At 63.9% G+C, this 54,561-nt stretch carries 60 protein-coding genes and 2 tRNA genes (1 of these 62 cut by a window edge); 18 read left to right on the top strand and 44 right to left on the bottom strand.

Features of this window, described 5'->3' with window-relative positions:
- Window positions 1–1,192, bottom strand: partial view of a sensor histidine kinase gene (locus E5162_RS01180; RefSeq protein WP_135943124.1) — the 5' portion only. The gene continues 587 nt to the left of window position 1, outside the view; 1,192 of the gene's 1,779 nt are visible here — the first part of the coding sequence; the start codon lies at window positions 1,190–1,192; the stop codon falls past the left edge of the window.
- A gap of 159 nt (window positions 1,193–1,351) precedes the next feature.
- On the opposite strand from E5162_RS01180, the gene E5162_RS01175 reads away from it, so the two are divergent.
- The 3 genes from E5162_RS01175 to E5162_RS01165 all read left to right on the top strand — a co-directional run bounded on the left by E5162_RS01175 (window position 1,352) and on the right by E5162_RS01165 (window position 3,309).
- Window positions 1,352–2,386 carry a hypothetical protein gene (locus tag E5162_RS01175; RefSeq protein ID WP_135943123.1) on the top strand — a complete coding sequence of 345 codons (1,035 nt, stop codon included), beginning with the start codon at window positions 1,352–1,354 and terminating at the stop codon, window positions 2,384–2,386.
- 213 nt (window positions 2,387–2,599) lie between these two features.
- Window positions 2,600–2,836 (top strand): hypothetical protein, encoded by a 237-nt coding sequence (locus E5162_RS01170; protein ID WP_135943122.1) that lies wholly within the window; start codon window positions 2,600–2,602, stop codon window positions 2,834–2,836.
- Window positions 2,837–2,892: 56 nt separating this feature from the next.
- Window positions 2,893–3,309, top strand: a complete 417-nt coding sequence (locus E5162_RS01165; protein ID WP_135943121.1) for a SufE family protein — start codon at window positions 2,893–2,895, stop codon at window positions 3,307–3,309.
- Window position 3,310: 1 nt separating this feature from the next.
- On the opposite strand, the gene E5162_RS01160 is transcribed toward E5162_RS01165, so the two are convergent.
- The 15 genes from E5162_RS01160 to E5162_RS01090 all read right to left on the bottom strand — a co-directional run bounded on the left by E5162_RS01160 (window position 3,311) and on the right by E5162_RS01090 (window position 14,836).
- On the bottom strand, window positions 3,311–4,087 hold the full coding sequence (locus E5162_RS01160) for a DUF6456 domain-containing protein (RefSeq protein ID WP_135943120.1): 777 nt from the start codon (window positions 4,085–4,087) through the stop codon (window positions 3,311–3,313).
- Complete coding sequence (locus tag E5162_RS01155; RefSeq protein WP_135943119.1) at window positions 4,084–4,446, bottom strand: helix-turn-helix domain-containing protein; 363 nt, start codon at window positions 4,444–4,446, stop codon at window positions 4,084–4,086. The genes E5162_RS01160 and E5162_RS01155 overlap by 4 nt, the downstream gene beginning before the upstream one ends.
- Before the next feature lie 129 nt (window positions 4,447–4,575).
- Window positions 4,576–6,309, bottom strand: coding sequence for a proton-conducting transporter transmembrane domain-containing protein (locus E5162_RS01150; RefSeq protein WP_135943118.1), 1,734 nt, complete (start codon window positions 6,307–6,309; stop codon window positions 4,576–4,578).
- Window positions 6,302–6,607 carry a hypothetical protein gene (locus E5162_RS01145; protein ID WP_135943117.1) on the bottom strand — a complete coding sequence of 102 codons (306 nt, stop codon included), beginning with the start codon at window positions 6,605–6,607 and terminating at the stop codon, window positions 6,302–6,304. Before E5162_RS01145 ends, E5162_RS01150 begins: the two co-directional genes overlap by 8 nt.
- Complete coding sequence (locus E5162_RS01140) at window positions 6,604–8,076, bottom strand: proton-conducting transporter transmembrane domain-containing protein (protein WP_135943116.1); 1,473 nt, start codon at window positions 8,074–8,076, stop codon at window positions 6,604–6,606. The genes E5162_RS01145 and E5162_RS01140 overlap by 4 nt, the downstream gene beginning before the upstream one ends.
- The gene (locus E5162_RS01135) at window positions 8,073–9,590 is read right to left on the bottom strand and encodes a monovalent cation/H+ antiporter subunit D family protein (RefSeq protein WP_135943115.1); all 1,518 of its coding nucleotides are present in this window, start codon (window positions 9,588–9,590) and stop codon (window positions 8,073–8,075) included. The genes E5162_RS01140 and E5162_RS01135 overlap by 4 nt, the downstream gene beginning before the upstream one ends.
- Window positions 9,591–9,596: 6 nt before the next feature.
- Complete coding sequence (locus E5162_RS01130) at window positions 9,597–10,010, bottom strand: cation:proton antiporter subunit C (protein ID WP_135943114.1); 414 nt, start codon at window positions 10,008–10,010, stop codon at window positions 9,597–9,599.
- A complete protein-coding gene (locus E5162_RS01125; RefSeq protein WP_135944108.1) occupies window positions 10,011–10,454 on the bottom strand; it encodes a Na(+)/H(+) antiporter subunit B in 444 nt (147 codons plus the stop codon).
- A gap of 9 nt (window positions 10,455–10,463) precedes the next feature.
- Complete coding sequence (locus E5162_RS01120) at window positions 10,464–11,024, bottom strand: DUF4040 domain-containing protein (RefSeq protein WP_135944109.1); 561 nt, start codon at window positions 11,022–11,024, stop codon at window positions 10,464–10,466.
- Entirely contained in the window at window positions 11,024–11,398 is a 375-nt protein-coding gene (mnhG, locus tag E5162_RS01115; RefSeq protein WP_233342112.1) for a monovalent cation/H(+) antiporter subunit G, read from the bottom strand. Before mnhG ends, E5162_RS01120 begins: the two co-directional genes overlap by 1 nt.
- Complete coding sequence (locus E5162_RS01110) at window positions 11,395–11,697, bottom strand: MrpF/PhaF family protein (RefSeq protein ID WP_135944106.1); 303 nt, start codon at window positions 11,695–11,697, stop codon at window positions 11,395–11,397. The genes mnhG and E5162_RS01110 overlap by 4 nt, the downstream gene beginning before the upstream one ends.
- Before the next feature lie 50 nt (window positions 11,698–11,747).
- A complete protein-coding gene (locus E5162_RS01105) occupies window positions 11,748–12,245 on the bottom strand; it encodes a Na+/H+ antiporter subunit E (protein WP_135943113.1) in 498 nt (165 codons plus the stop codon).
- 105 nt (window positions 12,246–12,350) lie between these two features.
- Window positions 12,351–12,659 (bottom strand): P-II family nitrogen regulator, encoded by a 309-nt coding sequence (locus E5162_RS01100; RefSeq protein ID WP_135943112.1) that lies wholly within the window; start codon window positions 12,657–12,659, stop codon window positions 12,351–12,353.
- A gap of 3 nt (window positions 12,660–12,662) precedes the next feature.
- Window positions 12,663–13,643, bottom strand: coding sequence for a sodium-dependent bicarbonate transport family permease (locus E5162_RS01095; protein ID WP_135943111.1), 981 nt, complete (start codon window positions 13,641–13,643; stop codon window positions 12,663–12,665).
- Window positions 13,644–13,726: 83 nt separating this feature from the next.
- On the bottom strand, window positions 13,727–14,836 hold the full coding sequence (locus tag E5162_RS01090) for a DUF2336 domain-containing protein (protein ID WP_135943110.1): 1,110 nt from the start codon (window positions 14,834–14,836) through the stop codon (window positions 13,727–13,729).
- Between the two features lie 216 nt (window positions 14,837–15,052).
- Here E5162_RS01090 and msrB point away from each other — a divergent pair, with 216 nt between their 5' ends.
- Window positions 15,053–15,460 (top strand): peptide-methionine (R)-S-oxide reductase MsrB, encoded by a 408-nt coding sequence (gene msrB, locus E5162_RS01085; protein ID WP_135943109.1) that lies wholly within the window; start codon window positions 15,053–15,055, stop codon window positions 15,458–15,460.
- 62 nt (window positions 15,461–15,522) lie between these two features.
- Window positions 15,523–17,790, top strand: coding sequence for a S9 family peptidase (locus tag E5162_RS01080; protein WP_233342110.1), 2,268 nt, complete (start codon window positions 15,523–15,525; stop codon window positions 17,788–17,790).
- A gap of 58 nt (window positions 17,791–17,848) precedes the next feature.
- Here E5162_RS01080 and E5162_RS01075 read toward each other — a convergent pair whose 3' ends face one another.
- From E5162_RS01075 to E5162_RS01035, 9 genes are all read right to left on the bottom strand, one after another.
- Complete coding sequence (locus E5162_RS01075; RefSeq protein WP_135943108.1) at window positions 17,849–18,460, bottom strand: energy transducer TonB; 612 nt, start codon at window positions 18,458–18,460, stop codon at window positions 17,849–17,851.
- A 182-nt stretch (window positions 18,461–18,642) separates the two neighbouring features.
- Complete coding sequence (locus tag E5162_RS01070; RefSeq protein WP_135943107.1) at window positions 18,643–20,214, bottom strand: tetratricopeptide repeat protein; 1,572 nt, start codon at window positions 20,212–20,214, stop codon at window positions 18,643–18,645.
- 63 nt (window positions 20,215–20,277) lie between these two features.
- Complete coding sequence (locus E5162_RS01065; RefSeq protein WP_135943106.1) at window positions 20,278–20,895, bottom strand: energy transducer TonB; 618 nt, start codon at window positions 20,893–20,895, stop codon at window positions 20,278–20,280.
- A 10-nt stretch (window positions 20,896–20,905) separates the two neighbouring features.
- Entirely contained in the window at window positions 20,906–21,310 is a 405-nt protein-coding gene (locus E5162_RS01060) for an ExbD/TolR family protein (RefSeq protein WP_135943105.1), read from the bottom strand.
- 11 nt (window positions 21,311–21,321) lie between these two features.
- On the bottom strand, window positions 21,322–21,732 hold the full coding sequence (locus E5162_RS01055) for an ExbD/TolR family protein (protein WP_135943104.1): 411 nt from the start codon (window positions 21,730–21,732) through the stop codon (window positions 21,322–21,324).
- 3 nt (window positions 21,733–21,735) lie between these two features.
- Entirely contained in the window at window positions 21,736–22,257 is a 522-nt protein-coding gene (locus E5162_RS01050) for a MotA/TolQ/ExbB proton channel family protein (protein WP_135943103.1), read from the bottom strand.
- 12 nt (window positions 22,258–22,269) lie between these two features.
- Window positions 22,270–23,667 carry a MotA/TolQ/ExbB proton channel family protein gene (locus tag E5162_RS01045; RefSeq protein ID WP_135943102.1) on the bottom strand — a complete coding sequence of 466 codons (1,398 nt, stop codon included), beginning with the start codon at window positions 23,665–23,667 and terminating at the stop codon, window positions 22,270–22,272.
- A gap of 25 nt (window positions 23,668–23,692) precedes the next feature.
- The gene (locus tag E5162_RS01040) at window positions 23,693–24,478 is read right to left on the bottom strand and encodes a DUF3450 domain-containing protein (protein WP_135943101.1); all 786 of its coding nucleotides are present in this window, start codon (window positions 24,476–24,478) and stop codon (window positions 23,693–23,695) included.
- 566 nt (window positions 24,479–25,044) lie between these two features.
- Window positions 25,045–25,119 (bottom strand) — tRNA-Gln (locus tag E5162_RS01035).
- Between the two features lie 178 nt (window positions 25,120–25,297).
- Here E5162_RS01035 and E5162_RS01030 point away from each other — a divergent pair.
- Both E5162_RS01030 and sppA read left to right on the top strand, forming a co-directional pair.
- Window positions 25,298–25,374, top strand: a tRNA-Pro gene (locus tag E5162_RS01030).
- A 175-nt stretch (window positions 25,375–25,549) separates the two neighbouring features.
- Complete coding sequence (sppA, locus tag E5162_RS01025; RefSeq protein ID WP_135943100.1) at window positions 25,550–27,340, top strand: signal peptide peptidase SppA; 1,791 nt, start codon at window positions 25,550–25,552, stop codon at window positions 27,338–27,340.
- 55 nt (window positions 27,341–27,395) lie between these two features.
- On the opposite strand, the gene E5162_RS01020 is transcribed toward sppA, so the two are convergent.
- Entirely contained in the window at window positions 27,396–28,646 is a 1,251-nt protein-coding gene (locus E5162_RS01020) for a DUF3667 domain-containing protein (protein WP_135943099.1), read from the bottom strand.
- 31 nt (window positions 28,647–28,677) lie between these two features.
- A complete protein-coding gene (locus E5162_RS01015) occupies window positions 28,678–30,309 on the bottom strand; it encodes a peptide ABC transporter substrate-binding protein (protein ID WP_233342109.1) in 1,632 nt (543 codons plus the stop codon).
- A 208-nt stretch (window positions 30,310–30,517) separates the two neighbouring features.
- On the opposite strand from E5162_RS01015, the gene E5162_RS01010 reads away from it, so the two are divergent.
- The gene (locus E5162_RS01010) at window positions 30,518–31,114 is read left to right on the top strand and encodes a hypothetical protein (protein WP_135943097.1); all 597 of its coding nucleotides are present in this window, start codon (window positions 30,518–30,520) and stop codon (window positions 31,112–31,114) included.
- Between the two features lie 31 nt (window positions 31,115–31,145).
- Here E5162_RS01010 and E5162_RS01005 read toward each other — a convergent pair whose 3' ends face one another.
- Both E5162_RS01005 and E5162_RS01000 read right to left on the bottom strand, forming a co-directional pair.
- Window positions 31,146–32,051 (bottom strand): ABC transporter permease, encoded by a 906-nt coding sequence (locus tag E5162_RS01005; RefSeq protein WP_135943096.1) that lies wholly within the window; start codon window positions 32,049–32,051, stop codon window positions 31,146–31,148.
- Window positions 32,051–32,983: an ABC transporter permease gene (locus E5162_RS01000; protein WP_135943095.1), complete on the bottom strand. Its 933-nt coding sequence runs from the start codon at window positions 32,981–32,983 to the stop codon at window positions 32,051–32,053. Before E5162_RS01000 ends, E5162_RS01005 begins: the two co-directional genes overlap by 1 nt.
- Before the next feature lie 412 nt (window positions 32,984–33,395).
- On the opposite strand from E5162_RS01000, the gene E5162_RS00995 reads away from it, so the two are divergent.
- Both E5162_RS00995 and E5162_RS00990 read left to right on the top strand, forming a co-directional pair.
- Window positions 33,396–34,331: a hypothetical protein gene (locus E5162_RS00995; RefSeq protein WP_135943094.1), complete on the top strand. Its 936-nt coding sequence runs from the start codon at window positions 33,396–33,398 to the stop codon at window positions 34,329–34,331.
- Window positions 34,328–35,236, top strand: coding sequence for an MBL fold metallo-hydrolase (locus E5162_RS00990; protein WP_135943093.1), 909 nt, complete (start codon window positions 34,328–34,330; stop codon window positions 35,234–35,236). Before E5162_RS00995 ends, E5162_RS00990 begins: the two co-directional genes overlap by 4 nt.
- Window positions 35,237–35,250: 14 nt before the next feature.
- Here the strand turns inward: E5162_RS00990 and E5162_RS00985 are convergent, their stop codons facing one another.
- Both E5162_RS00985 and pdxH read right to left on the bottom strand, forming a co-directional pair.
- On the bottom strand, window positions 35,251–36,084 hold the full coding sequence (locus E5162_RS00985) for a DUF1499 domain-containing protein (RefSeq protein WP_135943092.1): 834 nt from the start codon (window positions 36,082–36,084) through the stop codon (window positions 35,251–35,253).
- A 65-nt stretch (window positions 36,085–36,149) separates the two neighbouring features.
- A complete protein-coding gene (gene pdxH, locus E5162_RS00980; RefSeq protein WP_135943091.1) occupies window positions 36,150–36,818 on the bottom strand; it encodes a pyridoxamine 5'-phosphate oxidase in 669 nt (222 codons plus the stop codon).
- A gap of 99 nt (window positions 36,819–36,917) precedes the next feature.
- Between pdxH and E5162_RS00975 the strand changes: the two genes are divergently transcribed.
- The gene (locus E5162_RS00975) at window positions 36,918–37,508 is read left to right on the top strand and encodes a J domain-containing protein (RefSeq protein ID WP_135943090.1); all 591 of its coding nucleotides are present in this window, start codon (window positions 36,918–36,920) and stop codon (window positions 37,506–37,508) included.
- A gap of 157 nt (window positions 37,509–37,665) precedes the next feature.
- Window positions 37,666–38,763, top strand: a complete 1,098-nt coding sequence (aroC, locus tag E5162_RS00970) for a chorismate synthase (RefSeq protein ID WP_135943089.1) — start codon at window positions 37,666–37,668, stop codon at window positions 38,761–38,763.
- Here aroC and E5162_RS00965 read toward each other — a convergent pair.
- A complete protein-coding gene (locus tag E5162_RS00965; RefSeq protein ID WP_135943088.1) occupies window positions 38,753–39,427 on the bottom strand; it encodes a hypothetical protein in 675 nt (224 codons plus the stop codon). The two genes, aroC and E5162_RS00965, sit on opposite strands and share 11 nt — an antisense overlap.
- 57 nt (window positions 39,428–39,484) lie before the next feature.
- The gene (locus E5162_RS00960) at window positions 39,485–40,756 is read right to left on the bottom strand and encodes a class I SAM-dependent RNA methyltransferase (protein ID WP_135943087.1); all 1,272 of its coding nucleotides are present in this window, start codon (window positions 40,754–40,756) and stop codon (window positions 39,485–39,487) included.
- A gap of 129 nt (window positions 40,757–40,885) precedes the next feature.
- Here E5162_RS00960 and E5162_RS00955 point away from each other — a divergent pair, with 129 nt between their 5' ends.
- Together E5162_RS00955 and E5162_RS14935 are read left to right on the top strand one after the other, a co-directional pair.
- Window positions 40,886–41,929, top strand: coding sequence for a hypothetical protein (locus E5162_RS00955; protein ID WP_135943086.1), 1,044 nt, complete (start codon window positions 40,886–40,888; stop codon window positions 41,927–41,929).
- A gap of 188 nt (window positions 41,930–42,117) precedes the next feature.
- Complete coding sequence (locus E5162_RS14935) at window positions 42,118–42,948, top strand: hypothetical protein (protein ID WP_206751019.1); 831 nt, start codon at window positions 42,118–42,120, stop codon at window positions 42,946–42,948.
- A gap of 126 nt (window positions 42,949–43,074) precedes the next feature.
- Here the strand turns inward: E5162_RS14935 and E5162_RS00945 are convergent, their stop codons facing one another.
- Entirely contained in the window at window positions 43,075–43,806 is a 732-nt protein-coding gene (locus E5162_RS00945; RefSeq protein WP_135943085.1) for a TlyA family RNA methyltransferase, read from the bottom strand.
- 94 nt (window positions 43,807–43,900) lie between these two features.
- Here E5162_RS00945 and E5162_RS00940 point away from each other — a divergent pair, with 94 nt between their 5' ends.
- From E5162_RS00940 to E5162_RS00930, 3 genes are all read left to right on the top strand, one after another.
- Window positions 43,901–44,494, top strand: coding sequence for a TetR/AcrR family transcriptional regulator (locus E5162_RS00940; RefSeq protein ID WP_158291150.1), 594 nt, complete (start codon window positions 43,901–43,903; stop codon window positions 44,492–44,494).
- Between the two features lie 81 nt (window positions 44,495–44,575).
- Window positions 44,576–46,048: a S41 family peptidase gene (locus E5162_RS00935; RefSeq protein ID WP_135943083.1), complete on the top strand. Its 1,473-nt coding sequence runs from the start codon at window positions 44,576–44,578 to the stop codon at window positions 46,046–46,048.
- Between the two features lie 161 nt (window positions 46,049–46,209).
- Entirely contained in the window at window positions 46,210–46,419 is a 210-nt protein-coding gene (locus tag E5162_RS00930) for a cold-shock protein (protein ID WP_135943082.1), read from the top strand.
- 139 nt (window positions 46,420–46,558) lie between these two features.
- Here E5162_RS00930 and dxs read toward each other — a convergent pair whose 3' ends face one another.
- The 10 genes from dxs to E5162_RS00880 form a co-directional block, all read right to left on the bottom strand.
- The gene (dxs, locus tag E5162_RS00925) at window positions 46,559–48,460 is read right to left on the bottom strand and encodes a 1-deoxy-D-xylulose-5-phosphate synthase (protein WP_135943081.1); all 1,902 of its coding nucleotides are present in this window, start codon (window positions 48,458–48,460) and stop codon (window positions 46,559–46,561) included.
- Between the two features lie 30 nt (window positions 48,461–48,490).
- Window positions 48,491–49,381: a polyprenyl synthetase family protein gene (locus tag E5162_RS00920; RefSeq protein WP_135943080.1), complete on the bottom strand. Its 891-nt coding sequence runs from the start codon at window positions 49,379–49,381 to the stop codon at window positions 48,491–48,493.
- A gap of 29 nt (window positions 49,382–49,410) precedes the next feature.
- On the bottom strand, window positions 49,411–49,770 hold the full coding sequence (locus E5162_RS00915; protein WP_206751018.1) for a tRNA-binding protein: 360 nt from the start codon (window positions 49,768–49,770) through the stop codon (window positions 49,411–49,413).
- Window positions 49,767–50,024 (bottom strand): exodeoxyribonuclease VII small subunit, encoded by a 258-nt coding sequence (locus E5162_RS00910; protein ID WP_135943079.1) that lies wholly within the window; start codon window positions 50,022–50,024, stop codon window positions 49,767–49,769. Before E5162_RS00910 ends, E5162_RS00915 begins: the two co-directional genes overlap by 4 nt.
- A 59-nt stretch (window positions 50,025–50,083) precedes the next feature.
- On the bottom strand, window positions 50,084–50,695 hold the full coding sequence (locus tag E5162_RS00905) for a histidine phosphatase family protein (RefSeq protein ID WP_135943078.1): 612 nt from the start codon (window positions 50,693–50,695) through the stop codon (window positions 50,084–50,086).
- A gap of 65 nt (window positions 50,696–50,760) precedes the next feature.
- Complete coding sequence (locus E5162_RS00900; RefSeq protein WP_135943077.1) at window positions 50,761–51,678, bottom strand: histone deacetylase family protein; 918 nt, start codon at window positions 51,676–51,678, stop codon at window positions 50,761–50,763.
- Window positions 51,679–51,725: 47 nt separating this feature from the next.
- Window positions 51,726–52,598, bottom strand: coding sequence for an SDR family oxidoreductase (locus E5162_RS00895; protein ID WP_135943076.1), 873 nt, complete (start codon window positions 52,596–52,598; stop codon window positions 51,726–51,728).
- 45 nt (window positions 52,599–52,643) lie between these two features.
- On the bottom strand, window positions 52,644–53,420 hold the full coding sequence (gene lepB / locus E5162_RS00890) for a signal peptidase I (RefSeq protein ID WP_233342108.1): 777 nt from the start codon (window positions 53,418–53,420) through the stop codon (window positions 52,644–52,646).
- Window positions 53,417–53,719 carry a YbjQ family protein gene (locus E5162_RS00885; protein ID WP_233342107.1) on the bottom strand — a complete coding sequence of 101 codons (303 nt, stop codon included), beginning with the start codon at window positions 53,717–53,719 and terminating at the stop codon, window positions 53,417–53,419. The genes lepB and E5162_RS00885 overlap by 4 nt, the downstream gene beginning before the upstream one ends.
- Window positions 53,720–53,766: 47 nt before the next feature.
- A complete protein-coding gene (locus E5162_RS00880) occupies window positions 53,767–53,985 on the bottom strand; it encodes a hypothetical protein (RefSeq protein ID WP_135943074.1) in 219 nt (72 codons plus the stop codon).
- A 173-nt stretch (window positions 53,986–54,158) separates the two neighbouring features.
- Here E5162_RS00880 and E5162_RS00875 point away from each other — a divergent pair, with 173 nt between their 5' ends.
- Window positions 54,159–54,527 (top strand): DUF4870 family protein, encoded by a 369-nt coding sequence (locus E5162_RS00875; RefSeq protein WP_135943073.1) that lies wholly within the window; start codon window positions 54,159–54,161, stop codon window positions 54,525–54,527.
- Window positions 54,528–54,561: the final 34 nt, after the last annotated feature.

Genomic DNA, 54,561 nt, shown 5'->3' with positions numbered 1-54,561 from the left:
GGTCGGCCTCAATCTTGGACATGTCCAGCACATCGCCGATCAGGTCGAGCAGGTGGATGCCGCTTTCGTGGATCAGATCGCCATATTCGGCGTAGCGGGCTGGCAGCGGGCCGAACAGGCGCTGCTTCATGACATCGGAGAAGCCGATGATGGCGTTAAGAGGCGTGCGCAGCTCATGACTGACCGCTGCCAGAAATTCCGATTTCGCCCGGCTGGCCGCAATCGCCTCGTCGCGCTCGGCGCGGATACGTTCGATCTCGGCGTGATCGGCCGCGTGACTCTCCGGCGCGGCCTGCGCCTGACCGGTCACCGCCTCACCGTCAACCAGGCTGAGAACCAGGCCGTCTGCACTGCGCGCCTGAACGGCATGCACGGTCCGGGCACGGCCCTGGTTTCCGCGAACGGCAAAGTCGAAACCTTGCACGCCTGCATCTGCGTCCACGCTCTGCAGGCCATCGCGGATGGCCAGACGATCGCCGTCGTCGAAAGCCAGACCTTCAAGCGGCAAGCCGGTCAGATCACGCGGCACGCCCGGGATGAGGCGATGCACCGCGCGCGAGGCGGCCGTCATCACGCCATCGCGGTCGACCGCCAGCAGCGGACCGGGCGCATCCAGAAAGGCGCTGGCGGCAGGACGCAGGCGGGAGACCTCGGTGCGCGCGGCGTTCAGACGCGCTGCGTACCGGGCGCTGGCCACAAGTCCGCACACCGCCAGGAAACCGGCGAGGGCCAGAATGACGGAGCCGGACGCGAGGATTGTGGCGTCTGGAGCCGGGCCGAGAAGCTGGAGCATGGCCAATCCGGAAAATGCAATGGCGTTCAGCGTCCAGGACAGTGCAGCATCGCCCTGACGCCCGCTGGCCGCCATGGCCGCGGGACCGGCGAGAAAGACCAGAGCAGCGAAAGTCAGGGGACCACCCAGCGCCGCCGTCGCGGCCAGCGCCGGCAGCACCCAGGCCAGTGCCATGATAAACCGGCTTGCCCGGCGCGAGAGGGCGCGTGCGGATGCCAGCTGCAACCCGGCCAGTCCTGGCAGGGCGGCGAGCGCGAAAAGCGCCAGCGCAGCCGGGCTGACGCCCCGGTCGGCCAGGACCTGGAAACCCGCCGCGAGCACAGCACCCAGCCACAGGGCGTGCACGGCGCGTCCGGCTATCCGGTCCAGGTATCGGGCTAGGCGAAGGGTTTGACCCATCAAGGAGATTCCGACTCACTTTTGATTCACCACTCCAAACTCTGCTTCGCGCATTAACAATTATTGAATCTCAGCCTGACAGCTTTGTCATACTTGGAAGTTCGCCCGATTACGGGCAGTATCTTTTCTGCTTCCCAGCATCAAAAAGGAGCGGCTCGAATGATCGGGGCGTTTGTATTCGCGGCGACGTTGTCACTGACCCAGCAGACCCAGGAGACGCCTGAGCCGGGGCAGATGCCTGAAGGCCCGGTGCTGAGTGCACCAGATCGGACCGCACCGGACGAGAGCGGCGAACTCCGGGACACCGCCTCCACCTATGCGGCTTACCACTCCCAGGTGAATGCGGCCGGGCAGCGCGAGCTGCTGTCGGGCGAGGATCTGGACACCACGATGGATACGCTGGCGGCCTATTATAGCGGCGACCGGCTCGTGGATGCGCAGATCGCCTACACTGCGCTCGTCGCCGCCCAGAACCCGCAATTCATCGACGAGGTCCGGGCCGTCGCCGACTATTACGGTACGGACGTGGCCGCCCGCGCGCTCATGGAAGACCCGCTCTATGTAACCGGCTTCATGGGCGCAGACCTGGCCGCGGACTCGGTCAACACGACGGTGGGCGAGGACGTGGCCCGCATCAACGATGTCGGCATGCGCTACCGCCAGGCCGCCTACAATCTTCAGACCGAAGCCTGGGCACAACGCCGCGCGCGCGACCGGCAGGACCGCCTGGCCGCAATTGAGAGTGCGTCCAGCCGCCTGGCCACCGATTTCAGCCTGTCCGGAGCCGGCCCGGGCCCGGCGACCCTGCCGGACACGCAGGCACCCACCGCACGGCGCATGGGCTCCGCTTCATCTCTATTCGGCGATGACGTCGCCACCGATACCACGGGCCCGATCACGCTATCGGCGCTTGAGGTGACAGTCGGCGAGCGCCAGCTCGAGCCGGACGAGCGCCGCGTGGGTCAGATTCTGGTCGTCGCCGCGCTTCAGGCGATCGAGGGGGGCGATCTCACCTATATGGACCAGCTTCTCTCCAATCCGGCCGTGGAGCGTTGCATCCAGTGGGCGAAGCTGAACCTTCAGCAGTGCGTTGCCGCCGGCCATTTCAAATATGAAGATGCCTTCTGCATCGCCGAGCACGCGCTCGACGAGGTCGCGGACTGTCTGACAACGGCCAGAATTGTGCCGAATTGAAACAGAAGTTTGAAGTCTAGCTTAACGCCGTATCAATATTAGCCGTCTGTTTACCAGATCGCCCGGAATCAATGGAAAAATCCGGGAACCAAGCTAGCCTCGATATTGCTTCTAGAACCGAAGCGAATAGATCGAGGCACCCCAATGCTTTTCTGTCTTCGAGCGGCATTCTGGATTTTGGTCGTGGCGGCGTTCACGCCCCCGAGCTTTCACATGGCTGAAAACAGCCCGATGAAGGGTCTGATCCTGTCGGCCGTGGAAGCGCCCGGCCACCAGACCATCGAGGGCGTCATCGCGGCGTCCGAAGATACCAGCTCGCGTGTGTGCGGCGAGTATGGGGAGGTCTGCACGGTCACGGCGCAGCTCGGCAGCTTTGCCGGCCTGGTCGGCGACATCGCGGTGAATCGCGTAGAAAGCTGGGCTGCCAGCCAGCGTGCGCCCAACGACTAGGCGCGCCCCGCAAGGGGGCCCTTGCCCGCCACCCCCGCGATCGCTAACTGACGGGTATGACACAGCTTGAATCCGACATTGACGCCCTGGTCGACGAGTTCGACCTGATGGACGACTGGGAACAGCGCTACCGCTATCTGATCGAGATGGGTCAGGCTCTCGCACCGCTTGGCGAGACCGAGTATTGCGACGCCAACAAGGTCAAGGGCTGCGTAAGTCAGGTCTGGCTGGTGCTGGACGATCAGGATGGCCGCCTCATCGTGCGCGGCGACAGCGACGCGCATATCGTCAAGGGCTTGGTCGCCCTGATGGAGCGGCTCTATTCCGGCCGCAGCCCGCAGGACGCACTTTCCATCGATCCCAAAGCCGTGCTGGGCCGTATCGGCCTGGCCGAGCACCTGTCGCCCCAACGCTCCAACGGTCTGGCGTCCATGGTCCAGCGCATCCGCGCCGAGGCGCAGGCGGCGGCCTGACCTACTCGAACGGATTGGCGGCCGCGGCCGGGGCCAATATGCCGTAGTGGACCGCCAGCCGGTCGAGCGCGAGTTTCAGCGCCGGCGCGCCGCTGCGGTCCGGCCATTCGAGCGTGCGTTCTGCGGCCTGCATACCGGTCTCGCGCAGGAGCACGCTGACCAGCAAGCGGTCAAACCCCGGTCCCACCGCCGCCAGAGCGTCCATGACGCGCCGGCGCGCATCGATACGCGAGACCGGAGCGTCGGCCGGGTCGCACCGGAACCCGCGAGTCCCGCCGCCCGGAAGCCGGGTCCAGTCACTGCCTGCGGGAGATCCCATTGCCGAGCGGTGATAGTCGGCACGCAGCCGTTCGCCGGCCATGACCTGCCCGGCCGAAAGGAGCGGCGCGCTGCCCGGTGTGGTAGCGCGGGCATAGCGCGCAAGCGGAGATTCACTGAGATTGACCGTGACCTCTTTAATCCGGCCCTGCGCGTCGATCACCGACCGGGTGGAGAGATGGCGGTGCTGCTGCGCGAAAGCGTCCACTTCGGGACAAGGCGCCTCGAAACGTCTCAACGCGGAGTGACCGGCCGCGCTCAGTCGGTAGACCTCCTCCCCGGCCTCCTCAATCTGACCCCCGCTCAGAGCCTGCGCCATTTCGCGCACGGTGGCGATTGCCGACGGACGCCGCCTGCGGTCCGCTGCAGCATAGACCCCGTAGCCCGTCCGCCCGCCGGCCAGTGGAGCGAGGACCCGTCCGGGCCTGGCAAGCCGCACCATCCAGGCCGGAGCGCTCATGCCGCCTCGCCCGCCTGGTCCTCCCAGACCGGTGTCGGCGCAGCACGCAGGCACGCTTCCAGCGCATCCAGCCGGGTATCGAAGCCGATATCGTCGCGCCGGTCCTCGATCCGGTGACAGGCATAGGCTGCCGTCGTGCGGTCGCGGCCAAAGGCCAGCCCCACGCGCGCGAGCGACAGCTCGAATGCGACATGAGCCAGATACATCGCGACTTGCCGGGCGAGCGCCACATCGGCCGACCGCCGCGTCGGCGCGGCAATCTCCTCGACGGGCACATCGAACGCATAGGCGACCGCCTGCTGGGCAAGCCGGGCGCGGGCCCGATCAAGCCGCAAGCGCTGAAATCTGTTCTCCACCATCCTCGTTTCTCCTCCATCCCCAGGGAATGGACCGATGTTAGGAACATCGGATGGAGGAGAGGATAACTTTCCTATTATTCTCCCATAAAGCGTTTTCCGTAGAATAAGGTTGCGAAATCGCCCGAGGGTTCAGGCCGGGGAGAAGTAAGCCACGATCAGGATCAGGGCGAGGATCACCGTGGTCCAGATCGCCATGAGGCCGGACGGGACCGTGCGCGCAAGAGCGCCGCCGGGGCTGAACAGATGGAAGAGACGCCGGCCGAAGCGGGAGAACGCGCCCCCCAGGCCGCGCTGGATATGCTCGATCAGCTTGATCGTCATCACGGTACCCCAACGCACAGCGCCATCGCCAAACCCGCGATAGAGCCAGTCGACGTCACGCACGCTGATCGGCTGACGCGCAGGATAGAGTTTCAGCGCAAGCGCCAGCGCAAATGCGAAGGCCACCATGAACAGAAGCTGCGCCTGGCCCAGAATGTGGCCGAGCGTGTAGGGCGCATAGGCGACATCGCCCGGCAGGAGCGAATAAAGCAGCTCGTAGTCCAGGCCCAGATAGAGGCAGAGCGCGCTGGCCATCGCCATGGCGATCAGCATCCCCGGAGGCGCCTCGCGCACCGTGCTGGCGTGATCCGGCCCGCGATCGGGTCCGAAGAAGACCAGGTACGGGATTTTCAACGCGGCATGAGCCAGAACGCCGGCAGACCCGAAGACCAGCGCAAGCCAGATGTCGCCGCGATGCTCGCCGAGCACCGCAGACAGAGTCAACGCCTTGGCCACGAACCCGGAGAAGGCCGGAGCCGCAGCCAGAGCCAGCGCGGAGATCACGCCGAACAACGCGGTCAGCGGCATCCGGCGGTAGAGTCCACCAAGCTGACTGGCGCGCGCCGTCCCGGTCTGCGCCATTACGGCGCCCAGAACCATGAACATCAAGGCGATGTAGATCACGCCGACAAAGGCGTTGGCCGCAACAGCCGCGATCGCTTTCTCGGTGCCGATACCGACCCCGACGACCATGAAGCCGAGCGTAGAATTGAGCGCGTAGGCGGCGCAGCGGCGCATATCGTCTTCAAACAGGATGAAGATGGCCGGAAACACCGCCATCACCGCGCCGATCACGATCAGGATGTCTTCCCCGGCATAGGCCCGGGCCAGCACATAGATGGCGAGCTTCGTGGTGAAGGCCGACAGCACGACGGCGCCCGTGGCGCTCGCCTTGGGATAGGCGTCATTGATCCACATGTGGACGAGCGGGAAGCCGGCCTTGATGCCGAAGCCGATCAGGATGATGCGGCCGGCCATGCTGTCGAGGCCGATCTCGTTGAACGCCCAGCCCTGGGTCTGCGCCCACACGGCGGCGCCGCCCAGCAGCAGAACGCCCGACAGGACCTGAATGGCCAGGTAACGCAGGCCGGCCCGGTAGGCGACGCTGCCCCCCGCGGCAAAGATCAGGAAGACCGACGCCAGCGCGGTCAGCTCCCAGAAGAAGAACAGGGTGAGCAGGTCGCCGGCGAAGACCGCGCCGATCGCCGCGCCGGAATAGAGCAACGCTGCGGCATCGCTCATCTGCGAGCGCTCGTGCACCGAATAGATCGCGTTGAGGAAGGCGATCAGGACGAAGATCAGACCCCAGACGCGCGACAACTCGTCATAGCGGTAGGTTTCCAGCGTGAAGCCGGCCACCTCGAATGCTCCGAAGCTGCCGATGCTGGGCGTCGTCAGCATGATGGCGCCGGCGATCAGCGGTGCCGCAATCATCAGAACCTTGCGCACGACAACGCTGGGGATGAGCATGGCAAGAATGCCCGCGGCGAGGACGACGAAGGCCGGCGACATGGTGCTGAGGGAGGCGAAGAACTCACTCATCCTCGCCCTCCACACGATAGGCATCGGCCGGCATCACCAGCAGCGGGTGCAGGATATATCCGAGGGCCAGGAGCAGGGCGATCGCTCCGAACCCCATGAGCGCCCAGATGCCCGGCAGCGTCTCCGGCCAGTAGCTGGCATGGCGAAGGCCCAGGAAGTCGAGCGCGAGCAGGAGCACCGCGACGATACCGAGCCCGACCAGCGTCACACGCGGCGCGGCCGGCGCCTGCAGGACGGCAAAGGGTTTTGCCAGCCGGTGCCACTCGGGCGCCCTGTCCTGGCGAGAGGTGCGGCTCATGGCAACATCTCCGTGGTGAAGACAGGTTCGAGATAGTCCACGAGCGGACCGATCGCGAAAAAGAGCACGATGACGCCGCACGCCGTGATAACCGGGGCGGCGACAGCCAGCGCCGGGGGCAGACCCGGCTTCATCGGACTGGTTTCAGGAGCCGGCTTGAAGAAGGCGCGGAACGCCACGGGCAGGAGATAACCGATATTGAGCAGGGTCGATGCGATCAGCAGCGCGATCAGCCAGGGCTGGCCGGCCTCGGCCGCGCCGTCCATCAAGAAGAGCTTGACCCACACCCCGCCGAAGGGCGGCACGCCGACGATGGACAATGCGCCGATCGTGAAGGCAATGAAGGTCAGCGGCATGAAGCGGGCCAGCCCGTCCAGGCTGGAAATCTCGCTCTTCTTCGTGCCCGTGTAGATCGCGCCCGCAGTCATGAAGAGCGTGATCTTGCCGAAGGCGTGCATGACGATCTGGATGGCCGCCCCCATCAGCGCGATGGGTGTGGCGAGCATCGCGCCGAGCGTGATGTAGGAGAGCTGGGAGACCGTCGAGTAGGCGAGCCGGGCTTTGAGATTATCCTTCGTCATCGCAATGATGGACGCGACCACAATGGAGATTCCGGCGATCCAGGCCAGCACGTCCGCGGCGGGCAGTACACGCATGAATTCGGGTCCGAACGTGTAGACAGACACTTTCAGCATGGTGAAGACGCCGGCCTTGACCACCGCCACCGCGTGCAGCAGGGCGGACACCGGCGTGGGCGCTACCATCGCATTGGGAAGCCAGGGGTGGACCGGCATCAGCGCCGCCTTGCCGATCCCGAACGCGAACAGGAAGAGCAGAATACCCGCCGTGGTCACGCTGACGGCATCGGCCAGGATCCCGCCGGCTGTGAAATCGGTCGTCCCGGTCAGATACCAAACCGCGAAAATGGCCGGCAGGAGCAGGCCGATCGAGGTCGACAGAAGGATGCCGAGATAGATCGTCGCGCCCTTGCGCGCCTTCGCGTCACCCTTGTGCGCCACGAGCGGATAGGTGGAGAGGGTCAGCGCTTCGTAGAAGAAGAACAGCGTCAGCAGATTGCCGGCCAGCGCGATGCCCATGGCCGAGGCAATGGCGATCGTGAAGCAGAAGTAGAAGCGGGTCTGATTGCTTTCCTTGTTGCCGCGCATGTAGCCGATCGAGAAGAGCGAGTTCACGATCCACAGACCGCTGGCCACCATGGCAAACACGGCGCCGAGCGGCTCCAGCTTGAAGGAGAGCGACAGGCCCGGCGCGAACTCGATCAGATCGATGGAGGGCTGGTCGTGCGCGATCTCGACCAGGTACGCCACGACAATGGCCAGCACGACCGCCGAGACAAGCGTTGCGGCCTCACGCAAATTGGGAAAACGGCCCAGCACCAGGACCCCGGCCCCGCCGATCAGCGGGATAATCAGGGCAAGCGCGAGTGCGAGTTCAGGCGTCCAGCTCACGATCCTGCCTCCGCATTAATGGCAGCCTGCGCTGCGGCGTTGGCCAGATCGACCATGAAGTCTGCGTGAACCCCGAAATAGATGTTCGCCGCGACCAGGATCCACAGCGGGACGAGGATCATCAGCGGAACCGGGCGAATTCGTTCGCGCCCCTCCGGCGCCGGGTGAACCCACATCACCACAAGGATGCGGTAGACGTAGAACACGGCCAGTACGGAGGAGAAGACGATCGCGGCGACAGCCCACCACCAGCCATTGGCGAGCGCGGCCTGGACCAGGTAGAATTTGGAGACGAAGCCAACCGTGAACGGCACACCGATCAGCGAGAGCGCACCGATGGTGAAAGCCGCCGCCACGCCCGGCAGGGCCTGGCCGAGCCCGCGGAAATCGCTGATCCGGCGGACGCCGTAGGAATAGGCGAACGCGCCCAGCGCCATGAACAGGGCGCCCTTCATCAGCGCGTGATTAAGCAGGTGTAGAACGCCGGCGCTGACGCCGATGGCGGTTCCCATCCCAAGCCCGAGCATCATGTAGCCGACCTGGGCGACAGAAGAATAGGCCAGCAGACGGCGCGCGTCGGTCTGGAAGATGGCCTGCGCGGAAGCCAGGATCATGCCGGCAATGGCCAGCGGCATCACAACCCAGGTCAGGCTCATCATCACGAAGGCCGACTGGGGATCGAACACGTCGAACATGAACCGGATGATGACGTAGAACGCGACCTTGGTGGCCGTCGTCGCCAGGAAGACCGTGACGAAGTTCGGCGCGAAGGAATAGGCACTCGGCAGCCAGAGATGGAGCGGGAAGAGCGCGGCCTTCAGGCCGACGCCGACGAGGATGAAGGCAAAGGCGATCTCGACCACCCGGTTGCCGGGCATATCCACCACGATGCGCGCGATGTCGGCCATGTTCAGCGTGCCGGTGGCCATGTAGAGGAAGCCGACGCCGATCACGAAGAAGGTCGCGCCAATCGTGCCCATCACGAGATAGTTGAAACTTGCCGTCAGTGCCTGGCGGTCATTCTGGTGCCCCATCGCCACAAGCGCATAAGTCCCGAGCGAGGAAATCTCCAGGAAGACGAAGAGGTTGAAGGCGTCCCCGGTCAGCGCGACGCCGTTCAGACCGGAGAAGCAGACCAGGAAGGCAGCATAGAACAGGCCGCGCTTGCCTGGAGAAATCTCGTCGGCAACGCTTGGCAGGGCGAAGATGGCTGAGAGCACACCCATCGCACCGATCAGGAGCACGATGACGGAGTTCAGCTCGTCGATCCGGAACTCGATCCCGTGCGGCGGCGCCCATCCGCCCAGCTGGTAGCTGACCACACCGCTCAGGCGGGTCTGGGCCACCAGCTCGAACGCGATGAAGAGCGCGAAAACGGTCGACGCGAGCACAACGCCCCAGGCGAAACGGCCATTGGGCACGGCCACCAGAACGGCGGCCATGAAGAGCGGAACGACGACGCCCAGAACGGGGGCATGGGCCGCAAGCGCGGCAGGAAGAAACGAAGCATCCATCAGGCTCTACGCGCCTCTCTCGACTTCGCTGGAGTAATCGGCATCGGAGATTTCGACATCCTCGATCGTTCCGTAGGCCTCGCGTATGCGCACGACGAGCGCCAGCCCCATCGCCAGAGTTGCCACGCCGACCACGATCGCGGTCAGGATCAGCACGTGCGGCAGCGGGTTGGAATAGACGGCGTGCGAGAAATGGTCCTCGGCATGATACCCGTGGGCCACGTCGCCCGGCAGGATGGGCGGCTCCCCGCCGAAAACCTTGCCGATGGTGATGTAGAGCAGGAAGACCGAAGTCTGGAAGATCGTCAGCCCGACCAGGCGCTTGACCAGGTTGGCCGAGGCAATCACGGCATACAGGCCGACCATCATCAGGACGATGATGACCGCGTAGTTGAAGCGATCGGCGAGAAGTTCGACCATCTACCAGTCCTCCTCGGAGATTTCCGGGGTCCGGCCGGCGAAAGCGTAGAAAATTGCGATCATCACGCAGGTGACCGTGACCAGCACGCCGATCTCGATCAGGATGATGCCCATGTGCTGGCCCGTGTGGTGAGACAGATCCGGGTGCAGGACATCATAGTCCAGGAAGTCGCCGCCAAGCAGCAAGGTGGCAAAGCCCACCCCGGCATAGAGCATCGCCCCGAGCGCGAACCCGACGCGGACCACGGCCGGCGGCACGGCGCGGCGTGCCGCATCGACACCGAAGATGAGCGCGTAAAGGATCACGGCACTGGCCAGGATCACCCCGGCCTGGAACCCGCCGCCCGGCGAATACTCGCCGTGGAAATGAACGTAGAAGCCGAAGACCACGATGAACGGGATCAGGACCTTGGAGACAACGCGCAGGATGACGTGGGGAGACATGGTCATCGCCTAATCCTCCCGCTTGCCGGCAGCGCCGCCCAGGCCAAGCAGCAGCGCCACGCCGAGCCCGGCAGCAAAGACCACGAAAACCTCGCCCATCGTATCGAAACCGCGATAGCTGGAGAGCACAGCGGTGACGACGTTGGGAATGGCAATATCGTCCACCGTCATCGTCATGTATTCCATGCCGACATAGGCGTTCGCCGGAGAATTCGGGTCGCCATAAACCGGCATGTCACCGAGCGCGTAGAAGAGCAGCGCGCCGGCCACGACGACGACGGCAAGCGCCGCCCAGTGGCGCGAGGCCGGGACCGGATTGCATTCACGTGAGGTCAGGAGCATCGCGCCCAGCAGAAGCACGGTAGAAATCCCTGCGCCGACCGCAGCCTCGGTGAACGCCACATCGACCGCATCGAGTGATACGAACCAGACCGCGGAGAGCAGCGAATACACGCCGGTCAGCATCACCGCCGCGAAGAGCGAGCGCAGGCGCACCACGGCGATGCCCACCGAGAGGAGCATCGCCATGAAGACGTAGTCAAAATACTGGGTCAGATCGACGGTCTGGATCACGGCCGGGTCTCCGTGGGCTCTGCCTCTTCCTCACGCCCGGGCGCGAAGCGTTTGAGGTGCGGTTTCAGGCCGGCGCGGTAGGCCGCGTTTGCTACCGCATGACTTGCGGTCGGGCTGGTCAGGAAGATGAACACCCCGATAAGCGCCAGCTTCAGCGAAAGCGCGCTCCAGCCGGCCTGTAATATCAGCCCGATCATGATGAGTTCCGCGCCCAGCGTGTCGGTCACGCCCGCAGCATGCATGCGGGTGTAGAAATCGGGCAGGCGCAGAACGCCGATCGAGCCGGCAAGCACGAAGACCATGCCCGAGACCAGCGCGGCGATGGATACGATATCGAGCGCAAGGTCGATGAATTGCATCAGGTCCATCATGCCCCTCCCGTCGGCTCGGAGCGATCCGACTGGGCGTCGTCTCCGGTGTCACGGCGGCGGATCGCGATCTCGCTCAGAGCCACTTCCAGCGAGCGGTAACGGAAGAACTTCAGAATCGCGATCGTCGCGATGAAGTTCAAAAGCGCGTACAGGAGGGCGATGTCGATGGCATCGCCGCGATTGACCATGACGGCGAAGACCACAAGGAACAGCACGGTCTTGGTGCCGAAGCTGTTCACAGCCAGAACCCGGTCATACAGCGTCGGCCCGAGAAACAGGCGCGCCAGCATGATGGCCATGGCGACCGCCAGACCCAGCGCCACGGCGAAATCGAGAATGGGAATGGAGGTCACGATGAACGCCCCTCCGCCGCATCGACCGAGCGCGCTTCCATTTCACGAAAGCCCTCCATATCGGAAAACTCCCGGGTCAGCGCATGAACCAGAAAGCCGCGTTCCTCGACCTCGACCGTCACCGTGCCCGGCGTCAGCGTGATCGAGTTGGCAAACGTAGTCCTGGCCAGGTCGCTCTTGGCAGTGACAGGCACGCGGGTCAGAACGGGCTGGATGTCGAGATCGGGCTTCATCGTCGCTTTGACCACGGCGATGTTGGCCTTGACGATCTCTCCGCCGAGCCAGCCCCAGTAGCGTACGAAGGGGATGATACGGGTAAAGGGCACGCCCTCCCCGTCGACCAGTCCCATTCTCAGCGACATGCCCAGGGCGAAGAGGATGCCGAAAATGCCGAAGCCCAGGATGAGCGTGTTGTACAGCTTGTCCGACAGGACCGCCCACATGGCCGCCAAGGCCACGGTGAGCACCGCCAGATAGATGACACGACCCGCCACGTTGTCTCCTCCCCGAGCACCCGCGTTTATCAAAGGGTTTGGAGGGGTTCTAGGAAACCAGTCTGGCCATTTCCAGCAGAATCGGCTGCGCGAAACCGACTTTCCTCAGAAGCGCTCGGGACGCAGCACCTCGACATCCTGCCCGTAAATGATGCCGGGATAGCGATCGAAGAAAGGCTCGGCGGCTTCGAACACACGCTCGGCGGTCGCCGCGTTCGTGATGGCGTGCACGAGTTTCTTCTGCGTCGCATCGTTGAAATCGGCCCGGTCCCACTCGCCTTCCAGACCGCGTCCGGCACGGGCATCCACCACGGTAAACCCGGTCACGCCGGCCTGGGTCAGCAGTTCAAGCAGCCGGTTGAGATGCGCGACCTCGACGATCGCAATAAGCTTCTTTCGAACGGCACGGGCCATCGCCTAACCTCCAAGCACGGCGCGTGCGAGCGCGGTGTAAAGCGGAATACCAAGCGTCAGGTTGAACGGAAAGGTAATGGCGAGCGACAAGGTCAGATAGACCGCCGGGTCGGCCTTTGGCAGAGCGATGCGCATGGCCGCGGGCACCGCGATATAGCTCGCCGAGCCGCTCAGGATCATGAGTGCGGCCGCATCGCCGACACTCAGCCTGAGCAGCACCGCGACGCCCAGCGCCACACCGGCCCCGATCAACGGCATGACGAGGCCGAAAACCACCCCGCCCAGCCCCAGACGCCGCGCACCCGACAGGCGCCGCGCCGCGACGAGACCCATGTCCAGCAGGAACAGCGCCAGCACGCCCTGGAACAGGTCCACGACAAAGGGTTCCAGCTTGGTCATGCCGGCCGGGCCGGAGATCATGCCGATGGCAAAGCTGCCGAGCAGCAGCACGACCGAACCGTTCAGCATGACTTCGCGCACAAGCTCGCCGCGCGTGCGTTTGTCGCCGCCGGCCGCGCCGCTTCCAGCCAGCAGCAAGCCGGTCAGGATGGCCGGTGTCTCCATGAGGGCGAGCACCGCCACCATATGGCCGGAGGATGCGATCCCGGAGAGCCGGAGAAACTCGGCGCCGGCCACGAAAGTCACCACGGAAATCGAACCGTAATGGGCTGCCGAGGCGGCCGCGGTCGCCCGGTCGAGGGACGTCATGATGCGCAACAGGGCGAAAGCAATCAGCGGCATGGAAAAGCTGAGCACGACCCCGGCCAATGCGGCCAGGATCAAGGTTGTCGTGAGGCCCTGCTCGGCCACTGCGACGCCGCCCTTGAAGCCGATGGCGAGCATCAGATAGAGCGCAAGCCCCTTGGCCACGGCTTCAGGAACGGCCAGGTCGGATCGCGCAACACCGGCGAACACGCCCAACGCGAAGAACAGGACGGCTGGGGAAGTCAGGTTGGCGAGCGCAAGCGCGAACATCTCAGCCATCGGCTCGGGTTCTCCTGGCACGAATCTCAATCCGGCCGTGCACTTACAATCAGTTTTGTAGGCGAACAAGCAAAACCGGCGCGCTAGTCCGCGTTGGCGCCCTCGCGGCCGCGGAAGCTCCAATCCCAATAGCGCAGGACTGTCTGTGCCTTGTCGACCGACAGAGTATCAAAGACATACTCGCTGCGTTCGGCGGCAACCGACCCGGCGGCAAACCCCGCCGCCAGGGACAGATAGCCGAGATGCCGTCGGGAGAGCCCTGTGGCCTTGGCCAGCACGCCCAGCGGTTCACCGCCGAGATCGCCAAGGATGCGCTCAAACAGCGAGAGCTGGATATTGGCCAGACGCGCGCCTTCCATGCGCAACGCCTCGTCATGGCCGTTCACAGCACGCTCCGCGACGCCTTCGAGACCGCCATAGCTCGAGCTGTCATTGGCTTCGCGGTTGCGTTGGCGCCGGTCGATGTAGAACAGGGTGCGCTGAACCAGTGCATCCTGGTCCTCCGGGTTCGCGACAAGCGGAAACACGTCCTGGGCCGCATCCTGGAGAATGGTGCGACCGACCGCAAAGCGGCTCAATATCATCTTGCGCTGATCGTGGCCCACGTCCCAGAAAAGCGCAAAGGCCTGGGCGGGACGCAGCTCCGCCCTGCGAATTAGTAGAAGGGCGAGGTTGTAATCCTCGCTGGCCAGATTGATCAGCCGATCCATAGTCTGCGGCGCAATACGGGCCCCGGAATTTCGCAACAGGATGGTGAGGACGTGCGGATCGGCCGCTGCGACCAGGGCCGCGGTGACGGTCTCGCTGACCTGTTCGCGACGCGCGAGGGCCGTGCGGTGACTGACATCGCCAGCCCTGGCGATCTCCATCATGTCGAAATCGGTCAGCGCCTGCGATCGCTCGAGGATCGGCTTGGCAATCTCGAAATTGTCCAGCGCCAGGCGGCGAAGCAGGCCGGCTGGCGCCTCGGCCTGTTCGGCCAGGCGGGCGGCCACGCGGCCCCGCAGCTCGGGATTGGCCGTGCGAAGCATCTCGTCGAGAACATCGGCCACCATCCAGCGCTCCTGAGGGGTCACTGTGCTGGACGGGAGGCAGACAATATCGGCCAGGCGCCGGGTTAGGACCGAGCGCGCATTGCGCTTGGCCGGTTGCGGTGCCGGAGCAGTCGGCGATGCGGTAAAATGGTCGGCCATCGGTGCGGAGCCGTTCTTGTCGAAGCGTTCACAAAGACTCCAGAAAGGGTCACACGCAGGCGTTAATTAAGCGTGGCTGGGCACGTCCGTTCACGACCCGCCCGTCCGGTCCGTCGGGGTTTTCCGGGGCACATGCAATCTGTCCCGTGTCCGCGTCGAGGGAGAGCCTATATAGACATATCACCCTTATCTTCAGATGGAGGCATCACGTCGCCCATGCCCAAGCTCGACAAGACTGAGATTGCGACGTTGCGTTCGGCGCTGACACCGGAGCAGGACAAGGTTGCATTCAAGGAAGGGACGGAACGGCCCGGCTCCAGCGGACTGAACGAAGAAAAGCGCAACGGCACCTACCAGTGTGCCGTATGCGGAAATCCGCTTTTCGGGTCACGCCACAAGTACGAATCGGGAAGTGGCTGGCCAAGCTTTTTCGATACGTGCGGCGAAGGCTCGCTCGAGACGAAACGCGATTTCAAGCTGATCATCCCGCGCACCGAGATGCATTGCGCCAATTGCGGCGCCCATGTCGGCCACGTTTTCAACGATGGTCCGCAGCCCACCGGACAACGTTGGTGCGCCAACGGTATCGTGCTGGACTTCGTACCGGAGGATGGTGAAGACTAGCCCGGTCTTGTCCTGAGCGGGCGCGGAGGTCGCGCTGATGGACGTCATCGGAGCGCCTTGTCATGCCCTTTCCCTCCTTCTACGTGTTGCGCCGAACCGGCGCCGCGGCCGTCGCGATCCTTGCGATCGGCCTTGCAGTGCGCGTCCACGCCTCTGCCCAGGAGATGTCATCCGACATGCACCAAGCCACCCATAACGCGCTGATCGACCGCGCGCTCGAGATTGACGCTCCGACAACGGAGCAGCGCCCGCTCGAAACCGAACAGCTCGGCCGCACGCGCGTCGATCCCTATGCCTGGTTGCGCGACGATAACTGGCAGGAGGTCATGCGCGATCCGAGCGTTCTGCGCGACGATATCCGCACGCACCTCGAGGCGGAGAACGCCTATTACAATGAGGTGATGGCCCCCACGACCGAGTTGCAGCAACGCCTGTACGAGGAGATGCGCGGCCGCATCAAGGAAGACGACAGCTCGGTGCCCGATCGCGATGGCGAGTGGTTCTACTACACACGCTTCCGCGAGGGGGGCCAGTACCCGGTCTTCGCGCGCCGGCCCGCAGACGGGAGCGGCGAAATTTCGGGTGAAGAGCAGGTCATCTTCGATGGAGATGCCGAGGCGGAAGGCATCGAGTATTTCGATATCGGATCGGCCGAGCATTCACCCAATCACCGATACCTGGCTTATGCGATCGATACCGCGGGGTCGGAATTCTACACGATCAAGGTCCGCGATCTCGAAACCGGCGAGGATGTCGCCACGCTCACCGAGGAAGGGTATGGCTCGCTGGTCTGGGCGAACGACTCCCGGACGCTCTACTGGGTCTGGCGAGACAGCAATAACCGGCCGAAGCGGGTTTACCGTCAGGCGTTCGACGCGGCCGAGCCCGAGCTGATCTACGAAGAGGCAGACGACGGCTATTTCCTCGGCGTCTCGAAAACAGATGGCGATCGCTGGATCGTGGTCTCCGCCAACGATCACACGACGAGCGAAATGCGTCTGCTCGACGCCGGCGATGCCGACGCGCAAGCCATGCTTGTCGCTGCGCGCGAACCGGGCGTGGAATACGACCTGACAGAAGCGGGCGGCGAGATCTTTGTCCGGACCAACCTGGACGACTCCGTCGACTTCAAGATCATGCGCGCGCCCCTGGACGATCCACGCCGGGAAAACTGGCAGAACCTGATCGCCCACCGGCCCGGGACTCTGGTTCTGGGCATGGACGGCTATCAGGACTGGCTGGTGCGTATGGAGCGCGCTAACGCCCTGCCCCGCATCGTCGTGCGCAATCTGGAGAGCGGTGAAGAACACGAGATCGCATTCGAGGAAGAAGCGTATTCGCTCGGCCTAGATGGCGGCTACGAGTACGCGACCGATACGATGCGCTTTTCCTATGAAAGCCCGTCCACGCCGGAAGAAACCTTCGAATACGACCTGGCCGCCCGCGAGCGGACCCTGTTGAAGGTTCAGGAAGTGCCCTCCGGACACGATGCCGACGATTACGTCGTGCGCCGCATTCAGGCGACCGCCCGCGATGGCGAGCAAATTCCGGTGACGGTCCTGTACCGTGAAGGAACCCCGCTGGACGGAAGCGCACCGCTATTGCTCTACGGTTATGGATCGTACGGGATCACGATACCGGCGAGCTTTTCCACATCGCGCCTGTCGCTGGTCGATCGCGGAATGATCTACGCGATCGCCCATATCCGCGGGTCTATGGCAAAGGGATACGGATGGTATCTCGACGGCAAGCTCGACAACAAGCAGAACACCTTCAACGACTATGTCGACGCCGGACGCGCGCTGGTCGAGCAAGGCTATACCAGTGAGGGCCGGGTCGTAGCCTATGGCGGTTCGGCAGGCGGGTTGCTCGTCGGCGTCGCCATCAATCAGGATCCGAGCCTGTTCGCCGGCGCGGTAGGCGCGGTCCCATTCGTAGACGTGCTGAACACAATGAGCGATGCAGAGCTTCCGCTCACGCCGCCGGAGTGGCCCGAATGGGGCAATCCGCTGACCGACGAGGCTGCCTACGAGTATATCGTGTCCTACTCGCCTTACGATCAGGTCAGTGCGCAAGACTATCCTCACGTGCTCGCCACGGCGGGCCTGACCGATCCGCGGGTGACCTATTGGGAGCCGGCCAAATGGATTGCAAAGCTGCGTGAATTGCGCACGGACGAAGGCCTGACCCTGCTGCGTACCAATATGGGGGCCGGTCATGGCGGGGCATCGGGCCGCTTCGACTCGCTGCGGGAGCGCGCCGAAGAATATGCGTTCGCCCTGATGGTCACCGGACTTGCCGATCAGGAGGCGAGCACGACGACCGAATAGGCTCGCCACATTTCGCCTGCCAGACGCCCCGGCCCGCAAGGACCGGGGCGTTTTTCGTCTAGTCGTTCAGCGTGAAATCCAGCCGTGTCGTCAGACCGGAGCGGACAATGTGGTCGGCCCCGTCGGCCATGGTCGCATTGTAGCGCCAGTGCTCGACCGCAGCATGGGTCGCCGCGGCGAAGGCAGGCTCGCAGCCGCTGATCTGGATATTGGTCGTGCGGCCATTGCCGAGCACGTCATAGCGAACCAGGCAGCTGGCTTCCTGACCGCGCCGGGCCTGGGAGGGTGGATAGACAGGAGCCGCACGTGTGAGGGGAGTGCTGCCCGGATCGAGGGCGATATCGCCGGGGTCGACCGGGCCCGAAGCCGGGCTCGAAACGGGATACTGGCCGGAGACACCCGGGTTGCCCCTTGCGGCCGGTACATCGCGGCTCAGGGATGGGATGTCCGGCATTGCGAGCGTTTCCGGCGCGTCGGGCAGAGGCTCGCGCACCGCTACATCGGCCACGATTTCGCCGATCGAAACCTGCACCGGGTCGATCTGCCGAACCGGTGGCGGTGACGGAGCGTCGATCAGCCGGGACATCAAGAAGAAGAGCAGAAGCGTTATGGCTCCGGCGACGGGCAGGAGCAGGCTAGTTCTCGCACTGAAGGCTGTGACTGCAGTCATGACAATCCTCCCTGGCCCCTCTCACGAGAGAGGCTCAGCCCGCCCAGCCACATGAACACTCTGTAATGAATGGGGCAGGAATGTGCCGAATTCACGCTTGGCGCGATCTTCCTGCGGATCCGGCAAGAAAAAACCCCGGTGGAGAACCACCGGGGTTTATTTTCAGTCTTGTCGGCGCGTCTCTAGCCGCGGGCTTGAGCCGCCTCGGCTTGCTGACGGGCCGCCTCGATCTGGCCTTCGGCGAACGCCGCGGCCTCTTCGTCAGTCTGGTTCGGCTGACGGATCTGGACCGCATTCTCGTTGAACCAACGCTCACACCGCTCCGGCACGTCAACGATGGGCTGACCGTATTCGTTGAAGTCTTCAGGCGAACCGACGAGCGTGATGATGTCGGCTTCCTGATCGAGCGTCAGGCGGCATTCGTCGATCCGGACCTGCTGAAGACGGGTCACACGGGCCTCTTCAGCACGAATCTGGCCTTGCACGAAGCGGATCCAGTCACTGGCCGCACGGCGGGAGTCCCCATACTGAGTACCGTTTTCGAACGCCTGCAGGGCGCCCTGACGGTTGCCAAGCTCGAAACGAACGGTACCAAGAAGAACCCAGGCATCGCCGGCTTCGTCAAGACCGCCACGGTTCAGCGCGGTTTCAAACCAGCGAGCGGCCTCTTCGAAACGGTTCTCCTGATAGAAGGCCTCGGCCAGCTTCAGGGCGTTCTCACCGTCGCCGGTAATTTCCGCGATCCGGGCCAGGACCGGGATGGCGTTGCCGAACTCGGAGGCCTGGCGCCACATATTCGCCAGCGTTTCGAGGTTGCGGACATTCTCCTCAATGCATCCGGCGTTGATATTGCGCTCCAGGATGGTCGCCCCGCGATAGGGGTTCTCATAGAAGCTGTAATACTGGGCCAGGTTGAGCAGACGGCTGCTGTCTTCACAGCGCAGCAGACCGTTGAGATACATCAGCTTGTTGGCTTCGAACGCATCTTCCTCACGGCCCGTCCGCGCAAAGAGCGCAATCAGGTTCTGCCAGGCGGTACGGTTGCCCGGGAAATAGTCGAGGCTGGCGCGCACGACCCGCAGCTCGTCGTCGCTACGCTCGAGTTGCTGGTAATACGCCTGCATCAGCGAGAAATCGGCGTACGTCTTATCGCTGTTCGGCACGTTCTGGTAGTAATGCTCCGCGTAGCGAAGCCCCTCCTGCCAGCGCTCTTCCTGCGCGTGCGCCTGAGCCAGAAGCTTGGCCAGCGATGCAGTCAGGGTCGCCCCGTTATTCAGAGCGATCTCCATCTGCCGGATACCCTCGGCCGTGTTGTCAAGGACCATGTAGAGCTGGCCGATATTGACCCTGAGCGAGTTGGATTCGTCAGGCACGAGCGCACCGGTGTTGATCGCGCCGAGGAAGTCATCGATGGCTCCGCGATAGTTTTCCTGCTGGAAGTACACGCCGCCGCGCATACGCAGGATCACCGACCGCTCGTACGCCGTTACGTCGCGCTGGACGAGGCCATTGAGGATCTGAAGGATCTGCTGGGTCGGCATAGGCTCCTGATCCATCAGCTCCTGTACTTCCAGGATTGGCTCACCGATCGCCGCAGACAACGTGCGGTCGACGTTGTCTTCTTCTTCCTGGTTACCTCGATTGCGCTGCGCGTCGGCATTGGCGACGACGGAACACGCAATGGCGCCGGCAAGAAACAGCGCGCCGGCTGCTTTGATCCAAAGAGACGGATCGATTGTTCTGGAGCGGATCATTCCGGGTCTCCCAATCGGAAGTCGGGCGGGGCGAACCGGGTCGTCACCGGTCCGCCCGCTCGACTAGCCTTCGAGCTGATAATCGATGCGAGTCTGGACACCGCGGCGCCAAACCGCATTGCCTCCCTCGATCTTCGGTTCGTAACGCCAGCGCTCGATCGCGCGGGCCGAGGTCCGTTCGAACATGGAGCTGGAGCAGTTCACCGCCTGGATATTCGTCGGCGTCCCGTCCGGCGTCACGTCAAACGTCATGTCGCAAAACCCTTCCGTTCCGCGTTCAGCGGCCCGGGGCGGGTATTGCGGCGGAATACGGACCAGCGGCTGAGCATCACGGTCGGAGACGTCGAAGCTCACCTGGTCACCGCCAAGATCGGGCGCCTCGAAGTCCGGTAGGGCCCCAACGGCGGTTTCCATGCCTTCGGTCGGCTGATCGGCGCGCTCACGCTCGATCTGCGGCGGCGGCGGCGGCGGAACCACGTCTTCCACCTGGTCGAGCTGCGCTTCACGGCGCTGCGCCTCGATTTCTTCGACTTCGTCGGAGATCGAGATCCGCACGTCCTCACCCGCTTCTTCCGGCGTGAAGTCACCCCCGGAAATGAGGATGTTCATGAGCACGAACAGGAAGAAAGTGACGATTGCGGCAATCGGGATCCCGATCAGGATTCGGATAAGTGTAGCCATTGTTCGCTCCTTAGCCTTCCTGCGTCGAGATCATGACGTCGACACCCAGGTCACCGAACAGCTCCTGGACATCGAGCACGAGCCCGATCGGAGCATCCTGATCACCCTGAATCATCGCCTCGGCACGCGGGTTTTCCTCAAGCAGCTGCTCGAGAACGTTCCGCATCTGGTTCATCTCGTAAACCTGACGATTGACCCAGATTTCGCCCTGGCTGGTCACAGCGACAAGAATGGTCGGCTTCTCGGATTCCAGCAGTTCCGTTTCGGGACGGACAACTTCCACGCCCGGCTCCTTCACGAAGACCGAAGTCACGATGAAGAAGATGAGCAGGATGAAGACCACATCCAGCATCGGAGTGAGATCGAGTTCTGCATCGGTCTCCTCCGTCATTACGCGGCTTTGTCGGCGCGCCATAGCAGTCCTCCCTAAGCCTCGTCTTCACGCTGGATGGAAACCGGAACGCCATTGACCTTCATCTGATCCCAGATGTTCACGGTGATACCGTGGAAGGACTCGTCGTCCGGGCGGATCAGTACAGCCGATCCCGGGCTTTCCGCGCGGATGCGCGAGACAGCAGCAAACACACGGTCGGCCGAGGTCCGGTCCTGGTTGACGAAGACATTATTGTCGCCGTCGATCTGGACCAGGATAACCGGATTGTCTTCACTTTCCGGCGGATTCTCGTTCGGCGGCGGCGGCTGCATGTCGATCCCTTCCTCCTGGAGGAAGGTCGCAGTCACGATAAAGAAGATGAGCAGGATGAAGACGATATCCAGCATCGGCGTCATATTGACGTCGGCCTTGTCGGCTGCATTCCCGCGGTTTCGCCTGCGCATGAGTTACTCCACTTCGAGTTCGTCGGCGAGCTCGTGAACTCGCTGGCTCGCCATACGCTCGATCTGGTTCGAGAACAGGAGCCCGGACAGAGCGGAAACCATACCGGCCATCGTCGGAATTGTGGCCCGGGCGACGCCCGAGGACATGGCGCGAGCATCCGACGAGCCAGAAATGGCCATCACGTCGAACACTGCAATCATGCCGGTCACAGTACCGAGCAGACCGAACAGAGGAGCGACCGCAACCAGGGTCTTGATCAGCTCCACGTTCTGTTCCGCTTTCAGCTTCACCTCGGAAACCAGCTGGTCCCGAATGGCCAGGGCGTGCCAGGAGTGGTGATCGCTACGCGCGGCCCACTCCTGTTTAGCCTTCTTGGCCACCACGTTATGGGCGAAGCCGAAATAGGCCAGGCGCTCCAGGATAAAGGCCCACATCACGAAAGTGAGGCCCATAATCAGCAGGAGCACCGGCCCCCCGCGCTCGAGGAACTCCTGCAGGCCGAGAAAAATGCCTTGGAGGTTCATCGATAGGGTTCCTTACGCTTGGCCGCGCTCTTCAGAGTGGCGGGCAACAATACCGGCCGCTTGCTCTTCCAGCGTCTGCTGGGCACCGCGCGCGAAGCTGGCCGCGAACGAGTGGATGAAGAGAAGCGGAATGGCGGCGACAAGACCGGACACCGTGGTCACAAGGGCCTCGGAGATACCACCGGCCATGATGCGCGGGTCGCCGGTACCAAAGAGGGTGATCTGGGTGAAGGTTCGGATCATACCGGTCACGGTACCCAGCAGGCCGAGCAGCGGAGCGATGCCGGCGGCCAGCTTCAGGAAGTTCAGACCGAACTCCAGTTTCGGGGTCTCGCGCAGGATCGCCTCGTCAAGCTTCAGTTCGATCGTTTCGATCGGACGGTCCTTGACTTCTTCATAGGCGAGCATGATGCGGCCGAGCGGGTTGCCTTTGGACGCGGTCGACTTGCGCTTCTGGGCGTTGATCGCGGAGCCGGTCATGACCAGCGCAACCAGGCGCCACAGACCGAACAGAGCCGAGAAGATGAACAGGCCGGCGATGATTTTCGCGACAATGCCACCTTGCTCGAAGCGCTCGGAGAGCGACGGGATGTCCTTGAAGATCTCGAGCAGCTGACCGCGCGACGGATCCACCGGACCTTCGACGATCTCGCCCGGATCCGCATTGGCCAGGTTGGAGGCCGCGGAGAGCAGACGGCCCGGAGGCTGCGTCGGCAGGACCGAGAGCGTGTACCCGCTGGTGCGATCGTTCTCGTTGGTGCTCCAGCGCAGATACTTCGCACCGCCGTCCATGGCGAAGATCACGAACGTACCCACACGGGTCGTCGGAACCGGCTCGCCGCCGTTGAGGCCGACAACCGCGCGGTTGAAGGTCGCCACGTCGGACTGCGAGTCCATCTCGTCGATCATGACTTCATAGATGTTACGCAGATCGTCCGCATCCGGAAGCGTGCGGCTTTCCGCCAGCTGCTCTAGCGGACGGTGACGGTTGGGGTACTGAGCCGAGATGATCGACGCTTCGATCAGCGAGGCGAATTCGCCCGCCGTCTGGCGTGCCACACCGAAGAGCTCGCCGAAGGCGCCCTGTTCTTCGGTAAGCTGGGTCGCCAGCTGATCGATCTGCTGCTGATTGGCTTCGAACTGAGTGCGGTTTTCTTCCGCCTCGGCCTGAAGCGCATTCAGACGCGAACGAGCCTGGCTGACCAGCGATTGCTGGCGGCCCTGCTCGGCGCGGAATTCCTGAAGACGCTCCTGGTTCTGAGCCTGAGCATCACGCGCATCTTCACGCACGCGCTGCAGCAGCTGGGAGATTGAAGAAACCGGTTCGCGATCGACTTGCGCCGATACCGCTCCGGTGATGAGGGTCGCGCCGAGAGAGACGGCGGCGGCCAGTTTGATGATCGATTTCATCTTGAGTGTACTCCGTCTCTACCGGTTACTGAGCCGACTGCGGGCCAGGCAGCGGGGCGATGAACACTTCCGGCGTGGTCACTTCCTCGCCGATGCGGACCGCACGCTGGACGTTGCCGGCGAATCCGCCCGGCAGGTCACGCCATTCCTGGTTGTCTTTGGTCATCATCTGCATGTCGCCCTGACGAGCACCGCTCTGGAAAACGCGGATGAGCGCGACGCGGCCGATCTGCAGGAATTTCACCTGCGCGGGCTCGCCTTCGACATCAACGGTGTCTTCGTAGACGCGCAGCGAGCGCCCGTAAGACGCCTCGATCTCGTACGCGTTCAGGATGACGCGGTAGGTTTCGGCCGGTGACACGGTCGCGTCACCAAGCAGTGTCTGGATGTTATCGAGCCGCGACTGGCGCAGATCCGTCTGGAACGGAAGGTCGCTGGCGATGAAATCTTCCAGCGCGACCGCCATCTCCAGAAGCATCGGGGTCAGCGTCGCTTCCAGGGTATCGACCCGCTCGAGCTGACGTTGCAGCTCCGAGATTTCGACATCCTGCGACTGCAGGAAGACTTCCTGCTGCTGCACGAAAACTTCCTGGTCCTGGATCTGCGACTGCAGAGCCAGATACTGGCGCTCGAGATCGTCAGCCGACGCTGAGACGTCGTTGATCTGCTCTTGCGCCTGGGCGCCCTGTTGCGTCGATTGCCGCGCAACCTGCAGCGCTTGGTCGAGCGGGCTCTGAGCGTACGCCGCCCCGGCCGTGGCCGCGGCCCCGGCCAGCAGCGTCGTGCGGATCCACTTCATGGTGTTGGACATGCCTTGCCTCACAGTAGCTGACGCGGAAGGTTCCCGCGCGCCTTGGATTACCCTCAATTTGACGTCAGCCGGCGTCCCGCGCCGGCCTCGGCCCCCTACAATGCTTCGGGACGCCGATAGCGGCGCCCCGGTGATCCCCTTAGGAACCACCTGAAAGAATCGACGGGAATCGTCGGAACAGACCTAGAAATCCCCATCTCGCGCGGTGTTTTTCACCGTCTTTAGTTTTCTAGAACGCTTTTGCGGCGCCTGGCGATGAACGCTAGCACCGGCGCGCCAGCGCAATCAACCTCGCGATGGCGGTTAACGCGTCCCAAAGCGCATGCTGACGTTGAACAAAGCGGGGTGGACGGAACAATGCATTGTGAGCGCGCCGGCCATGAACGCGTGATCAAAAAAAGCGGCAAAGGGTCGCAAGCGCCTTAATCTACTGGAAATTCGCCCCATGGCGGCAGATCGGGCGAATGCCGCACTGCAACGACGCAGATGCAAGGGAAACGCGAACTGCAACACATCAGCACAAATCTGCTGATTGGCGGTCCACCCCGGATATTCATTAAGGAAAATGGCTGGGGCGCCAGGATTCGAACCTGGGAATGGCGGTACCAAAAACCGCTGCCTTACCACTTGGCGACGCCCCAACACGGGCCTGCTGATCGCAGGGAGGCGCGCTAGATAGCCTGAGCTTTGCGCATATGCAACGCCCCTACTTCAGCAGTTTCACATCGCGTGCATTCGCCAGTCTGTATCGGGTGTGCGCACGGTGACTTGAGCGTATTGCATGGCGGGAGCGAGTTGGATATAAGCCGCGCTCCGGTTCGGAGTATAGCTCAGCCTGGTAGAGCACCGTCTTCGGGAGGCGGGGGTCGCAAGTTCGAATCTTGCTACTCCGACCACCTATCTTTTCAGCGCGCTCCCGACGCGCTGACGCAATCCAGCACCACACGAGTGAAAAAGCCCTTCCACAGGAAGCGCGCTCGCATGCGCGGGGTCGATTCGTCTGCCGGGACTCCCTAGATTGCGCTGGAAAGGCGCGCTGCCACGCAGCGGTGCCATATGCGAGGGGTATTCATGAAACAGTTCTGGGTTACGTTTTTCGGGTCGATTGTCGGCGTTGTCGTCGGATCGGTCCTGACCGTGGTGCTCGCCATATTTCTGATCGCGGGGATGGTTGGTTCAGCTGTCCAGAACGCACAGGGCCAGCGAGCTTCCATGCCTGGCGGCGACATAATTCTCGAAGTCGACCTGCGCGAAACCCGGCTGGACCAGCCGACGCGTTCGCCCTTTGCGTTCACCAACCCGCTTTCAACCACAGAAATCGTGCAGACCCTGCAGCGTGCGGAAACTGATTCAAGCGTCCGCGGCGTAATCGTGCGGGCCAGCGAGTTCGGCATGGCGCCGGCCCAGGCCGAGGAGTTGCACCGCGCCTTCGCATCCTTCCTGGATTCCGGCAAGCCGGTTATCGCTCACGCCCAAGGCTTCGAGGGCACGAGCGTGACAGGCTATTTCGCAGTGTCCGGCGCCTCGCAAATCTGGCTGCAGGACACGGCCAGCTTTTCCGCAACCGGCCTGTCGACGGAAACGCCCTTCCTGGGCGGCACGTTCGAGCAGTTCGGCATCCAGCCCGAATTCGTCCAGTTCTACGAGTACAAGAACGCGGCGAACACGTACACGCAGACCGATTACACCGACGCCCACCGCGAGGCGACGCTATCATTCCTGGGCTCCATCTATGATACGGCGATAGCCACTGCAGCTGCCGATCGGGGCGTGGAAACGTCGCGCATGAACACTCTGATCATGTCCGGCCCCTACTCTGCCGAACAGGCCCAGCAAGCAGGATTGGTCGATTCGCTCGGGCATGTTGCCGGTGCGCGCCAGGCTGCGCTCGAGGCAGCCGGCGTCGAGACCATTCTGACCATAGAAGACTACGTGCGCCGCAGTCCGCCGGCAGCCCCGGCACGCAATCGTCCCGTCATCGCCCTGATCTCGGGCCAGGGCGCTATCGTGACGGGCCAGGGCGATCCCGGCTTCGGGGGCAGCGACCTGATCGGAGGCGATCAGATGAGCGCCGCCATTCAGGCGGCGGCCGACGACACGTCGGTCCGGGCCATTGTTCTGCGCGTCGATACGGGCGGCGGCTCGGCCATCGCGTCTGACCAGATCTGGGATGCGGTTGTACGCGCGCGCGAAGCCGGCAAGCCGGTGGTGGTGTCGATGGGCACGGCGGCCGCTTCGGGTGGCTATTACATCTCCGCGCCGGCCAATCTCATCTATGCGAACGCCACGACTCTGACCGGGTCCATCGGCATGCTTTCCGGGAAGCTCGTAATTGACGAAGCGCTGGGCCGTGTCGGGCTGAATATCGAACCCCTCTACGTTGGAGGGGATTACACGCTTGCCTATTCGTCCCAGACCGAGTGGACCGAGGAGCAACGCGCGACCTTCTACGAGATGGCCGAGGACGTGTACGAGGACTTCACCGAGCGCGTCGCCGAGGGTCGCGGCCTGCCGCTCTCGCGTGTGCAGGAGATCGCGCGCGGGCGGGTCTGGACCGGGGCGCAGGCTCAGGAGCTGGGCCTCGTCGACCGTATCGGCGGACTGCGGGACGCGATCGATGGTGCGCGCGAGCTGGCCGGCATATCGGCCGACGAGCGCGTGTCGATCCGGTCCTTCCCGGCCCAGCCGACACCCCTGGAAGCTTTCCAGGAGCTGTTCGGGATCTCGGCCCAGAGCGCTCAGGCAGCAGCGCGATTCAACGCACTGATGGAGCTGCCCGAGGTGCGCGCAGCACTGGCCGCGCGCGAACAGAGCCAGACCCAAGGCATGCGACTAGTCATGCCCGATGAGGCGCCTCGCTAAGCGCTCGGTCACGGCAGAAAAAATCAAGGGCTCGCCGCTGGCGGGCCCTTTTTTTCTAGGCCGAGAGAATTCCCAGGAGCACGACCGCCATGATCGCGATGAGCATCACGAAGAAGTAGACGACGTCCAGCGTCAGAGTTCGCAGGATAGAGGTGAACCGCGAGCGCTCATAGACCACCCGGTGTACCTTGTAGAGATAGACGTTGGAGTAGATCAGCAATCCAAGCGTCGCCCATCCCGCCCCGATCAGATGGCCGATCAGTATCGCGAACGTCAGCGCCAGAAATAGCGCGGAGTGGAAATGGACCGACACGATCAGGTGATCGTAGTAGAAGAAGCCGCGCCGCCAGATGTAGGTCAGGCCCAGGAGGCCGGCGTAGACAGGTACCAGCACGAAAAGGATGCGCGGAATCCAGGAGAGGCTGGCTTCCCAGAGGCGCGCAGGATCCTCGTTGATGCGGAGCACCCGATCGGCGAGATAGCGGCGAACACGATAGGGAAGTACGCTATCCGGTGCTGGCTTCCCGTAATCTTCGGGCACGAGCAAACGGGCCATGCCGTCATCACCTCCCCAGTATTCAGCTCCGTAGCGGCGAGCAGTTGCGGCGTCAGATCCTCCGCCCCCCGGAGCAGGCTCGACGGCGGCGCCCTGTTCCATGGCCGGGTCATCGGCTGTTCCAACCTCCGTTCCCTCCTGCCCGCTAACCTCGTCCTGCGGGTCCGGGCCCGATTCTGACACGTCCCGGCCCGCTTCCACCCCCGGTGGAATGGAAAGTCCCAGAGACTGCATTGCCTGGCGGTACTCGGTTTCTTCCAGCTCACCGCTTTCAAAGGCGTCCGTGAGGTGCTCGCCCACAGCAGCCGGCCCCCCGACCCGGAGCTCCCCGAGGTCCAGGTCGCCAGTTGTCAGTCCCGCAACAAGGAACATCAAAAGCGAAGCGACGATATAGAGTCTGAAAGGGGGAATGAACCGGGCACGCTTGCCAGAAAGATAGTCCCCCGAAACCCGTCCCGGTCGCACCATCAACCGGGGCAAGGTGCGTGCGACGCGCCCGTCCAGATTGATAAAGCCGTCAATGATCTGGCGAACCAGCGCCCCGGCAGAACGATGGTAAGTGTCGTCGACCTGGCCGCAGTTGTGACAGACCGGGCCTTCGAGCTCTGTCTCGCAATTCTGGCACACGCCGTCGGGCAGGTCGGGGTCAAGGCGCGCGCGCTTTCCCGGACGCGTCGTCACACCAAGGCCGGCAGCGGCCACGTGCTCGGTGACCGTATCTGCCGTCTGATCGAAATCATCCCCGCCCATGCTCTGCCCCCCGGCCGCCGTGCTTCAGAGGCTACTCTCCGGCGGCGTTTGACTGTTCGACATCGGAGAAGCAGAGGTAACGCGTCCGGTGGATGTGAACGACATTATCTTCCCATCCCGTCACTCTCGGGTTTACGAGTGCCTTGTTGACGTAAAACGTGACGGGAGCGTAGGGCGCCTCCTCTAGAAGGATCGATTCCGCTTCGCTTAGAAGCTCTGCGCGCTCGGAACTGTCGAGTTCCCGGTTAGCCTGTCGGATCAGAGCGTCATATTCGTCATTCGACCATCGCGAGTAATTCATCGGCACCGAGGTCGATTCCCCCAGGAACAGGAAATTGTAGGCGTCGTTGTAATCGCCGATCCAGGCCCCGTCCCCGATCTCGTAGTCGCCGGCGCGCAGGTTGGAATAGTGAATCTGGGTCTCGATCTGAGCGATCGAAATATCGACCCAGTCGGCAATCTCAGCCCAGTCGCGCTGGAGAACCGGTGCGATCCGCGGATTGTCGCCCGTTGCCCTGAATGTGTATTCCAATTCTAGCGGATTTTGCGGGCCGAAACCGGCTTCCTCCAACAGGCGCCGCGCTTCATCCCGGCGGGCCTCGATGGGCACGTCGCACCAAGGCACGCTGGCACCGCCAGGATAGTCAGCGACGCCCGGCGGCACGAAGGAACAGGCCGGCATGGAACCGTCACGCAGGATTTCCTCGGCGATGAAATGGGTGTCGATCGCCATGCTCAGGGCCTGTCGCACCCGCTCATCGTCAAGCGGCGCAATCTGCGTATTGTATGCCAGATAGCGCGTACCGAGATAGGCATGAACCCGCACATACTCGGGCACCTGCTCGCGCAGGAATTCGAGATTCTGTCCGGCGACATCGGTAATCACGTCAAGCTCGCCATTGCGCACGCGGCGCTCGGCTGCCTGAACGTCAACGGTGGGATAGAAGAAGACGTCGTCTATGCAGACATCCTCATTGGCGTAAAAGCTCTCGTTGCGGGTCAGGTGGACATAGTCGTTCGCCCGCCAACGCACGAGCTTGTAAGCACCGTTGGTCTCGATATACGCAGGCTGCACCCAGGCATCGCCATACTGCTCCACCACGTGCATCGGCACGGGGAAGGTCGTGTAATGGGCAAGCAGGCCGGGCAGATAGGGAGCGGGAAATTCCAGCTCAATCTCCAGGGTAAGATCATCGACCGCGCGTACGCCAAGTTCTTCCGGCGTAAGGTCGCCCTTGTTGACAGCCTCGGCATTCTTGATCGGATAGAGGAGAGAGGCGTAATTGGCCAAGGTAGCCGGATCGAGGATCCGGCGAAGCGCATACTCGAAATCGTGAGCCGTAACAGGTTCGCCGTCCGACCAGGAGGCCTCGCGCAGCCTGAAGGTCCAGATCAGGCCGTCATCGGAGACTTCCCAGCTCTCGGCCATACCGGGGACGGGTTCGCCTTCGGCGTCCTCGGTGAACAAGCCGATGAACATGTCACCGATAATGTCATTCTCCCATGTCCCGCTCGCCTTGTGGGGGTCGAGCGAGAAAGGCTCCGCCATGTTTCCGCGATGCAGAACGACCGAATCAGATTCGCTTGAGTCTCCGCCGCCGCATGCACCCAGCACCACCACGCTGGCACTGCACGCGAGCCACTCCATAAGACGTCGATTCACGGCAACTCTCCCCTGGGCATTTACATAAATGCAAGGCGCGCGGCATCGTCTCGACGCGCGCGCCCGGCTTTCGGTCATCTGCGGACAGAACAATATTGGCAGAAAAACCTGACGCAAGAGTGAAGACGCGGGCGCATCGACACGACTCGACGCTTCAAGGATAGTAGCGCGAATTTTCACACGCGGTATCAGAATACGGGAACACACAATGACACGCCTGACCCAAATCCTCAGCCTGGCTCTTGGCTCAGCGCTCCTGACCGGAACTGCAGCCGCTCAGGAGGCCCAGTCGGCCGACCTGGACGCCTTGCTTGCATGCCGGACGATCGAACAGGACAGCGCCCGTCTTGCCTGTATGGACGCCCGTCTCGAAGAACTCGCCGGCGCCATCGAGAGCCGTTCCATTGCAGTCGTCGACCGCGAGCGCGTCCGAGCCGTCGAACGTGACGGCTTCGGTCTGTCCATGCCGGGCCTTGGCGGATTGACTGAAGTGTTCCGTGGAGGAAGCGAGCCAGAGGAAGCGGAGACGCTCGAGGACGGTACGGAGATCGTCTACGATGACTCCGGTGCGATCGACGAAATGCGCAACGTGCCTGTCGAGGTCTACGAGACCACTCGCACCGGGGATCTTCGAATCACCCTCGCGAACGGGCAGGTCTGGCAGCAGATCGACACGACGCGGGTTCGGGTGCCGCGCTCTCAACGCAGTGATCTGCGCGCCGATATTCGCGGCGGTGCGCTGGGCTCCCATTTCATGACCCTGTCCTACGGTGGACGGGCTTTCCGTGCGCGCCGGATTCAGTAGACCGCGAGTCTTCGTCTGACCTGCGCGGCTCTTACCGGTCGCGCGGGTCGATGGCGTCACGCAACCCATCGCCCAGGAAGTTGAAGCAGAAAAGAGTCAGCATCATAGTCGCGGCCGGCGCAATCAGCGTCCATGGCGCGATTTCCATGTCCCGGGCGCCATTGGAGATGAGATTGCCGAGCGATGTCAGCGGCTCCTGAACCCCGAGACCGAGAAACGAAAGAAAACTCTCCGCCAGGATGACCACCGGGATGGTCAGCGTCACGTATACGATGACCGGGCCGAGCACGTTCGGTACGATATGGCGACGAATAATGGCCGCGCGCGAGACGCCGGCCGCGTGGGCGGCTTCGACAAATTCCATGCCCTTGAGGGCGATGGTCTGACCGCGCACGATTCGGGCCATGGTCAGCCATTCCACCGCGCCGATGGCCACGAAGATCAGGATGATGTTGCGACCGAACACAACCATCAGGATGATCACGAAAAAGATGAAGGGGATCGAATACAGGACATCGACCAGACGCATCATCACCTGGTCAACACGCCCGCCGATGAAACCGGCCACGGCTCCCCAGACGACCCCGATGGCGAGGGACACCATTGTGGCAACGACCCCGACCATCAGCGACATGCGCAGACCCACGAGCGTGCGCGCGAAGAGGTCGCGCCCCTGAGCATCGGTCCCGAATACGTGCCCGTGCTCGAACGTCGGCGCGAGTTGGACGCGGTCCCGATAGATCACGTCTGCCTCGTGGATCCAGAGCAGCGGCCCGAGAAAGGCCAGAAGGACCAATGCGCCCAGGATGAACAGGCCGATGACAGCCGCCTTGTTGCGCAGCAAGCGTGTTCGGGCGTCGTCCCAGAGCGAACGGCCCTGGATGCTGGCCTGCTCAATGAAGACCGCCTTCTCCCGCGGTGTGGAGGTGGACACCATCAGTCGTATTTCACCTTCGGGTTCAAGGACGCATAGAGAAGATCGGCCACGAGGTTCAGGATCACGATCAGCGAAGCGTACAGGATGACCACTCCCATCACGACCGTGTAATCACGCTGCAGCGCGGCCTGAACGAATTGGCGTCCGATGCCAGGTAGCTGAAAGACCTGCTCGATTACGATCGAGCCGGTCAAAAGTGCCGCGGCAGCCGGCCCGAGATAGCTCACGATCGGCAGAATCGCGCTCTTGAACGCGTGCCGTGACAGAACTGCTCTCGCCGAAAGGCCTTTTGCGCGAGCGGTCCGGATATAGTTGGACCGGATAACCTCGATCATCGAGGCGCGCATGAGCCGCGTTATGATCGCGATCTGCGGGAGCGCCAGTGTCACGACGGGCAAGACAAGCCGGTCGGGTGTCATTCCACGAAGCGGATCGAGCCCCCCGCTGGGCAGCAGCCCGAAATACAAACCGAAGACGAGCGCCAGGATCGGGCCCATCACGAAGGGCGGGATGACAATGCCTACCGTCGCGATCCCCATGACCGCGTAATCGGTGGCGCCGTTCTGACGCAAGGCGGCAGCCGATCCGAGTATCGTGCCGACCACCAGGGCCAGCGAGATGGCCAGCAGGCCTACCGTTGCGGATATCGGAAAGCCCTCGGCGATCAGACTGGCCACGCTTTTGTCGCGAAACTTCAACGACGGGCCCAGGTCGAACCGGGCCAGGCCACCGAGATAGTCGAGGTACTGCTTCCAGACAGGCTGATCCATGCCGTACGCCGCCAGGATATTCTGACGGATCTCTTCAGACATGGGACGCTCAAGGTCGAACGGGCCGCCCGGCGCGACTCGCATCATGAAGAATGCAAGCGTGATAATGACCAGAATGGTGGGCACCGAAATCAGTATGCGTCGAAGGGTAAAACCAAGCATGGGAGTCCGGCTATTCTGGAGAGGCCACGTTGTCGGCGGTGAACCTCTCTGGATCAAGTCAGGCGCGCAGTAGACCGTTCAAGGACGGTTTCAAGGCATGTGCGAGATCATTTTTATTGGCTTTCTGCGGGAATGGCCGATCGCGCGCTGGCGGGCGCATCACGGTCAGGCACATCTAGGGCCGCGGCACCGACCTTAACCGCACAAACCGCCAACGCCGTCAGCAGAACAAGGCGCAGGCGCCGACTGACAAAGACCAGGAAGGATGAGCGCGAAATCATGGAAAGAACCTTGCGTGCCGTGTCGGGTCATCGAGGCAGAGACACGCAAGGTCCGGGCCGGTCCGGTCGGCCGCGAATTGTCACGGCTGCCCCGACCGGTAGAGTCCACCCGTGAAGGGAAATCCGATTCGATGACAAGCGCGGCCTGGTGGCGAGATTTCGAATATGCGAACGGTGTCCTTCACGTTCGAAAGACCGGTGTCGACGTCCCCGTGGGCGCCGGTGTCGCAATGGAGGCGGCGAGCTGGCTCGCTTTCCACGCATGCGTGGAGGCCACGCGCCTTGCGGTCAGGGCTGACGGACCCAAACTCTGGTTTGCGCCCGATCGGCCCCGGCCCTGGTACCTCCTCTGGCCGGTCATGCAGCTGGCCGGCATCCGGATCGTCGCCCACCGCGAAGATGCCGAGTGCATTTTCATTTTCGACGACCGCACACACACGCATATCGACGGGAGCTTGCAGGCAGGCTCCGCTCTCAATGGCGGATGCTTGAACGTCTCGAAATCGCAGGTGGCCGCGGTGTTCGAGGCGGTCTTCGATCGCCCGCTCAGCGTCGATCCTCAGACATGGGACGGCGCCATGGTCGCCAAGTCCGAACTCAATGGCGTACATGACGGCCGTGTGCTGACCGGGCCGCGGGCCGCAGAAGGCGGCCAAGTCTACCAGCGCCTGATCGAGACGACTGGTGCGGATGGCTGTGTGGAGGATTTGCGATGCCCGACGGTGGGCGGGCGCATACCGCTGGTCTTCATCAAGAGGCGTCCGGTCGAACGGCGATTTGAAAATACCAATAGTTCCGTCACACTGGCCGCTCCCAGCGCTGTGTTTACGCAGACGGAACTCGACCAGCTCTCCGCGTTCTGCCGGGAGATGAAACTGGACTGGGGCGGGCTGGACGTATTGCGTGATCGCAAGAGCGGCGCGCTCTATGTGGTCGATGTGAACAAGACCGACATGGGACCGCCCATTGCCCTGCCCATGAAGGACAAGATGCGGGCAGTGCGCACGCTCGCAGCCGCGCTGCGGGCATTCCTGGAAGAGCGACGCGAAGCGAGTTTGCCGGAATGACCACCATACCCTTCAAGCGTGAGTTCGATTTCGAATACGGACGTTGCGACACGCTTTCGCCACTGATCCGGCGCGTTGTCGCGTCGAATCCCGGCCCGTTCACCTTTACCGGCACCGGCGTTTACATCGTCGGGCATGGCACCGTGGCGATGATCGATCCCGGTCCGCTCGACGCCGGGCATGAAGCCGCCCTCGATCAGGCGTTGGAAGGTGAGCGCGTCAGTCATGTTCTCCTGACACATCACCATCTCGATCACTCGCCCCTTGCGGCACGCATGGCGTCCCGGCACGGGTGCAAGACCTATGGCCGGCGCCCTCGCCGCACGCCGCCTGCCGGCGGTGAAACCCGCATGGAGGCCGGCGACGACGACAGCTTCGCACCGGACGTGGAGCTGGAGGACGGCGATGTGCTGACCGGTCCCGGCTGGACGCTGGAAGCGCTGCATACCCCCGGGCATACCTCCAACCATCTCTGCTTTGCGCTGAAGGAAGAAAATACCCTGTTTTCCGGAGACCACGTGATGGCCTGGTCGACCTCTGTGGTCAGCCCGCCCGATGGCCATATGGGCGACTATATAAGCCAACTCGAACGGATACGCGCCCGCGGCTTTGGCCGGATCTGGCCGACCCACGGCCCGGCGATCGACGATCCGGAAGCTTTTCTGGACGCCTATATCGAGCACCGGCGCGCCCGCGAACGTCAGATTCTGGGCCAGATCGAGGCCGGACGCACGACGATCCGCGAGATGGTGTCATCCATGTACGCCGATGTGGACAAGCGCCTGCATCCAGCCGCCGCCCATTCGGTACTGGCCCATATCATCCACCTCGTCGAACAGGGCCGGATCGAGGTCGCAGACGGAGGCACGCCGGACCTGGGCAGCACGTACACATTGACCGGCTGACCCGGTGAGCGGTCCTACGCAGTCCCGGCGGCATCACGTACAGCCTCGAGAAAAGCACGCACCCGCTCGGCATTGGCTCCAAGGTCTGAAAGACCGACCCGACTGACCGAGCGTACATCGATCGCACTGCCGCCGTTTTCAGCCTCGGTGATCCGGACAACGAAATCGTCCTTGAAGCTGAACCAGAAGCTCTCGACCGTGCCTTCGAACATGAGCGAATCGCGCGACGCGGTCGTGATGCGCCACCCCATATCACGTGCCGCCGCCAGCGACGCCTCGTAGGCCTGCGCAGGGTCTGCCGGCAGGTAGAGCGTCTCGATATCGGGATAAGCCTCCGCCTGGACATCGGTCACGGCCCGGCCGCCCCATTGACCCGTCCAATCTGAATCGGGGACCTGCTTGTCGAGCAGATCGACCGAATTCACGCCTTCGATCTGCTCACGCCGCTCGATCATCGCCCGGGAGAATTGCGGCGGATCGGTCAGGTCCGTGCTGATGTCGTGGATCGGCGGAACGCTGGCGGCGGCGTCCTGGGCAGACTTCGCGGCCATCAGGCCGCCGCCGCCAATGACAACTGCCAGAATGGCACCCAGAAAAGCGCCTGCGCCGCCAACCCCGGCCGCGAAGCGCGACACGATCAGAACGACCAGGCTCACCGCTCCAACGCCGAGCGCACCGAAGATAGCATATTGTGCGTAGGTGCGAACGTGACGGAAAGCGTCAAGGGGGGCCCATAGATCTACTTTTGCGCCCATGGTCGTGATCAGGAACCACACAGGAATTGCAATCACGACGGCCCACGCCAGGGCCGCAACGAGTCCGCAAAGGACCGAAAAGAGTTTTGTCATGCCGTCTGTTCCCCAACCGCAAAATTCCGGCCCGGACAGGCCGACTTCGGTCCCACCCTAGACCATTATGGATATAGGCGCATGACAGACCAGGGCGAAGTCGCCGCTTCTCGCGAGAATACCATACGGTCATGAAGCCTGAAGCGCCGGTCCCGCCAGAACTCGATGCGCTCGGGGATCAGACGGAAGCCGCTCCAGAAATCCGGGCGCGGCACCGAACCGATGTGAAACTTCGCAGCGTATTTCGCGACTTCCTTCTCCAACGCGAACCGGCTTTCCAACGGGCGTGACTGCTTGCTCGCCCAGGCCCCGATGCGACTGTCGCGCGCCCGGCTCTGGAAATAGGCGTCGGCCTCGGCTTCGCTTACCGGCGTGATCGCGCCGCGAAGACGCACCTGCCGGCGCAAGGATTTCCAATGAAAGCACATCGCCGCCTTGGGATTGTCCTGCAGCTGACGGCCCTTCGCGCTTTCCAGGTTTGTGTAGAAAACGAACCCCTCGCGATCGAAGCCCTTGAGCAAGACCATGCGAACGTCGGGAAGTCCGTCCGGATCCGCCGTGGCCAATGCGACAGCGTTCGGGTCGTTCGGTTCACTTCCGCGAGCGGCCTGGAGCCAGTCTTCAAAGAGCGAGAACGGGTCCTCGCGTGCGAAGATATCCTCAACCGTGCCGTCTTGAGAGGTCGCATATTCACTCTCACTCGGTGACGGCGGTATCACGTCATTGGCGGACATTTATTCGACTTTCCCGGATAAAAAATATCGATCGAGACATATGCCCTGGCCTGAGCGCGTCAACCTTTCGAAAAGACTGAGTGTGCGATCCTGATCGTCATGAACCAGAAGCAGGACCCCATTATTGCCGCGTATCGCGTCTTCGGGCTCGAAGGCGATGAAGATTTTGAAACCGTGCGGAAGACGTTTCGCTCGGTAATCAAGACCGTTCATCCCGACACAAGCGGCGACCAGAGCGCGAAAGCGGTTGGCAAGCTTCAGCGAATGCTGAAAGCCTATGAGGTTCTGCGCGTCTACGCACCACGCTATCACGAGCTGACGATCACGCCGGAGGAAGCGCGCAAGGGTGGTCTGCGCACCGTGTTCGTGGGCGAACGCAATGTGATGGTGCGCATCCTCCCTTATTCAAAGACCGGTGCGGTGGTCGTGCCGGTCGGCGATTCCAAGTGGCGCGTGAAGATATTGGTGCGGGACGTCATCGTCGATGGCGGCCAGGAAATGGGCAAGAGCGAGAAGAAAGCACGCGAGCGCAAAGCGCAGGAATTGCGCGACATGGAACGCAGTGAGCAGGAAAGCGAGGATAGCGCAGGCCTGCTTCGTGCATTCTGCGACATGTTCGTGAAGTCACCGCCGGCTGCCCGGCTGGCCAACTGGGTGCGCAGCACGGGCAAGAACGACAAGGCGGCATAATAGGTCTCGGAGTGGTGCTGACCCGGCGGCGGTGGCCGCTAGCCTTCGCCCGGCCTCTGCCCTTGGCCGTGAAACCCTGGTGCCGAGTTCAAGCCGTGACGCCCGCCCCGACGCTCTCTAAGCTTGGCGCAGTTGGAAAACCAGGGCGGCGCACTTCATGTCTCACAACACCTTCGGTCACCTTTTTCGTTTGACGACGTGGGGTGAAAGCCACGGTCCCGCGCTGGGCGCCGTTATCGATGGCTGTCCGCCCGGACTGGCCTTGAGCGAGGCGGACATCCAGCCCTACCTGGACAAACGCCGGCCGGGAACCTCCCGGCACGTCACGCAGCGGCGCGAGGCAGACGAGGTCCGGATTCTGTCAGGTACGTTCGAGGACGAACGCACGCCAGGACCGGTCACAACGGGCAGCCCGATCAGCCTGATGATCGAGAATACAGATCAGCGGTCCAAGGATTATTCGGACATTCGCGACCGCTGGCGGCCCGGTCATGCGGACTTCACCTACGACATGAAATATGGCGTCCGTGACTATAGGGGCGGCGGAAGGTCCAGTGCGCGCGAGACCGCCGCCCGGGTGGCAGCCGGTGCCATCGCCCGCAAGGTGCTGGGCGATGGGATATCGATCCGCGCGGTGCTGGTGCAGATCGGTCCGCGGGCCATCGACCGTACGGCATGGGACTGGGCGGCCGTGGAGCAGAACGATTTCTTCTGTCCCGACCCCGGCACCGCGGCCCGGTGGGCTGAAGATCTCGATGAGATCCGCAAGGCGGGCTCGTCGGTCGGAGCAATGGTCGAATGTCATGTCAGCGGCGTGCCCGCCGGTTGGGGGGCGCCGGTTTATGGCAAGCTGGATGCCGACCTGGCGAGCGCCATGATGAGCATCAACGCGGCAAAAGGCGTCGAGATCGGAGCCGGAATGGAGGCAGCGGCGATGCGCGGAGAGGACGCGGCCGACGAGATGCGGCTGGACGCGGATGGCAAGCCGGCCTTTTCCTCAAACCACAATGGAGGCGTGCTGGGCGGTATATCGACGGGCCAGGATCTCGTTGTCCGCCTTGCCATCAAGCCGACCAGCTCCATCCGGATCGAGAAGCAGACGCTCACGCGCTCGCTCGAAGAGGTTGCCGTCTCCACCAAAGGGCGCCATGACCCCTGCGTGGGCATCCGAGCCGTTCCGGTCGCCGAGGCGATGGCAGCCCTTGTGCTGGCCGACCACAAGCTGCGTGCCCTGGCACAGAACGCTACCCCCTAGGCGAGGGGGAGGCTGGACGTCGCGTCCAGTCGACAAGCGCCGCCAGTCCGGTCAGCAGCACGAAGACCAGCGCGCTCGACAGGCCGATGGATGCTGCGTCTTCAGCCGGGGGCGCGGTGACGTGGATGATCTGAAGACCTGCGAGAACCAGTAGCAGCACAAGCGGAGCGACCCGGCCGACGAGACCGCGCGGCGAGGTCGCGCCAAGATAGAGCACGAATCCGAGAAGGAGGAGCGCACCCTCCAGCATCATCGCCGGCCAGAAATGCTGCCACAGACCGAAGCCCACGCGGGGGCCGCCGGGCCAGAGCGCGAGGTCCGGCACATGGACAAGCAGGTCTGTGAACCAGTGAGACGCGATGGCCAGCCCGACCACTACCCCGCCCAGGACCTGCTCCTTGCGAGCGAGCAACGCGTAGATGGCGCCGCCCGCGATCGAGAACGCGAGCGTGGCGGGTAGAGAATGTGTGTACGGCATGAAATAGAGATCGAACGCGTTCACCTCGGTGAAGCCCGGAACGATGCGGAGCTTTTCAATCTCCAGAGCAACAAGAATGCCCCAGGCGATGTCAACGGCCTGGACCGAGAGGAACAGCACCCAGAGCGGCACGCTGCGGGCCGCGCGAACGCCCGCGAAAGCCGGACCGTAATGACCGATGAACATCGCTGCCTCTCCGCCGCTTCCCAAGCGAAGCAGGCTAGAGGCAGATCGTTGCTGCGCCTACGAAAGTTTGTGGTGCGTGCGGGTAAAGACCGCGATGCTCTCCACGTGTCCGGTCCAGGCGAACTGATCGACCGGAGTCACCTCACCCATCCGGTAACCGCCCTCAATGAGGATGGCCGCGTCCCGCGCGAAGGTCGCCGGGTTGCAGGAGATCGAGACGACCACGGGCACGAGGCTGTCGGCCAGGCGTTCGGCCTGGCTTCGCGCGCCGTTGCGGGGCGGATCGAGAATGACCGCATCGATCTGCTCCAGCTCCTTCACGCTCATCGGTTCCAGAGCCAGATCGCGATGCAGGGTCTGAACCGGTTTCAGGCCCTGAGTGTGGTCGGCGCCCTGGCGCAGGGCCCGGAGGGGCCGGTCGTCGCCCTCCACTGCCAGCACCTGTGCAGTCTCGGCCGCGCGCAGGGCGAAAGAACCGCAGCCGGCGTAAAGATCGGCCACCGTCCGGGCGCCCTTGATCGCGGCCATGGCTCGCTCGGCCAGGCCGGCCTCGCCGGCGGCGGTGGCCTGCAGGAATCCGCCCGGCGGAGGCGCGACTTTTGCTTTGCCGAAACGCACATAGGGCGTGGATCGCTCGGCCGCCGGCTCTCCCTTCAGCGAGATTCTCGCCCAGCCTTCCTTGGCCGCCAGCTCGGCCGCGGTCAGCCGGTGATCGAGGACGATATCACCTGGCCAGTCACACGAGACATCCAGCCCGCCATCGGTCGCCGTCACCGCGATGTCGACCTGGCCCTTTTGCGGGACCAGCGCGTCGGCCAGCCTGCGCAGGGCGGGAAAGCTGCGTCGAATCAACGGGTGCGCGACGGGACAGTCCTTTGTGTCGACAATCGCGTGACCGGCCCGCTCGCTGTAGCCGAAGGTCAGCGTGCGTCCGGCCCTGCGGGCGTGCAGGGTCGCGCGGCGGCGCCCTTCCCCGTGCGCATGAAGCAGGGGAGCGACCTCTCCGGCCACCCCTTCTCTTGCCAATGCATCGACGACGAGCGAGCGTTTCCAGTTCCGGTAGGCATCGGCCGACCAGTGCTGCAGGGAGCATCCGCCGCAGCGTTCCGCTATGGGACAGAAGGGCTTGACCCGGTCTTCGGAGTCGCTGAGCCGCTCCTTGACCCGGCCGCGGTCGCCGCGCACCTCGACGAGGGCGCGCTCGCCCGGAAGCAGGCCGGGTACATAGACCGGGCCTTCGGCAACGGCGTCTCCGCGCGCTCCGATGCGTCCGGCCTCGAGCTCGACCACGCGCGCTGGCGGGAGGGAGTTCTTGTTTCTGCGCTTCATGATGGGTCACAAACGCCAAGCAACGGTTGAGGTCAACGGTTAACATGACCAGCGCGTTCATCTGGCTGACAGGAAGGGTTTGTTAACATTTATTCATCGTCGGAATAATCCGGACCAGGAGGAAGGCGCATGAAGCCGCAATCGCTGGGTCTGGCCGCCGTCATCTCGGCTGCCGCCTTGAGTCTGTCCCTGATCGCAGGACCCGCCGCCCCTGCGTTCGCGAGCGCGTATGCCGTGGACGCCCAGCAAGAGCGGGGACATCCCGGCCGCACCGGGCATAATTCGCGCGGAGATCTCGATCGCAACCGGCGGGGACAAGTCCATCGCGAAGCCCGCCAGAGCGCGCGCCAGGACCGCCGCCGCGAGGCACGCCAGGAAGTCCGCCAGGAGCGCCACCGAGACGCCCGCCAGGAGGCGCGAAGGGATCATCGCCGCGACGCCCGCCAAGAGGCGCGCCGGGACCACCGCCAGGAAGCGAGGCGTGAATACCGGCGCGACGCAGGGCGCGATTTCCGGGGAGACCGCCGCCGCGACGCCTGGGCAGATCACCGCCGCGATGCGCGCCGCGATTACCGCCACGATGCGCGCCGGGACTTCCGTCACGATACCCGCCGCGACGTCCGGCGCGACCGTTACGACCGCAACCGGCACTACAATCAGACCCGTTATAATAACCAGTATCGCCGTCATCAAAGGTACACTGGCCGACGCCATCACAATCGCAATTGGCGCTATCATCGTGCCTATAGCCGCTACTCCAGTGTCGGATTCAGCTATTATGACGGTATCTGCCGTTCCAGCGGGGACGAGTTCGTCGCCGGCGCCCTGATCGGGGCCCTCCTTGGCGGCGCCGTCTCGGACGGCGATGGCGGGGCGGTCCTGGCCGGCGGTCTGATCGGCGGCGGGATCGGTGCCTCGCTCAACAGTTGTGATCGCGGTCAGTACTACTATGCCGCGAATCAGGCCTTTGGCGGGAGCGGGCCGGGCTACTGGCACAATCCGTATTCGGGGGTTTACGGCGTCGTTCATCCGCGCGCCTATCACAATTATGGTGGCCGGCGCTGCCGCTGGGGCGATGCGGAGATTTTCCTGCCCAACGGCCAGATCGTGCGCGACCAGGTGCGCATGTGCCAGAACCGCTACGGCTACTGGGAGGTCGCCAGCCGCCAGTGACCTGCGGAGGGGGATAAGGGGGCGCCTTCAAGTCTCTTGAAGGCCGCAAGAGCCCGGGCGCCGCGCGCCCGGGCTTTTTCGTGACCCAAACCGTTCATCGCGCACTCATCGGCGCTTTGTTAGGGTTGGCTTAAAGATTGAAGGGAGGCGTGTGTCACGCGTCCCGATGCGAGACTGGAGACACAGCGATGAAAACCTTGACCCTCGCGGCAACAGCCCTTCTCGGCGCCAGCGCCCTCGCGCCGGCGATGACGCCCAGCGCCGAGGCCCAGAGCTATCGCGCGGCCCCCGCCACCACCTACGAGCAATGCGTCCAGCAACAGCGCCAGCGCCAGGTCGCCGGTGCGGTGATCGGCGGCATTCTCGGCGCGGTCGTCGGCGCGGAACTCCATGACGAGTCTCAGGACCGCGACCGGGACCGCTATCGCGGCCACCGCGGGTATGACGACCGCTATGGTTACAGCTCGCGCGGCTATCGCCACTCCGGCTACCGTCATGACCGGCGTTCGCGTCACGACCGCTACGGCCGTCACGACGAGGCCGGCAATGACGGCGCGGTGGTTGCCGGGGGCGCGGTCGGCGCGCTGGCCGGCGCGGCCATCGCCAGCGGCAATTGCGACCAGCTGCGCTATGGCCAGAGCGGTTACGGCCAGTCCGACCCGTACCGCCAGACCGGCCCGGTGTACGATCAGGGATACGGCCAGGGATACGGCCAGACCTACGATCAGGGCTATGGCGACGACTATGGCTATGACGATCCCTATTACGGGTCCGACCCGGTCTATGACGACCGCTACGACAATAGCCGTCGGTATTCGACCAATGAGGAATTGCTGGGAGGCTCGGGCTATGGCTATTCCGACCAGCAACCGGCCCAGGACTCGCGCCGCTACAGCGCGGGCAGCCAGACCATCAGCACCAGCGGCTACCAGACCGCGAGCTGCCGCTATATGAGCTCGGCCGGACGCGAGGTCTATATGTGCCAGGGCAGCGACGGCATGTGGCGCCCGGCGCAGTAGTCAGCCGGCCTCTACCCCTCGAGACAGATGCGGCCCGCACCCAAGGTGCGGGCCGTTTCATTTGGCGGAAGGGCAGGCTCGGTCGCCGCCGCGCGCCAGATGAACCAAACCAGATTGAAACAAGCCTCAGCGCGATTGGCGGGCCAGCAGGACGTATTCCCGGTTTCCGTCCCCGCCGAGTATCGGACTTTCGATCTCGTCCTCGACCGGCCAGCCTGCGGCGTCCAGGAAGGAGGTGACACGCTCCCTCGCCTCCTCGACGGCGGCCGGATCCTTGACGATGCCGCCCTTGCCGACATTCTCGCGCCCGACCTCGAATTGCGGCTTGAACAGGGTGACGAGGGCCGCGTCAGGCGCCGCCAGCGACAGGGGCACGTCGAGCACCTTGGCCAGTCCGATGAAGCTGGCGTCGCAGACAATCAGCTCGGGCGCAGTCTCGATCACCTCTTCGCACAGGGCGCGCGCATCGGTGGTTTCCAGATTGACCACACGCGGGTCCGCCCGCAGCGAGGCGTGAAGCTGGCCGCGCCCGACATCGACTGCATAGACCTTGGCCGCCCCGCGTTTCAGCAGGATTTCGGTAAACCCGCCGGTCGAGGCGCCGACATCCAGACAGACCTGTCCGGACGGGTCGAGACCGGAGCGGTCCAGGGCCGCCTCCAGCTTCAGCGCCGCCCGGCTGACATAGGGATGGGCCGGCTCGGCCTCGATCGCCGCGCCCGGCGCGATCTTCTGCGCGGGCTTGGTGACCGGTTCGCCATCCGCGCGCACCCGGCCCGCCTCGATGGCCGCGCGGGCTCTGGCGCGGGTTTCGAAATAGCCTTCATCCACAAGATATGTATCGGCTCTCTTTTTCATGGGCGGCCTTATCCCCTGCCCGTTCCGGGGAGGCAATGGAGACTGGCCGCAACAGGCAGATGACCGCAGTCATTTTCTGCGCGATACAGGGGTCATGACCGGACGGCGCGAACACAAGAAGCAGCTGGTGCGCCAGCGCCTTTTCGACACGGCCATCGCGCTGTTCGAGGCAGAGGGTTATGACGCGGTCAGCGTCGACCGGATCGTGGCCGAGGCCGGGGTCGCCAAGGGGACGTTCTTCAATCATTTCCCGTCCAAGGCCGATGTGCTCGCCGCCTGGTATGAGCGCCTGGTGAGCGAGGCGCTGTCCGGCCTGCCCGGCACGGAGGCCTCCTTGTTCGACCGCGTGTTTGCGCCCGGGATCGCACTGGTCGACCTGACCCGGATGTACCCGGAGATGTTCGCCTCGAAGACTCGCGAGGCGGCTCGCACACCGGCGCTCCAGCGTGTGGAGCGCGACGGCGATCTGCGCATGCGCGACTATCTACGCGGCGTGTTCGAGCAGGCCCGCGAGGCGGGCGAGATTTCTGCCGCGCACGATCCGGGCGCGCTGGCCGCGCTGGGCCTGACCCTGACCACCGGCGCGGTGCGCGAATGGATGATCCATGAAGCGCCCGCCCCCGACATGGGCACGCATCTGAGCGAGCGCATCGCCCAGTTCGTGCAGGCGATCGAGGTGGGCCGATAGCCGGTTTGCCAATTTGTCACTTGATCGCGGGCGCGTGTGCAGCCAAAAGGTGACCGCAGTCACTTTTGGAGAAACCGAGACATGCCGCTATCCCGTCTTGCCCCCGTTGCCCGTCTTGCCCGTGCCGTCCCTGTTGGCTCGATGGCCTGCCTTGGCGTCGCGCTGAATGCCTGCGCCGATACGAGAACGGCCACCCCGGACGACCCGAGCCAAGCCGCCCTGCAACTGGCCCGGCCGATCCATGCAGACGGCGCGCTGGCGCCGGAGGCGCGCGGCGTGTGGCATGCCGAGGCCCAGGGCTGGTTCCTGCAGATCGAGGAGGACGGGATCACGCGCTGGCAGGATACGCCGGCTGGCTGCTACACCGCGCCGCCTGCGGGCCCGGACACCCCGCTGATGGGCCAGGTCGAATACACGTTGATCCTGCCCTCGGCGGAGGGGGATGTGGCCGGTTTCCAGTATCTGCCCGGCGATCAGTCGACCCGGTTCGAGCGCGTGGCGCGCCTGCCCGAACGCTGCGGGGCGCAGGATCTGAATACCGAAACCGGCGTGTTCGCCGTCTTCGCCGGCGCGATGGCGCGCCATTACGCCTTCTTTGACGAACGCGGGATCGACTGGGAGGCGCGCGTGGATGCGGCGCGCGGCCAGGTCCGCGACGGCATGGGCGAGGCCGCGCTGCGCGATGTCCTCGCGTCCATGATGGCCGGGCTGTCCGATTCCCATACCAAGCTGATCGGCACGGCGGACGGCGAGCCCTTCCGCATCCAGGACGGCCAGGGCGAGACCCTGCCCTTCGTGCGCGAAAGCCTGGGCGAGATGGCCTGGCTGGTCGGCCTGATCGACCAGCTCCAGACCGAGGTGCTGGACGAAGGATCGGTGTTCACAGCCAACGATCGCATCCTGTGGGGCAGCCTGGACGGGCGCACCGGCTATATCCTGGTCTTCACCATGGGTGGATTTACCGAGAGCGATGTGCAACCGGGCTCGGCCGAATGGGGCGCGGCAGAGCTGGCCGAATTCGACCTTGTCTTCGACGAGGCGCTGAGCGCGTTTCAGGACATGGACCGGGTCATTCTCGACCTGTCCAACAATCGCGGCGGATACGACAAGGTCGCGCGCGCCATCGCGTCGCGCTTTGCCGCCCGGCCCTTCACCGCCTACACCATGGATACCGACGCGGACGGGACGCCCGAGCATGTCTACCAGATCGAACCGGCAGGCGGCGTGCGCTATACTGGCCCGGTAACCGTGCTGACCAGCGACGTCACGGTGTCCGGCGGCGAGATCGCCACGCTGGCGCTGCGCCAGCTGCCCAATGTCACCCATGCCGGCACGACGACGCGGGGCAGCTTCTCCACCCCGCTGGCCAAGCCGCTGCCCAATGGCTGGTATCTGGAATTGTCGAGCGAGGTCTTTGCGGCGCCGGACGGGAGCGTGTTTGAAGAAACCGGACTCCCGCCGCAGCTTGAGGTCGAGGTCTATCCGCAGGACGCGCCGGTGGAGGGCCATGCCCGGGCGCTGCGCACACTGGCATCGCGCGCCCCCGCGCAATAACCATTGCATCCGCGCCGAAATCGTGTATGGTGCCAATATCAATTCTGGCTGGACTAACGGCTCCGCGCGTCACGCGCCAATCCCTTACCCCTCCTTTATTTGATACCACCCAAGCCCTTTCGAGGGTTCGTTTACTCCTGTCTACAAGGACTATCTCCCATATGGCTACGGGAACTGTTAAGTGGTTCAACACCACCAAAGGTTATGGCTTCATCCAACCGGATGACAGCTCCAAGGACGTCTTCGTGCATGCGACTGCGGTCGAGCGCGCGGGCATGAGCTCGCTCACGGAAGGTCAGCGCGTTTCCTTCGAGGAAACCCGCGACGCCAAGAGCGGCAAATATTCCGCGACGGACCTGCAGCCGGCTTAGGCCAGCACCAGATCCAGTCACGCGGGTTAAACCGCGCGGCATAGAAAAACCCCGGACCGAAAGGTCCGGGGTTTTTTGCGTCCGGGATAGAGGCTTGAGCGGGACTTGCGGTCCGGACCGCCCCAGGCCGGAGCCGGCCCTAAGCGAGTGCAGCCGCCGCGTCGTCGGCGCGGCCCAGCGTTTCGAGGACGCGGGCGACGATATGTTTCGCCGTCAGGCCCGCCGCATCATACATCTTGTCTGGCGTGTCGTGGTCCTGGAAGACGTCCGGCAGGGTGAGCGTGCGGATTTTCAGGCCGGCATCGAGCGCGCCCTTCTCCGCCAGCATGTGCAGGACGAAGGCGCCGAAGCCGCCGCGTGCGCCCTCCTCGATCGTGATGAGCACTTCGTGCTCGCGCGCCAGGCGCAGGATCAGATCCTCGTCCAGCGGCTTGGCAAAGCGCGCATCGGCCACGGTCGCCGACAGGCCGAAGGCGGACAGGGAGTCCGCCGCGGCCAGGCTTTCCTGCAGCCGCCCGCCGAGCGAGAGAATGGCCACCGAGCTGCCCTCGCGCACGATGCGGCCCTTGCCGATTTCCAGCGGCTCGGGATTTGAGGGAATGTCGATGCCGATGCCCTCCCCGCGCGGATAGCGGAAAGCGCTCGGCCCGTCCTCGATCAGGGTCGAGGTCTTGACCATGCGCACCAGCTCCGCCTCGTCACTGGCCGCCATCACGACCATGCCCGGCAGGGCGCCGAGATAGCCGATATCGAAGCTGCCGGCATGGGTCTGGCCGTCCGCGCCGACCAGCCCGGCCCGGTCGATCGCGAAGCGGACCGGGAGCGACTGGATCGCGACATCGTGGACCACCTGGTCGTAGCCGCGCTGCAGGAAGGTGGAATAGAGCGCCGCATAGGGCTTCATCCCGGCGGCAGCGAGACCTGCAGCGAACGTCACCGCGTGCTGTTCGGCAATGCCGACATCGAAGGCGCGGTCCGGGAAACGCTCGGAAAACTTGTCGACGCCCGTGCCGCCCGGCATGGCAGCCGTGATCGCCACGATGGACGGGTCGGCCTCGGCCTCGGCGATCAGCGCGTCGGCGAAGACAGAAGTGTAGCTGGGCGCATTGGGTTTCTTCTTGGCCTGCTCGCCGGTGACGACGTTGAACTTGGAGACGCCGTGATACTTGTCGGCGGCTGCCTCCGCCGGGGCGTAGCCCTTGCCCTTCTGCGTGACGCAATGGATGAGGATCGGGCCTTCGGCCTCGCGCACATTGTTCAGCACGGCGACCAGCGCATCCATGTCATGGCCGTTGATCGGGCCGATATAGCGAAAGCCCATCTCCTCGAAGAGCGTGCCGCCCATCGCCATGCCGCGCAGGTATTCTTCGGCCTTGCGTGCCGCGCCCTCGACGCCGAGCGCCTTGGCCACGCCCTTGCCGAGCTTGCGCACGTCACGATAGCTCTTGGAGCTGACCTGGCGGGCAAAGTAATGGCTCATCGCACCGACCGGCGGGGCAATGGACATGTCGTTATCGTTGAGGATGACGACGAGATTCTTCTTCAGATCGCCGGCATTGTTCATGGCCTCGTAGGCCATGCCCGCACTCATCGAGCCATCGCCGATCACGGCGACCACCTTGTGGTCCTTGTCCTGGAGATCGCGCGCCACGGCGAAACCGAGCGCGGCCGAGATCGAGGTCGCGGCATGGGCCGCGCCGAACGGGTCGTATTCGCTTTCCGAGCGCTTGGTGAAGCCCGACAGGCCGCCGCCCTGACGCAGGGTGCGGATGCGGTCGCGCCGCCCGGTCAGGATCTTGTGGGGATAGCATTGATGGCCGACATCCCAGACCAGGATGTCCTCCGGCGTCTCGAACACATGGTGCAGCGCCACGGTCAGCTCGACCACGCCGAGCCCGGCTCCGAGATGGCCGCCGGTCACGGACACCGCGTCGATCATCTCGTCGCGCACCTCGCCGGCCAGCGCCTTGAGCGCCTCGACGTCGAGATGCTTGAGATCGGCCGGCGCATTCACACGATCGAGAAGGGGAGTGTCGGGCATATCGTCTCCTGGCGGACGGCGGGTAGAGGGTCAGGCGCGCCGATCAAGTACGTAATCGACCGCACTGCTTAGCATATGGGCATCGTCACCGAACATGGCGAGATGCTCCTTGGCCTGCCGGGCCAGACGGGTGGCGCGATCACGTGCGCCCTCGATCCCGAGGATGGACACGAATGTGGCCTTTCCCTGACGCGCATCCTTGCCAGCGGTCTTTCCAAGCTCGTCGGTCGAGCCTTCCGCGTCGAGAATGTCGTCCACGATCTGGTAGATCAACCCGAGGTCGTGCGCAAAGCCGTCCAGCGCCACGCGCGCCTCCTTGCCCGCATCGGTCATGATGGCCGGGGCGGTGACCGAGTAGGCGATCAGCGCGCCGGTTTTCAGGCGCTGGGTGCGGGTGATGAGGCCGATATCCTCGGTCCGCTCCTCGCTCAGCGCCATGTCCAGCGCCTGGCCGCCGACCATGCCGCGCGCCCCGGCGGCACGGGCCAGCTCGCTGACCAGAAGAGCGCGCACCTGACCGTTCACATGGGTGTCCGGCTCGGCGAGGATCTCGAACGCGACGGCCTGAAGCGCGTCGCCGGCGAGAACCGCAATGGCTTCGTCATAGGCGATGTGGACCGTTGGACGCCCGCGGCGCAGATCGTCGTCGTCCATGCACGGCAGGTCGTCATGGATGAGCGAATAGGAGTGGATGCACTCGATCGCGCAGGATACGCGCAGGAGGCCGCGCTCATCGGCGCCGATCAGCCGGCCGGCCTGCAGCGCGAGGAAGGGACGCACGCGCTTGCCCGGACCGAGCGCGGCATAGCGCATGGCCGAGGCCAGACGCGCCTCCGGCCCGTCCGCGCGCGGCAACAGCGCATCCAGCGCCACCGTGACGCGGTCTGCAGCTTCTTCCAGCTCTTTGACGAAGGCAGTCATCGGCCCCGGTCTACTCCTGCGGCAGCTAGCTAACTCACGCGCGCGCCGTCGGGCGCATCTCCGTCCGCACCGAGCAGACGTATCGCGCCTTGCCGGTCGTGAACACCAAGAACCAACACCTGCGATTGCAGCGGGCCAATCTGGCGCGGCGGAAAATTGACCACGGCCAGCACGCGCTTGCCGGCCAGATCCTCGAGGGCGTAGGCGTCGGTGATCTGGGCCGAACTCTTCTTCTCGCCGATGGCCGGACCGAAATCGATGAACAGCTTGTAGGCCGGCTTGCGCGCTTCGGGGAAGGGTTCGGCGCGCCGAATGGTTCCCAAACGGATATCGGCCTGGAAGAAGACCTCCGGAGAAATCTCCGGCAGGGGTGGCTCGTCCGCGCTCATCCCGGCGTGTCGAGATCGGCCGGCTCGGCCTGCGGACGTCCGTCCGGGCCGAAGACGATCTTCTCCACCTTCAGTTCCGCATCTTTCAGACGGGTCTCGCAATGCTTGCGCAGCGCCGCGCCGCGTTCGTAGATGGCGATGGATTGTTCAAGCTCGACTTCGCCGCTTTCCAGGCGCTGGACGATCTGTTCCAGCTCCTCCAGCGCGCGCTCGAAGCTCATCGCCTTGATGTCGTCAGGCCGGGTATCGCTCATCGTGCCCATTTCCTTCGCCGTATCCGATGCCGCCAGACAAGCCGCGATCACCTGTTCGATCAAGCGCCGCGCTCGGTTGCCGGAGCGTGTTTCAACTCGTACCGGCGCCAGGACCAGTAGTGATCGCCGCCGTCACGCACACATTGCCAGCCGCGCCGGCGCAGGGCCGGACGCAGCATCCGGTTGAACCAGCCATGCGCGAACAGCACAACCGGTCCGGTCTGCGCGGCCTCGATGAGGATATCGGCAGCCTGCTCGGCCCGGCGTTCGGCCTGGACCCGGCTTTCACGTCCGCGCGACAGTCCCAGCCACCAGCTGCAGCGCGCGAACACGCCCCAGGTCCGCGCCGGAAAACTTCCCGGCATGCGCGGCGGGGGAAGCGGCGCCTCGACGAAGATGGAGTTGATGTCGAATTCGCGCCCGCCGCTCGCCGCCTCGGCAGTCTCGATCGCCCGGCGCAACGTGGAGGCGAACAGAAGACGCGCCCCCTCGACCTCTTGCACGAGCGATTCCGGGGGCGTCTGGCCGCCCTTCAGTCCGGCGAGGTCATAGTTGGCCCACCAGTTCTCGTACGCCTGCCATCCCAACCGCTCGCGCCGGTTGGCATCAGGCTCTCCATGACGGGCAATCGTAATATAGCCCGGCGCAGTCTGAGGGTCTGTGTCTGACATATCCAAACAGCGGGCTACCGCTTCAATATCGAAGTGTGGAGAGACAGCGCCGGCCTCTTTGTCCCCTAGGCCGCCGCGACTGCGCGAAGGAACCGTTCCAGAGACGATTCCAGTGCCTTGATGTCGTATCCGCCCTCGAGCGTACATACAAGCCGCGGGTGCGCGCTTTCCCGGGTCAGTTCGGCCAGCCGCGTGCCGATCCATTCAAAATCATCCTCGTCCAGCTCCAGCCCGGCCAGCGGGTCGTCACGATGACCGTCGAAACCGGCAGAAACAAAAAGGATATCGGGCGGCGCTTCGGCGAGCCTGGGGAAGATGTGTTCTTCCAGTGCCTCGCGCCAGATCGACGAGCCGGCGCCGCGTTCCACCGTCAGATTGAGGATACGATCGGAGCTGTCATCGGCCGACCCGGTGCCCGGATAGAGCCAGTCCTGGTGAATCGAGGCGAAGAAGACCCGCCCCTCCGATTCGGCATAGGCCTGCGTGCCGTTGCCGTGATGGACGTCGAAATCGACGATGGTCACCGACGTGCAGTCATGGGCCTGGATCGCATGGGCGGCCGCCACGGCAATCTGGTTGAACAGGCAGAAGCCCATCGACCGGTCCGGCTCGGCATGATGGCCGGGCGGACGCGCCGCCACAAAGCCTGCCTCGATTTCGCCCGCCATGACATCGTCGACCGCCTGGATCGCACCGCCACACGCCTGCAAGGCGGCCTCCAGAGAGCCCGGGCTCATCCAGGTGTCCGCGTCGAGCGAGGCCAGGTCGGTGAACGGGCTTTTGGAATAGACGAAGTCGACATGACGGGATGAATGAACGCGCCCGACCTCGTCGCGCGTGGCGGCACGCGCATTGACCCTGTCGAGAGTCTCGAAACGCGACAGCGCGCGCTCGATCGCCTTCAGGCGCTCGGGCGATTCCGGATGCTCGGCCGGCGGCACATGATCCTTGCCGGCCTCGGTGGTGTAGACGCGAAGCTTCATGCCTCAACTCATCGGGTTGGTGCAGATATGACGGGCGGCGACGGCGTTCAGCCGGCCAGTGAAATGTCCATGATCTTCACCCCGTCCGGCGCAACCGCATCGTCGGGCACGAAGAAATCGGGCAGAAGCTCATGACCCGGCTCGACCGCAAACTGGTCGAAATCGGTCACGCCTTCGCTGGCCAGGAAGGTGTCGTCGATCAGGAAATTCCCGCTGAACTGCGCGGCCGGCTTGGTCAGCACGCGATAGGCGGTCTCGGCCAAAATCTCCGGCTTGCGGCAATTCTTGAAGGCTTCCTCACCGGCCAGCACGTTGGAGACCGCCGCCGTGGCGATCGCGGTGCGCGGCCAGATGGCGTTGGCGGCAATCTTTCCCGCGAACTCGCCGGACCAGCCGAGAATGCACAGGCTCATCCCGAATTTCGCGCTCGTATAGGCCACGTGCGGGGCGAACCATTTCTGTTTCATGTCGAGCGGCGGAGACAGGGCGAGAATGTGCGGGTTTTCCGATTTTTCCAGCCAGGGCAAGCACTTCTGGGTCACCAGAAAGGTCCCGCGCGCATTGACCTGATGCATCAGATCCCAGCGCTTGATGGGCGTTTCGGCGGTGGAGCGCGGAAAGATGGCCGAGGCGTTGTTGATGACCGCATCGATCCCGCCGAAATGCTCGGCTGCGGTCTTGACCGCGTGCTCGACATTCTCTTCGTCGCGGATGTCGCAGACGATGGGAAGCGCGCGTCCGCCGGCCTTCTCCACCGCCTCGGCAGCGGTATGGATCGTGCCGGGCAGCTTGGGGTGAGGCTCCTCGGTCTTGGCGGCGATGACGATGTTGGCGCCATCGCGTGCGCAACGAAGCGCAATCGCCTCGCCAATCCCGCGGCTCGCGCCGGTGATGAAGATCGTCTTGCCTTTAAGCGACATGCCTGCCTTCTCCCTTTATCTGTCGGGAGGCAAGGTAGATCGCAATCAGAGCCCGCGCCAGACCCGCCAGGGCGGACAGATCAGCCCTTCTTCGCGCCGGCAGCTGGCAAAGGTGAAGAGCACGGTCTCTGCCCGGCCCACCAGCTGGTCGGTATGCACATAGCCGATGCCGTAGCGCGCACGGCTGTCCTGGGACCGGTCGCGATTATCGCCCATCAGGAAGACGTGATCGGCGGGCACCCGGAACGGGCCGGCATTGTCCAGTCCGTAATCGTCGCCGCGTTCGTAGATGACATGCACCGGACCACCCGGCAGCGTCTCGTCATACTGGGCGACCTGGACAACCTCCCCGCCATGGTCGCGGTAGCGCACCACGTCGAGCGGATCGCGCGGTACGGCGTCGCCGTTCAGGTAGAGTTGACCGGCGCGCACCTCCACGGTGTCGCCCGGCAGGCCGACCACGCGCTTGATGAGATTGATGCCCTGCTCGGGATCGCGGATGACGACCACGTCTCCGCGCTCGGGAAGCCGGCCGAGAATTCGCCCGCTCCAGCTTTCAGGCAGCAAATACCCCATGCCCAGCGGAAGCGAGTGGCGCGAATAGCCATAGGCCCATTTGGAGACCAGGACCCGGTCCCCGACCTGAAGCGAGGGCTGCATGCTTTCAGAGGGAATGTGGAAAGCGGCAAAAGCAAACGTGACCAGCACGAACCAGACGGCGGCGACCCCGGCCAGGAAGCGGACGGTCTCGCCCAGCTCGGCCACGGCGCGCCGGCCAAGTCCGGTCATCTTGCTGACCGCGGAATTGTTATCGTCGCTCATTTCAGTTTCACCGCCGTGCCATATGCCAGAATTTCCGCCGAGCCTTCCATGACGGTCGAGGTGGAGAAGCGGAAGGTCACGACCGCGTCCGCCCCGAGCTGCTCGGCATGGGAGACCAGCCGGCCCAGCGCCTGTTCGCGCGCCTCGGCCAGCAGCTTCGTGTACTCGTTAACTTCACCGCCGACCAGATTCCTGAGCCCGGCCATGAAGTCGCGCCCGAAGAAGCGCGCCCGCACCACACTGCCGCGCGCAATGCCGAGCACCTCGACGATTTCGCCGTTCGGGACGGTATCCGCCATGGTGACAAGCAGGTCCGAACGTGTCGCGGGATGTTGAGGCATTTGGGTCATGTTTCGGTTCCCGTGTGTTCCGCCGCACTCTGTGTCGCCTGGACGAACAGGTCGGCTACCCCCCAGGCCGGAAGTGCGGCCAGAACCGCAGACAGAAGACTATAGGGGAAGTGCATACGCCACTCACCCAGCGTCAGTCCCGCGAAAAGAAGCGCGATGCCCGTCATACCGACCCCGATCAGAGCATAAGCCCGCAATGTGTTGCCATGACGCATCGTTCTAACCCGTGGCCCGTCGTGCAGGCGCCCGCCCTGACTGTATCCGGTGTTCGATACCATGAGGTCCGTCGCGTTCCGGAGCGGTCTTGCCATCGTTAAGTGTATGCTATGCTATAGAGGTTCAATGCATCACGCGAGCATGCAAGCTCACATCAGGAGTGATTTGGGACATGAGCGACACCGAGCCGAAGCCGATCACACCGCCGACCGATGGCGACCGGGTCCTGGCCATCGTCAACTACCTCCTGATCCTGATCGGCATCCCGACCAGCGGCGTCCTGATGATCGTGGCGCTGATCTTCGCCTATGTGCGCCTGGACCAGTCCAAGGGCTGGATCCGCAGCCATTTCATCTACCAGATCCGCACGATCTGGGGCGGGCTGGCCTTCTTCATCGTGGGCTGGCTCACGATCTGGCTGCTGATCGGCGTGGTGATCCTGGCTATCGGAGCGGTCTGGGTGCTCGTGCGCGGCGCGATCGGGCTGATTCGCCTGGTCGACGGACGCGGCCATCCCGACCCGCGGGCCCTGCTGTTCTAGCACCCCGATCAAAGCGGCTCCGCCGCGAGTCAAA

Source organism: Marinicauda pacifica, assembly GCF_004793635.1.
GTDB lineage: Bacteria > Pseudomonadota > Alphaproteobacteria > Caulobacterales > Maricaulaceae > Marinicauda > Marinicauda pacifica.
This window is presented reverse-complemented; position numbering and strand designations above follow the sequence as displayed.

Bases quoted from the DNA above. Each gene is read 5' to 3' on its own strand.
- E5162_RS01175 (WP_135943123.1), top strand. From the start codon at position 1,352: ATGATCGGGGCGTTTGTATTCGCGGCGACGTTGTCACTGACCCAGCAG.
- E5162_RS01170 (WP_135943122.1), top strand. From the start codon at position 2,600: ATGGCTGAAAACAGCCCGATGAAGGGTCTGATCCTGTCGGCCGTGGAA.
- E5162_RS01165 (WP_135943121.1), top strand. From the start codon at position 2,893: ATGACACAGCTTGAATCCGACATTGACGCCCTGGTCGACGAGTTCGAC.
- E5162_RS01160 (WP_135943120.1), bottom strand. From the start codon at position 4,087: ATGAGCGCTCCGGCCTGGATGGTGCGGCTTGCCAGGCCCGGACGGGTC.
- E5162_RS01155 (WP_135943119.1), bottom strand. From the start codon at position 4,446: ATGGTGGAGAACAGATTTCAGCGCTTGCGGCTTGATCGGGCCCGCGCC.
- E5162_RS01150 (WP_135943118.1), bottom strand. From the start codon at position 6,309: ATGAGTGAGTTCTTCGCCTCCCTCAGCACCATGTCGCCGGCCTTCGTC.
- E5162_RS01145 (WP_135943117.1), bottom strand. From the start codon at position 6,607: ATGAGCCGCACCTCTCGCCAGGACAGGGCGCCCGAGTGGCACCGGCTG.
- E5162_RS01135 (WP_135943115.1), bottom strand. From the start codon at position 9,590: ATGGATGCTTCGTTTCTTCCTGCCGCGCTTGCGGCCCATGCCCCCGTT.
- E5162_RS01130 (WP_135943114.1), bottom strand. From the start codon at position 10,010: ATGGTCGAACTTCTCGCCGATCGCTTCAACTACGCGGTCATCATCGTC.
- E5162_RS01125 (WP_135944108.1), bottom strand. From the start codon at position 10,454: ATGTCTCCCCACGTCATCCTGCGCGTTGTCTCCAAGGTCCTGATCCCG.
- mnhG (WP_233342112.1), bottom strand. From the start codon at position 11,398: ATGATGGACCTGATGCAATTCATCGACCTTGCGCTCGATATCGTATCC.
- E5162_RS01110 (WP_135944106.1), bottom strand. From the start codon at position 11,697: ATGGCCATCATGCTGGCGCGCCTGTTTCTCGGGCCGACGCTGTATGAC.
- E5162_RS01100 (WP_135943112.1), bottom strand. From the start codon at position 12,659: ATGGCCCGTGCCGTTCGAAAGAAGCTTATTGCGATCGTCGAGGTCGCG.
- E5162_RS01095 (WP_135943111.1), bottom strand. From the start codon at position 13,643: ATGGCTGAGATGTTCGCGCTTGCGCTCGCCAACCTGACTTCCCCAGCC.
- E5162_RS01090 (WP_135943110.1), bottom strand. From the start codon at position 14,836: ATGGCCGACCATTTTACCGCATCGCCGACTGCTCCGGCACCGCAACCG.
- msrB (WP_135943109.1), top strand. From the start codon at position 15,053: ATGCCCAAGCTCGACAAGACTGAGATTGCGACGTTGCGTTCGGCGCTG.
- E5162_RS01080 (WP_233342110.1), top strand. From the start codon at position 15,523: ATGCCCTTTCCCTCCTTCTACGTGTTGCGCCGAACCGGCGCCGCGGCC.
- E5162_RS01075 (WP_135943108.1), bottom strand. From the start codon at position 18,460: ATGACTGCAGTCACAGCCTTCAGTGCGAGAACTAGCCTGCTCCTGCCC.
- E5162_RS01070 (WP_135943107.1), bottom strand. From the start codon at position 20,214: ATGATCCGCTCCAGAACAATCGATCCGTCTCTTTGGATCAAAGCAGCC.
- E5162_RS01065 (WP_135943106.1), bottom strand. From the start codon at position 20,895: ATGGCTACACTTATCCGAATCCTGATCGGGATCCCGATTGCCGCAATC.
- E5162_RS01060 (WP_135943105.1), bottom strand. From the start codon at position 21,310: ATGGCGCGCCGACAAAGCCGCGTAATGACGGAGGAGACCGATGCAGAA.
- E5162_RS01055 (WP_135943104.1), bottom strand. From the start codon at position 21,732: ATGCGCAGGCGAAACCGCGGGAATGCAGCCGACAAGGCCGACGTCAAT.
- E5162_RS01050 (WP_135943103.1), bottom strand. From the start codon at position 22,257: ATGAACCTCCAAGGCATTTTTCTCGGCCTGCAGGAGTTCCTCGAGCGC.
- E5162_RS01045 (WP_135943102.1), bottom strand. From the start codon at position 23,667: ATGAAATCGATCATCAAACTGGCCGCCGCCGTCTCTCTCGGCGCGACC.
- E5162_RS01040 (WP_135943101.1), bottom strand. From the start codon at position 24,478: ATGTCCAACACCATGAAGTGGATCCGCACGACGCTGCTGGCCGGGGCC.
- sppA (WP_135943100.1), top strand. From the start codon at position 25,550: ATGAAACAGTTCTGGGTTACGTTTTTCGGGTCGATTGTCGGCGTTGTC.
- E5162_RS01020 (WP_135943099.1), bottom strand. From the start codon at position 28,646: ATGGGCGGGGATGATTTCGATCAGACGGCAGATACGGTCACCGAGCAC.
- E5162_RS01010 (WP_135943097.1), top strand. From the start codon at position 30,518: ATGACACGCCTGACCCAAATCCTCAGCCTGGCTCTTGGCTCAGCGCTC.
- E5162_RS01005 (WP_135943096.1), bottom strand. From the start codon at position 32,051: ATGGTGTCCACCTCCACACCGCGGGAGAAGGCGGTCTTCATTGAGCAG.
- E5162_RS01000 (WP_135943095.1), bottom strand. From the start codon at position 32,983: ATGCTTGGTTTTACCCTTCGACGCATACTGATTTCGGTGCCCACCATT.
- E5162_RS00995 (WP_135943094.1), top strand. From the start codon at position 33,396: ATGACAAGCGCGGCCTGGTGGCGAGATTTCGAATATGCGAACGGTGTC.
- E5162_RS00990 (WP_135943093.1), top strand. From the start codon at position 34,328: ATGACCACCATACCCTTCAAGCGTGAGTTCGATTTCGAATACGGACGT.
- E5162_RS00985 (WP_135943092.1), bottom strand. From the start codon at position 36,084: ATGACAAAACTCTTTTCGGTCCTTTGCGGACTCGTTGCGGCCCTGGCG.
- pdxH (WP_135943091.1), bottom strand. From the start codon at position 36,818: ATGTCCGCCAATGACGTGATACCGCCGTCACCGAGTGAGAGTGAATAT.
- E5162_RS00975 (WP_135943090.1), top strand. From the start codon at position 36,918: ATGAACCAGAAGCAGGACCCCATTATTGCCGCGTATCGCGTCTTCGGG.
- aroC (WP_135943089.1), top strand. From the start codon at position 37,666: ATGTCTCACAACACCTTCGGTCACCTTTTTCGTTTGACGACGTGGGGT.
- E5162_RS00965 (WP_135943088.1), bottom strand. From the start codon at position 39,427: ATGTTCATCGGTCATTACGGTCCGGCTTTCGCGGGCGTTCGCGCGGCC.
- E5162_RS00960 (WP_135943087.1), bottom strand. From the start codon at position 40,756: ATGAAGCGCAGAAACAAGAACTCCCTCCCGCCAGCGCGCGTGGTCGAG.
- E5162_RS00955 (WP_135943086.1), top strand. From the start codon at position 40,886: ATGAAGCCGCAATCGCTGGGTCTGGCCGCCGTCATCTCGGCTGCCGCC.
- E5162_RS14935 (WP_206751019.1), top strand. From the start codon at position 42,118: ATGAAAACCTTGACCCTCGCGGCAACAGCCCTTCTCGGCGCCAGCGCC.
- E5162_RS00945 (WP_135943085.1), bottom strand. From the start codon at position 43,806: ATGAAAAAGAGAGCCGATACATATCTTGTGGATGAAGGCTATTTCGAA.
- E5162_RS00940 (WP_158291150.1), top strand. From the start codon at position 43,901: ATGACCGGACGGCGCGAACACAAGAAGCAGCTGGTGCGCCAGCGCCTT.
- E5162_RS00935 (WP_135943083.1), top strand. From the start codon at position 44,576: ATGCCGCTATCCCGTCTTGCCCCCGTTGCCCGTCTTGCCCGTGCCGTC.
- E5162_RS00930 (WP_135943082.1), top strand. From the start codon at position 46,210: ATGGCTACGGGAACTGTTAAGTGGTTCAACACCACCAAAGGTTATGGC.
- dxs (WP_135943081.1), bottom strand. From the start codon at position 48,460: ATGCCCGACACTCCCCTTCTCGATCGTGTGAATGCGCCGGCCGATCTC.
- E5162_RS00920 (WP_135943080.1), bottom strand. From the start codon at position 49,381: ATGACTGCCTTCGTCAAAGAGCTGGAAGAAGCTGCAGACCGCGTCACG.
- E5162_RS00915 (WP_206751018.1), bottom strand. From the start codon at position 49,770: ATGAGCGCGGACGAGCCACCCCTGCCGGAGATTTCTCCGGAGGTCTTC.
- E5162_RS00910 (WP_135943079.1), bottom strand. From the start codon at position 50,024: ATGAGCGATACCCGGCCTGACGACATCAAGGCGATGAGCTTCGAGCGC.
- E5162_RS00905 (WP_135943078.1), bottom strand. From the start codon at position 50,695: ATGTCAGACACAGACCCTCAGACTGCGCCGGGCTATATTACGATTGCC.
- E5162_RS00900 (WP_135943077.1), bottom strand. From the start codon at position 51,678: ATGAAGCTTCGCGTCTACACCACCGAGGCCGGCAAGGATCATGTGCCG.
- E5162_RS00895 (WP_135943076.1), bottom strand. From the start codon at position 52,598: ATGTCGCTTAAAGGCAAGACGATCTTCATCACCGGCGCGAGCCGCGGG.
- lepB (WP_233342108.1), bottom strand. From the start codon at position 53,420: ATGAGCGACGATAACAATTCCGCGGTCAGCAAGATGACCGGACTTGGC.
- E5162_RS00885 (WP_233342107.1), bottom strand. From the start codon at position 53,719: ATGGCGGATACCGTCCCGAACGGCGAAATCGTCGAGGTGCTCGGCATT.
- E5162_RS00880 (WP_135943074.1), bottom strand. From the start codon at position 53,985: ATGCGTCATGGCAACACATTGCGGGCTTATGCTCTGATCGGGGTCGGT.
- E5162_RS00875 (WP_135943073.1), top strand. From the start codon at position 54,159: ATGAGCGACACCGAGCCGAAGCCGATCACACCGCCGACCGATGGCGAC.